The sequence below is a fragment of the Haloferax prahovense DSM 18310 genome (assembly GCF_000336815.1).
Classification (GTDB): Archaea; Halobacteriota; Halobacteria; order Halobacteriales; family Haloferacaceae; genus Haloferax; species Haloferax prahovense.
Window position 1 is genome coordinate 57,672 of sequence record NZ_AOLG01000056.1, and the last position, 57,671, is coordinate 115,342.

General features: G+C 62.1%; 48 protein-coding genes and 3 pseudogenes (2 of these 51 cut by a window edge). 23 read left to right on the forward strand and 28 right to left on the reverse strand.

The window, feature by feature from the left end:
- The 3 genes from C457_RS17625 to C457_RS17635 form a co-directional block, all read right to left on the reverse strand.
- Window positions 1–677, reverse strand: partial view of an extracellular solute-binding protein gene (locus C457_RS17625; RefSeq protein WP_008096786.1) — the 5' portion only. The gene continues 427 nt to the left of window position 1, outside the view; the window shows 677 of its 1,104 coding nt (coding positions 1–677); its start codon is at window positions 675–677; its stop codon lies beyond the left edge, outside the window.
- 160 nt (window positions 678–837) lie between these two features.
- A complete protein-coding gene (locus C457_RS17630; protein ID WP_008096787.1) occupies window positions 838–1,812 on the reverse strand; it encodes a deoxyhypusine synthase in 975 nt (324 codons plus the stop codon).
- Window positions 1,813–1,908: 96 nt separating this feature from the next.
- Window positions 1,909–2,352 (reverse strand): DoxX family protein, encoded by a 444-nt coding sequence (locus C457_RS17635; protein WP_008096788.1) that lies wholly within the window; start codon window positions 2,350–2,352, stop codon window positions 1,909–1,911.
- Window positions 2,353–3,113: 761 nt separating this feature from the next.
- On the opposite strand from C457_RS17635, the gene C457_RS17640 reads away from it, so the two are divergent.
- The 14 genes from C457_RS17640 to C457_RS17705 all read left to right on the forward strand — a co-directional run bounded on the left by C457_RS17640 (window position 3,114) and on the right by C457_RS17705 (window position 19,465).
- The gene (locus C457_RS17640) at window positions 3,114–3,851 is read left to right on the forward strand and encodes a 2-phosphosulfolactate phosphatase (RefSeq protein WP_049913700.1); all 738 of its coding nucleotides are present in this window, start codon (window positions 3,114–3,116) and stop codon (window positions 3,849–3,851) included.
- The gene (locus C457_RS17645) at window positions 3,844–4,641 is read left to right on the forward strand and encodes a sugar phosphate isomerase/epimerase family protein (protein ID WP_008096790.1); all 798 of its coding nucleotides are present in this window, start codon (window positions 3,844–3,846) and stop codon (window positions 4,639–4,641) included. Before C457_RS17640 ends, C457_RS17645 begins: the two co-directional genes overlap by 8 nt.
- 318 nt (window positions 4,642–4,959) lie before the next feature.
- Window positions 4,960–5,769, forward strand: coding sequence for a hypothetical protein (locus C457_RS17650; RefSeq protein ID WP_239640777.1), 810 nt, complete (start codon window positions 4,960–4,962; stop codon window positions 5,767–5,769).
- Window positions 5,770–5,788: 19 nt separating this feature from the next.
- Window positions 5,789–7,606: an ABC transporter ATP-binding protein gene (locus C457_RS17655; RefSeq protein ID WP_008096792.1), complete on the forward strand. Its 1,818-nt coding sequence runs from the start codon at window positions 5,789–5,791 to the stop codon at window positions 7,604–7,606.
- Window positions 7,603–8,562 (forward strand): energy-coupling factor transporter transmembrane component T, encoded by a 960-nt coding sequence (locus C457_RS17660; RefSeq protein WP_008096793.1) that lies wholly within the window; start codon window positions 7,603–7,605, stop codon window positions 8,560–8,562. The genes C457_RS17655 and C457_RS17660 overlap by 4 nt, the downstream gene beginning before the upstream one ends.
- A 204-nt stretch (window positions 8,563–8,766) precedes the next feature.
- Window positions 8,767–10,020 carry a sensor histidine kinase gene (locus C457_RS17665; protein ID WP_008096794.1) on the forward strand — a complete coding sequence of 418 codons (1,254 nt, stop codon included), beginning with the start codon at window positions 8,767–8,769 and terminating at the stop codon, window positions 10,018–10,020.
- Between the two features lie 102 nt (window positions 10,021–10,122).
- Window positions 10,123–10,764: a rod-determining factor RdfA gene (gene rdfA / locus C457_RS17670; RefSeq protein ID WP_008096795.1), complete on the forward strand. Its 642-nt coding sequence runs from the start codon at window positions 10,123–10,125 to the stop codon at window positions 10,762–10,764.
- 204 nt (window positions 10,765–10,968) lie between these two features.
- Window positions 10,969–12,912 carry an archaea-specific SMC-related protein gene (locus C457_RS17675; RefSeq protein WP_008096796.1) on the forward strand — a complete coding sequence of 648 codons (1,944 nt, stop codon included), beginning with the start codon at window positions 10,969–10,971 and terminating at the stop codon, window positions 12,910–12,912.
- A 570-nt stretch (window positions 12,913–13,482) separates the two neighbouring features.
- The gene (locus C457_RS17680; RefSeq protein ID WP_008096797.1) at window positions 13,483–14,256 is read left to right on the forward strand and encodes an IclR family transcriptional regulator; all 774 of its coding nucleotides are present in this window, start codon (window positions 13,483–13,485) and stop codon (window positions 14,254–14,256) included.
- A 196-nt stretch (window positions 14,257–14,452) separates the two neighbouring features.
- Entirely contained in the window at window positions 14,453–15,406 is a 954-nt protein-coding gene (locus tag C457_RS17685) for a mannonate dehydratase (RefSeq protein WP_239640778.1), read from the forward strand.
- 170 nt (window positions 15,407–15,576) lie between these two features.
- On the forward strand, window positions 15,577–16,647 hold the full coding sequence (locus C457_RS17690) for a TRAP transporter substrate-binding protein (protein WP_233514283.1): 1,071 nt from the start codon (window positions 15,577–15,579) through the stop codon (window positions 16,645–16,647).
- A gap of 25 nt (window positions 16,648–16,672) precedes the next feature.
- Window positions 16,673–17,224, forward strand: coding sequence for a TRAP transporter small permease (locus tag C457_RS17695; protein ID WP_008096800.1), 552 nt, complete (start codon window positions 16,673–16,675; stop codon window positions 17,222–17,224).
- Window positions 17,225–17,272: 48 nt separating this feature from the next.
- Window positions 17,273–18,571 (forward strand): TRAP transporter large permease, encoded by a 1,299-nt coding sequence (locus tag C457_RS17700; protein ID WP_008096801.1) that lies wholly within the window; start codon window positions 17,273–17,275, stop codon window positions 18,569–18,571.
- 126 nt (window positions 18,572–18,697) lie between these two features.
- Window positions 18,698–19,465 carry an SDR family NAD(P)-dependent oxidoreductase gene (locus C457_RS17705; protein ID WP_008096802.1) on the forward strand — a complete coding sequence of 256 codons (768 nt, stop codon included), beginning with the start codon at window positions 18,698–18,700 and terminating at the stop codon, window positions 19,463–19,465.
- On the opposite strand, the gene C457_RS17710 is transcribed toward C457_RS17705, so the two are convergent.
- The 3 genes from C457_RS17710 to C457_RS17720 form a co-directional block, all read right to left on the reverse strand.
- The gene (locus tag C457_RS17710) at window positions 19,460–20,500 is read right to left on the reverse strand and encodes an NAD(P)-dependent alcohol dehydrogenase (protein WP_008096803.1); all 1,041 of its coding nucleotides are present in this window, start codon (window positions 20,498–20,500) and stop codon (window positions 19,460–19,462) included. The two genes, C457_RS17705 and C457_RS17710, sit on opposite strands and share 6 nt — an antisense overlap.
- Before the next feature lie 487 nt (window positions 20,501–20,987).
- The gene (locus tag C457_RS17715) at window positions 20,988–24,161 is read right to left on the reverse strand and encodes a right-handed parallel beta-helix repeat-containing protein (protein WP_008096804.1); all 3,174 of its coding nucleotides are present in this window, start codon (window positions 24,159–24,161) and stop codon (window positions 20,988–20,990) included.
- A 717-nt stretch (window positions 24,162–24,878) separates the two neighbouring features.
- Window positions 24,879–26,447, reverse strand: a complete 1,569-nt coding sequence (locus C457_RS17720; RefSeq protein ID WP_008096806.1) for a glycoside hydrolase family 43 protein — start codon at window positions 26,445–26,447, stop codon at window positions 24,879–24,881.
- 166 nt (window positions 26,448–26,613) lie between these two features.
- Between C457_RS17720 and C457_RS17725 the strand changes: the two are divergent.
- Window positions 26,614–27,117: pseudogene (locus C457_RS17725) on the forward strand (inorganic phosphate transporter); the annotation flags it as partial.
- Here C457_RS17725 and C457_RS17730 read toward each other — a convergent pair.
- The 3 genes from C457_RS17730 to kdgK1 form a co-directional block, all read right to left on the reverse strand.
- Complete coding sequence (locus tag C457_RS17730) at window positions 27,118–27,441, reverse strand: hypothetical protein (protein ID WP_008096810.1); 324 nt, start codon at window positions 27,439–27,441, stop codon at window positions 27,118–27,120.
- Window positions 27,442–27,596: 155 nt separating this feature from the next.
- Window positions 27,597–28,250 carry a ribonuclease HI family protein gene (locus C457_RS17735; RefSeq protein ID WP_008096811.1) on the reverse strand — a complete coding sequence of 218 codons (654 nt, stop codon included), beginning with the start codon at window positions 28,248–28,250 and terminating at the stop codon, window positions 27,597–27,599.
- Window positions 28,251–29,370: 1,120 nt separating this feature from the next.
- Window positions 29,371–30,327: a bifunctional 2-dehydro-3-deoxygluconokinase/2-dehydro-3-deoxygalactonokinase gene (gene kdgK1, locus C457_RS17740; RefSeq protein WP_083864319.1), complete on the reverse strand. Its 957-nt coding sequence runs from the start codon at window positions 30,325–30,327 to the stop codon at window positions 29,371–29,373.
- Window positions 30,328–30,465: 138 nt separating this feature from the next.
- On the opposite strand from kdgK1, the gene C457_RS17745 reads away from it, so the two are divergent.
- A complete protein-coding gene (locus tag C457_RS17745; protein WP_008096814.1) occupies window positions 30,466–31,113 on the forward strand; it encodes a bifunctional 4-hydroxy-2-oxoglutarate aldolase/2-dehydro-3-deoxy-phosphogluconate aldolase in 648 nt (215 codons plus the stop codon).
- 201 nt (window positions 31,114–31,314) lie between these two features.
- Here C457_RS17745 and C457_RS17750 read toward each other — a convergent pair whose 3' ends face one another.
- From C457_RS17750 to C457_RS17790, 9 genes are all read right to left on the reverse strand, one after another.
- Window positions 31,315–31,689: a RidA family protein gene (locus C457_RS17750; protein WP_008096816.1), complete on the reverse strand. Its 375-nt coding sequence runs from the start codon at window positions 31,687–31,689 to the stop codon at window positions 31,315–31,317.
- A gap of 11 nt (window positions 31,690–31,700) precedes the next feature.
- Complete coding sequence (locus tag C457_RS17755) at window positions 31,701–32,543, reverse strand: SDR family NAD(P)-dependent oxidoreductase (protein ID WP_049913701.1); 843 nt, start codon at window positions 32,541–32,543, stop codon at window positions 31,701–31,703.
- 51 nt (window positions 32,544–32,594) lie between these two features.
- On the reverse strand, window positions 32,595–33,761 hold the full coding sequence (locus C457_RS17760; protein WP_008096821.1) for a mandelate racemase/muconate lactonizing enzyme family protein: 1,167 nt from the start codon (window positions 33,759–33,761) through the stop codon (window positions 32,595–32,597).
- Window positions 33,762–33,802: 41 nt separating this feature from the next.
- Window positions 33,803–34,951: a hypothetical protein gene (locus C457_RS17765; RefSeq protein ID WP_008096825.1), complete on the reverse strand. Its 1,149-nt coding sequence runs from the start codon at window positions 34,949–34,951 to the stop codon at window positions 33,803–33,805.
- Between the two features lie 44 nt (window positions 34,952–34,995).
- Window positions 34,996–35,841 carry a carbohydrate ABC transporter permease gene (locus C457_RS17770; RefSeq protein ID WP_008605944.1) on the reverse strand — a complete coding sequence of 282 codons (846 nt, stop codon included), beginning with the start codon at window positions 35,839–35,841 and terminating at the stop codon, window positions 34,996–34,998.
- Complete coding sequence (locus tag C457_RS17775) at window positions 35,838–36,776, reverse strand: carbohydrate ABC transporter permease (protein WP_008096826.1); 939 nt, start codon at window positions 36,774–36,776, stop codon at window positions 35,838–35,840. Before C457_RS17775 ends, C457_RS17770 begins: the two co-directional genes overlap by 4 nt.
- 9 nt (window positions 36,777–36,785) lie before the next feature.
- The gene (locus C457_RS17780) at window positions 36,786–38,057 is read right to left on the reverse strand and encodes an ABC transporter substrate-binding protein (RefSeq protein ID WP_008096827.1); all 1,272 of its coding nucleotides are present in this window, start codon (window positions 38,055–38,057) and stop codon (window positions 36,786–36,788) included.
- Between the two features lie 153 nt (window positions 38,058–38,210).
- The gene (locus C457_RS17785) at window positions 38,211–39,011 is read right to left on the reverse strand and encodes a creatininase family protein (protein WP_049913702.1); all 801 of its coding nucleotides are present in this window, start codon (window positions 39,009–39,011) and stop codon (window positions 38,211–38,213) included.
- Window position 39,012: 1 nt separating this feature from the next.
- Window positions 39,013–40,110, reverse strand: coding sequence for an ABC transporter ATP-binding protein (locus C457_RS17790; RefSeq protein WP_049913703.1), 1,098 nt, complete (start codon window positions 40,108–40,110; stop codon window positions 39,013–39,015).
- A gap of 504 nt (window positions 40,111–40,614) precedes the next feature.
- Between C457_RS17790 and C457_RS17795 the strand changes: the two genes are divergently transcribed.
- On the forward strand, window positions 40,615–41,397 hold the full coding sequence (locus C457_RS17795; protein WP_008096833.1) for an IclR family transcriptional regulator: 783 nt from the start codon (window positions 40,615–40,617) through the stop codon (window positions 41,395–41,397).
- Window positions 41,398–42,442: 1,045 nt separating this feature from the next.
- Here C457_RS17795 and C457_RS17800 read toward each other — a convergent pair.
- Complete coding sequence (locus C457_RS17800; RefSeq protein ID WP_008096835.1) at window positions 42,443–45,466, reverse strand: GLUG motif-containing protein; 3,024 nt, start codon at window positions 45,464–45,466, stop codon at window positions 42,443–42,445.
- Between the two features lie 266 nt (window positions 45,467–45,732).
- On the opposite strand from C457_RS17800, the gene C457_RS17805 reads away from it, so the two are divergent.
- Window positions 45,733–46,494, forward strand: a complete 762-nt coding sequence (locus tag C457_RS17805; RefSeq protein ID WP_233517308.1) for a helix-turn-helix transcriptional regulator — start codon at window positions 45,733–45,735, stop codon at window positions 46,492–46,494.
- A 428-nt stretch (window positions 46,495–46,922) separates the two neighbouring features.
- Here the strand turns inward: C457_RS17805 and C457_RS20730 are convergent, their stop codons facing one another.
- Window positions 46,923–47,060, reverse strand: a complete 138-nt coding sequence (locus tag C457_RS20730) for a hypothetical protein (protein ID WP_008096838.1) — start codon at window positions 47,058–47,060, stop codon at window positions 46,923–46,925.
- A gap of 287 nt (window positions 47,061–47,347) precedes the next feature.
- On the opposite strand from C457_RS20730, the gene C457_RS19865 reads away from it, so the two are divergent.
- Complete coding sequence (locus C457_RS19865; RefSeq protein WP_239640779.1) at window positions 47,348–47,518, forward strand: hypothetical protein; 171 nt, start codon at window positions 47,348–47,350, stop codon at window positions 47,516–47,518.
- Window positions 47,519–47,548: 30 nt separating this feature from the next.
- Here C457_RS19865 and C457_RS17810 read toward each other — a convergent pair.
- From C457_RS17810 to C457_RS17820, 3 genes and pseudogenes are all read right to left on the reverse strand, one after another.
- A pseudogene (locus C457_RS17810) lies at window positions 47,549–48,303 on the reverse strand (TrmB family transcriptional regulator).
- A 252-nt stretch (window positions 48,304–48,555) separates the two neighbouring features.
- A complete protein-coding gene (locus C457_RS17815) occupies window positions 48,556–48,891 on the reverse strand; it encodes a DUF7344 domain-containing protein (RefSeq protein ID WP_008096841.1) in 336 nt (111 codons plus the stop codon).
- A 264-nt stretch (window positions 48,892–49,155) separates the two neighbouring features.
- Complete coding sequence (locus C457_RS17820; RefSeq protein ID WP_008096842.1) at window positions 49,156–49,392, reverse strand: hypothetical protein; 237 nt, start codon at window positions 49,390–49,392, stop codon at window positions 49,156–49,158.
- An 82-nt stretch (window positions 49,393–49,474) separates the two neighbouring features.
- Between C457_RS17820 and C457_RS21260 the strand changes: the two genes are divergently transcribed.
- Window positions 49,475–49,621 carry a DUF7563 family protein gene (locus C457_RS21260; RefSeq protein WP_449271579.1) on the forward strand — a complete coding sequence of 49 codons (147 nt, stop codon included), beginning with the start codon at window positions 49,475–49,477 and terminating at the stop codon, window positions 49,619–49,621.
- 467 nt (window positions 49,622–50,088) lie between these two features.
- Here the strand turns inward: C457_RS21260 and C457_RS20990 are convergent, their stop codons facing one another.
- The 3 genes and pseudogenes from C457_RS20990 to C457_RS17830 form a co-directional block, all read right to left on the reverse strand.
- Window positions 50,089–50,229: a DUF1328 family protein gene (locus C457_RS20990; RefSeq protein WP_239640783.1), complete on the reverse strand. Its 141-nt coding sequence runs from the start codon at window positions 50,227–50,229 to the stop codon at window positions 50,089–50,091.
- A gap of 129 nt (window positions 50,230–50,358) precedes the next feature.
- Window positions 50,359–50,679 (reverse strand): annotated as a pseudogene (locus tag C457_RS20995) (cyclase family protein); the annotation flags it as partial.
- A 214-nt stretch (window positions 50,680–50,893) separates the two neighbouring features.
- On the reverse strand, window positions 50,894–51,955 hold the full coding sequence (locus C457_RS17830) for an AI-2E family transporter (RefSeq protein ID WP_394295179.1): 1,062 nt from the start codon (window positions 51,953–51,955) through the stop codon (window positions 50,894–50,896).
- Between the two features lie 282 nt (window positions 51,956–52,237).
- Here C457_RS17830 and C457_RS17835 point away from each other — a divergent pair, with 282 nt between their 5' ends.
- Window positions 52,238–52,495, forward strand: a complete 258-nt coding sequence (locus tag C457_RS17835) for a DUF5789 family protein (protein WP_049913718.1) — start codon at window positions 52,238–52,240, stop codon at window positions 52,493–52,495.
- A gap of 376 nt (window positions 52,496–52,871) precedes the next feature.
- Here the strand turns inward: C457_RS17835 and C457_RS17840 are convergent, their stop codons facing one another.
- Window positions 52,872–54,221: a sodium:calcium antiporter gene (locus C457_RS17840; RefSeq protein ID WP_049913704.1), complete on the reverse strand. Its 1,350-nt coding sequence runs from the start codon at window positions 54,219–54,221 to the stop codon at window positions 52,872–52,874.
- A 442-nt stretch (window positions 54,222–54,663) separates the two neighbouring features.
- The gene (locus C457_RS17845) at window positions 54,664–55,833 is read right to left on the reverse strand and encodes a CBS domain-containing protein (protein ID WP_008096852.1); all 1,170 of its coding nucleotides are present in this window, start codon (window positions 55,831–55,833) and stop codon (window positions 54,664–54,666) included.
- 258 nt (window positions 55,834–56,091) lie between these two features.
- On the opposite strand from C457_RS17845, the gene C457_RS17850 reads away from it, so the two are divergent.
- The gene (locus C457_RS17850; protein ID WP_204365670.1) at window positions 56,092–56,565 is read left to right on the forward strand and encodes a hypothetical protein; all 474 of its coding nucleotides are present in this window, start codon (window positions 56,092–56,094) and stop codon (window positions 56,563–56,565) included.
- Between the two features lie 352 nt (window positions 56,566–56,917).
- A protein-coding gene (locus tag C457_RS17855; protein ID WP_049913705.1) for an SLC13 family permease crosses the window boundary here: on the forward strand, window positions 56,918–57,671 show its start. Its footprint extends 1,220 nt past the window's final position; only the first 754 of its 1,974 coding nucleotides appear in the window; the start codon lies at window positions 56,918–56,920; its stop codon lies off the right edge, out of view.

Sequence of the window (57,671 nt, forward strand, 5' to 3'; positions counted from 1 at the left end):
AACTCAGCGCCGCCCTCCTGAATCCGCTCGTAGTAGTCGACGACGGGCTGGAGGTCGTCCATGCTGCCGCCGCGGGCGTTGTTGACCGACAGCGCCGCCGCGAGCCCGACCGCCGCCTGCGGGGTCTGGAGCGCCAGGTCCTGCGTGATTTCGGGTTGGAGCAGGTCCTCCCACGTGGTCGGCTCGTCGAGGCCGCGTTCCTCGTAGATGTCCTTCCGGTAGGTCACGGCCGTCGTCACCCGGCGGGTCGCCGTGACGTGCCCGTCGTCGGTCTTGAGCGTGTCCGGCACTTTGTCCCACCCCTGCGGCTTGTACGCCTGTGTAAAGCCCTCGTTCCGGGCGACGATGCCGTAGGTGTAGCCGCCGTTGTACCCGGAGTGAGTCATGTTGTTCGAGTGTGAGCGCATGTGTTGGAGCGCCTCGCCCGACGAGCGATCGTCGTCGTGGACCGCCACGCCGTAGGAATCCTCGAACGACTGCATCAGCGACGGCCAGTTCATCCACCCGGACTGCACGCAGTAGAAGTACAGCGTATCGGGGAACGCGGTGGCCTCGATGTTCGTCTGGAAGTCCTGATACCCGACCTCGTACGTCTCCGCGTCGCCGCCGCCGGAGCCAGTCGAAGAGGCGTCACGTTCGGAATTACTCGTCGTCAGACAGCCGGCGAGACCCGCCAACGCCGCGGCAGAACCCCCGATGAAACTTCTCCTGGTTGATACCATCACTCGGGCAACACGACCGGCCGCTAAAGGGAATTGCTATGAGCCTAACGTAGCCGTTTCGACGGTTGGGACACCAACATAGCGCTACAAAGGAGACAATAGATACGGAGTCCCGCTAGTTCTTGAACGCGCCCGCAACAAGAAGCGGGAAGACGAGCGTCGCCTCGGCTTCGATTTGCGTGTAGTTCGTGTCGTGGTCCTTGATTTTCCCCCACGACACGGCCTCGTTCGGGGGCGCGCCCGACAGCGAGCCGTCGCCCTCCATCCCCGTCGAGATGTAGACGACGTAGTCCGCGCCGCCGCGGAAGAGGTTCGTCATGATGGCGTGGTGCTTGGGGACGCCCCCGCCGACGGCGATAAGACCGGTTTCGTCAGCGAGGAGGCCGTTCTGGATGAGCGAGTCGTAGTCGTCGAGAATCTCGATGCCGACGTCCTTGTCGTAGCCCTGCCGGTAGTAGTACAGGAAGTTGCCCACCTCGGCGTCGGTGAGCGCCGGGCAGTAGACCGGCACGTCGTTTTCGGCCGCCTGCTTCAACACCGAGTGCTCGTCGTCGAGCGTCTCGCCCAGCTCGCGGGCGAACGCCGTCGGCGTCCGCACCTTCTCTTCGGCGAAAAAGTCCTCGAAGAAGTCGTAGAGATACTCTTCGAGCCAGACGTACCGGTCGGAGGGGACATAGATGTTGCCGAGGCGGTTGATGCCGCGCTCGCGGAGTTCGCCCTCGTCGGCGTCCCACGAGCCCATCTTGAACGGTTTCGCGGTCTTGATGACGTCCTCGGTCAGCGAGCCGGAGGTGGTGATGAGCACGTCCACGAAGCCCTCGCGGACGAGGTAGGCGACGGCCTCCCGCAGCCCCGACGAGATGATGTTCGAGGTGAACGTCAGGTAGACGGTCGCGTCCGCGTCTTGCATCTCTTCGGCGATGTCGATGGCTTCGGCGAGCTGCGTCGCCTGAAAGCCAGTCGTCGCGTACGCGTCGAGGAACTCGTCGAAGTCGAACGCGCCGCCGAAGTCGTAGCCCCGAACGTCGGCCGAATCGATGGCCTCGTCGCTCCCGGGGACGACGTGGTCGTGAGTGTCGTCTTCGGTCATCGGCTACGGCTCGCACCGGCGCGCTTGAATCAGTTCCGTTCGGTTCCGAAAACAGCCGGACAGCGTGGGGGTAGACACCAATCCACTCGATGACTGTCACCGGTTCGACGACGAGTCGACGCCGCCGTCGGACTCCGGGCGAGTGTACCACCACGCCCACGCGACGAGCACGCCCTGAAGCGGCAGTCGGAGCCACAGGGCGGCGTCGGAGGGCTCCCGAAGTGACGCCGGAACACCTTCGAGCACGATATCGCTCGTCGCCATGTAGACGTTCGCGGGGAAGACCGCGACAAGTAGCGCGATGAGTCCCCACGCGGCGATGCGTTGGGTGCGGCGGAAGACGACGCCGACGCCGAGGACGATTTCGGCGACGCCCGAGATGTAAACGAGCGCGAGCGCCGCCGGGAAGACCGGCGGGACGACCTGCGCGTACGCGTTCGGCACGACGAAGTGCATCACTCCGGCGAGGACGTAGAGCGCGCCCATCACGTAGCGGAGCGGCGTCTTGAACCGGCGGAGTCGTTCGGCGGCGAGAACCATTTCGAATCGACGTTGGACCGGCGGTCAAAGACGCTGTCGGCGTCGGCGACCCGGCGTTGGTACCGAACCGGAGACCGAAACCGCAGCTTTCGAAAATCAATACTCGTATAGTAATAATACATGGTATCTGATATATTTGTCACTGAGCCTGAGGACTGCCGTTGTGAGATTGCGACACCACTCGGACGCGCTTCCCGACCCGCCGTGACGGACGCGAGACGTTCGCAATTGAACCCCTCCCATTCGTCGTAACCAGTCTTTTCAGCAGCTTCACACGTTTAACCGGGAGAATTTCTGTAACGCTCGCCCCGAAGAACCGCGCTACTGAGTGCGAGTAACCTACCGACGACGCTTGTACTTGAAAACGTATTCTTGGGCCGTAGTTAAGCCGTTTCCCGCAGATACTATCAAGTGGGTCGAACTCGCAGTCGTGGTGCGAGAACGCAACCGAAGCAGCTCGGGTAGCTCTCGAGTGACGGTACGTTCGGTGCCTAATTTCGGGATAGAACTGGTGAGTTAGATATATAATTTTTCAGTTATATATTAGTCTTACTTTCTGATAATTTTTATCGAAGCGATAGTCGCGAGCCCGCTATCCGTCGATTCGAACACGGTTCTACACGACCGAACGACGCGGTACGCGCGAGTGACGAGTCGTATTGCCGGGGAACTACCGGCGGGCGAAGCGAACTACGGACAGTACGGTTCGATATATATCGCTACTAGCAATTGACTTGTAGGTGTTGTAGAGAACGTGGGCTATGTCCGCAGATGGACGACAGACAGCGGTGTTCGCAGAGACATTGATAGAGGGCTGTGAGAACATCCCGGCAGAACCGGCTCCGGGCGACTACGTCGTGGTCGACGTGACCCACTTCTCGGCGACCGTGGCGGAACTGCTCGCGCTCGGTGCGGAGTACGTCCACGTGACCGACGAACGCGGCGACGAACCGGCGTATCAGGAGGACCACCCCGAGTGTCTCATCGGCGGCGGCAAGACCGACGACTACGAGCCGAACCCCGGCTACGACTTCTTCAACTCGCCGAGCTACGTCCAGCGACTGGACCTCGACGGGCGACCGGCCGCGATGACCTCCACGAACGGCGGGCGCGCCGTCTCGACGCTCCGCGAGCGCGGAGGTCCCGATGTCGAGGTGTTCGTCGGCGGCTACACGAACGCCGCGGCGGTCGCGGACCTGCTCGAAGACCGCGGGCGGCCGGTCACCATCGTCGCTAGCGGGTCGAGCGGCCAGCCGACGTCCGACGATACCCTCGGCGCGGCGCTCATCGACGACTACCTCCACGGCGGCGACCTCACCGACCGCGACCGCGAGCGGTACGCGCGCCTCCTCGTGACGGCGAAAGGGCCGCGATACGAACAGAAACACGAGATTCGGCGGCGCGACCTCCACGAGTTCGAGACGGCCATCGACTCTCGCTCGGTCGTGCCCGTCCTCCGCGGCGACCGCCTCGTTCCCGCGAGCCAAGTCGATGTCTGAGGCGACGCCCGTCCAGCGACCGCGGTTCGGCGCGTCGATGGACATCCGCTATGCGGCCAACGTCGCGTCGTTCGCCGAGTTCCTCCGCAGATTCGACCTGAATCACGTCGAACTCCGTGCGGGCTATCTGGACGTTCGGGCGGACGAGCGAGACGCCGAGCGCCTGCGGGCGGTCGCCGAGGAGTTCGACGTGAGCTACACGGTCCACGGCCCGCACCTCGACGTCGCCCCCGGGAACGTCAACGAGCGCCTTCGGAAAGCCGCGGTCGCGGCGACCAAAGAGGCAATCGAGCTCGCCGCGGCAATCGACGCCGGCGGCGTCATCGTCCACGGGGGCTCGGTTCGGGCTCGGTACCCCGAACACGTCCGCGAGCACACCCGCGCGCAGGCGGTCCAGACGCTCCGCGAGTGCGCCGAATTCGCCGCCGAGGCGGGCGTTCCGGTCTGTCTCGAAAACCAGCGCGACAAACCGGGAACGCGTCGGCACACGGCGACTCCGGACCGACTCGCAGCGTTCCTCGACGACGTCGGCGTCGGCGGCGAGTTCCTGAAGCTGACGCTCGACGTGGGCCACGCGAAGGCGACCGGCGTCGACTACCGACGGTTCGTCGAGCGGTTCGGCGACCGAATCCAAGTCGCGCACCTCCACGACAACGACGGGACGGAAGACGCGCACGAACCGCTTCCGTCCTTCCGGTCGGTGGCCGCGGACATCGACGCCCCGTACAACGTCTTGGAGATGAAGTCCCGCGCAGACGTCGAGCGCTGCGTGGGCGCGACCGACGCCTGACGGTCGGCGTCGGTGTTGGTGTCGGCGTCGCCACCGCTCAGTTCATTTTTCGACGCGAACAGTCACTCAGGAGCACCCGAATCGGTCCGCGAGCGCCGCAACCGCAGAGCGTCCGAAGTACGTCCAGAGGGAATCCAGAGCGCAATATATCGACGCGATTGCTATGTACTGCCACCGACCACTCCACAGAGTACAGTCCGATATACAGTCGTACGTCATACTCATACCAAGCGTTAAACAGGTTGCTTAACCACCACCACCCGGATGGTGACAACGTCCAACAACTCGAGTAGTGCGTTCAGTTTCGACCATAGGGACATGATGGCGTTCATCCTCGTCATGTCGCTACACGGTCTGCAGAGCATGATTACGGAACTTCTCCCGGAGTTCTCGATAGGCGGGTTAGGCGTCTCCATCGGACCGTTCTGGTTCGTTGCGATGTCGGTCGTCCTCCTGTTCCGCTCGTTTTGGGCCTGTCTCGCGATTCCGGTCGGCGGCATCGTCTTCGGAGAGATTCTCATCGGTGACTTCAGCGCGCTCGGAGCGGTCGAAGGGCTAATCGTCGTCACGCTGTCGTGGTTCTTCGTGATGTCGCTCATCACGGACCCGAAAGACGTCAAGCAAATCGCGGCGCTGGGCTTCCTCGCGAAGGCGATGGAAGAGACCGCGGCGTGGTTCATCGACGTCGGGAAGTTCTACATCGGCGTCGAAGAGCTCGAAGCGATTTCGTGGCTCCCCGAGACCGTGTGGGCCACCGAGGGAATCGGTGCCCTGCTTCAGATTATCATCGCCGGCGTCGTCTTCGGGGCGATTCCGACCCTGTTCCTCTACCCGCGGCTCCGCGGGAAGATCGAACCGCTACTCGGCATGAGTCCCGTCGAGGGGCGCGACGGCCCGGTGTTCACGCGCACGTCCCTGAAGCGACTCATTGCGTGGGTGGCGCTGATTCCCGTCGCGTTCGCGTTCGAGACGCTGAGCGAGACCAGCGGCGGGCTCATCACGTTCACGCCGGAGTTCGTCGAAACGTACGGCCAAGCGTTCCTGTTCGTGCCGATTGCCATCGCGGCGGTCATCTCGTTCGGGCTCGTCGCCTACCGCCAGCGCAAGGTCGACGGCCTGCAGGACTGAACCCCATCGCTTTGTTTTTATGAGCAGCAACAACATCGTCGTCGAGAACCTGACGTTTCAGTATCCCGGCGGCAACGAGGCGGTACTGCGCGACGCGAGCGTGACGATTGAGCCGGGCGAGTTCACGGCCGTCGTCGGTGGCAACGGCAGCGGAAAGACGACCCTGTGTAAGACGTTCAACGGCCTCATCCCACACTTCTTCGAGGGGACGTTCGACGGGCGGGTCACCGTCGCCGGCACCGACACCCGCGAGTCGGACGTCGCCGAACTCTCGAAGACGGTCGGCTACGTCTTCCAGGACTTCGAGAACCAACTCGTCCAGGAGACGGTCCGCGACGACGTGGAGTTCGCACCGCTCAACTACGGCCTCGACGACTACGCCGAACGGGCGACCCGCGCCCTCGAAACCCTCGGTCTCGACCACCTCGAAGACCGGTTCATCTGGGAGTTGAGCGGCGGCCAACAACACCTCGTCGCGCTCGCGGGGGTGCTCGCGATGGATCCCGAGTTCATCTTCGTCGACGAGCCCGCCGCACAGCTCGACCCCCGAAACGCCCGCGAAACGTACGAACAGCTCCGACGACTCAACGAGAAGCAGGACAAGACGGTGATCGTCATCGAACACCACTCCGAGTTCATCGCCGACTACTGCGACGAGATGGTGCTCGTCTCCGACGGCGGGGTCGCCTGGAAAGAGCCGGTCGAGGTCGGGCTCAACAGGCTCGACGACCTGCTCGCCCACGATATCCACCCGCCGCAGGTCACACAAATCGCCGACGGCCTGCCGACCGAAGTGGGAACCCTGCCCAGCGGTCGGTATCCCGTGACCGTCGACGAGGCGGCAACGGCGTTTCAACCCGCGGCGACGCGCGGCTCTCGGGCCGCCGTCGACGGCGGCGCGGTGGCAACAGGTACAGACGCCGCCGAGCTGACCGAGCGCGAGCGGGACGGGGACGCGGTAGTGACGATGCGGGACGTCGGTCACGGCTACCCGACGCTTCGCGAGGGGTACAATCGCGTGCTCGACGGGCTGGACCTCGAACTGTACGAGGGCGACCGGGTCGCATTGGTCGGTGCCAACGGGTCCGGGAAGTCGACGCTGTTGCGGTTGATTACGGGGTTAGCGTCCCCGGACCGAGGGACGGTGACGGTCCTCGGGCGCGACACGAGCGAGACGCTCCCCGAGCAACTGGCCGACGACACCGTCTACATCCACCAGAACCCCGAGGAGATGTTCGTCGAGGACACCGTCCGCAAGGACGTCGCCTACTACCTCGAGAACCGCGACGCCCCGAACGTGGACGAACGCGTCGACGAGATTCTCGCGTATCTGGACCTCGAACACCTCGCGGACCGCGACGGCCGCCTGATGAGCCTCGGCCAACAGCGCCGCGCGTCGCTGGGAATCGGGCTTGCGACCGACCCGACGGTCGTCCTCTTGGACGAGCCCACGGGCAGTCTCGACCTCCAGAGCCGCCGCGAGGTGACCGGAATGCTCCGGAAGGCCGAGAGCCGCGTCGAAACTGTCGTCGTCGCCTCCCACGACCTGCAACTGGTCGCGGCGTGGGCCAATCGCGTCCTCGTCATGGGCGAGGGCGAAGTGCTCGCGGACGCACCGCCGGAGGCTGTGTTCTCCGACCCGAACCTCCTCGCAGCGACCGATTTGCGACAGCCGCAGGTGGTCGAACTGAGCCGGCGACTCGGGCTGAAATCCCCCGCGCTTAGCACCGAATCGATGTGTGAGACGCTAGCCCGGTCGTTCGAGGACGACGCACTCGCCGACGGCGGTGTCGCCGATGTCAGCCCCGGAGGCGAGTCGAGCGGAGGGACGCGATGAAGTACGTCGACGCGCTCACCGACATCTCGGTCGCCGACATCAAGGTCGACTTGATGCGGACCGCCTACGACAACGAGGACGCGCTGTTGAACAGCTTCGACCCGCGAGTCGTCCTGCTGTGGACCGTACTGTTCATGATTATCCCGTGGCTGTTCTACGACACGCTTCCGCTGGCCATCCTGCTCGCGGCGGCCTTCGTGCTCGCCGCGCTCTCGCAGGTCAGCAAGTACCTGCTCGCGTTGCTCCTGTTCGGCCAAGTCACCAACGTCGGCTTTTTCGTGGTGTTGGTCCCGCTCATCGGCGGGACGATTCGGGCGGTCGGTCACTTGGGTGAGAACGCCGGTCGGGTCGTCGCGGGCGTCATGGCGGGCGACGCGAGCGTGTTCGCCGAGACCGGGACCATCGTCGCGGCCGCGGTCGGCCGGGGTATCCATACCGCCACGACCAGCCAGGAGGTCGGCATCGACGCCGTCGGGGCGCTCGTCCCGTTCTTCCTCAAGCTCACGATTATCTCGGTCATCAGCCTCGCCGTCTTTTCGGCGATGAGCCCGCAGAAACTCAGCAAGGGGATGTTGCGCTTGGGCGTCCCCCGACAGCTCACGTTCGCAATCGCGTACGGCTACCGGATGATGCCGCTTCTCGTCGAGGAGTACCACGCGCTCATCAACTCCTTCCGCCTTCGAAGTAAGGTACCCGAAAAGCAGGGGCTGTTCAGGTGGCGCTACTTCTACTACCTGCTGACGCTCTCCGTCAAGGCGTTCTACCCGCTGATTTTCAACGTGGCGAAGCGCGCGCGGGTCACCGTGGAGGCGATGGAGACGAAGGGGTTCTCGCGCTCGCTGGGCGACGAACAGAGTCAGACCCTCCGGACCGAGGGCATGATGGTTCGGACGCGAGACGTCACCTTCGTCTTCGGGTCGCTGCTGTTCGTCGCCGCAGTCTGGGTGTTTACCTGACCGACGCTCGGCGACCCCGGACTATTTTCGACTCTGTACGGCTCCGTACGACTACCGGACACAGGGTGCAGCTACCGAACGGAAAGTGAGGCAGACAATCCACATAGCAACCACTTCGTCGGTCATCGCCGTCGACGAGAGTATGCGAACGAGACAGAAGCCGGCGGTCGTCCGCGGGAGACGCTCGGGGCGAGGTGTCCCGAGATGAACCCCGAAGCTCGGGCGGAGAGCGTACCCGGCGACGAACCGGAATCGACGGGCGAGAAACCCATCGGAGCAGCACAGCGATTCCTCCCGTGGGTAGTCGCCGTCGGGTCGGTTATCCCGGTCGGCGCGCAGGTCGTGGTGCTCCCGCCGGACCCGACGACGACAGCGCTCGACCTCGTCGGCGAGGGCGTCGTCGTCGCCGTCCTCTTCGCGTGCCTATTCGTGGTCCGACGAGTACACGCACCGTCTGTCTTCTACCCGCTGGCGGGCGGCGTCGCGGCCTCGTACCTGTTCGCGCTGACCGACTTCCTCGACGAGTTCGTCGAACAGCCCGTCTGGTTCAGCTATCTGTTCGAAGACGGTGCACAGGCGGTCGGTGCGGCGCTCCTCGTGTTCGGCATCTACCGGTGGACCGTCGCGCGTCAGCGACGGGAGACCGAACTCCGCCAACAGCGCGAACAGCTCGCCGTCCTCAACCGTGTCCTCCACCACGACATCCGAAACGACGCGCTGGTCATCCGCGGGTGGGCGTCGGTCGTTCGGAAGGAGGCGGGGTCGGCGGCCGACGAGCGGCTGGAGAACATCGTCGCCGCGAGCAACGGCATCATCGACCTCACCGAGAGTACGGCGCAGTTCACCGACGTGCTCACCTCGGAGCGGACCGCCGACCTCGAACCGAAGCCGCTGGCCGAGACCATCGAGACGGAGCTTCGGAAGGCTCGCGCCGCGCACGACGCCGACGTGGTCGTCTCCGGAGACCTCCCCGACGTGGACGTCCTCGCCCACAGCATGCTCTCCGCGGTCTTCCGAAACCTCCTCGTCACGGCCGTTGAGCGGGCGGACGCCGAGCGTCCGCGAATTCGCCTGCGCGCCGAGCGCGGCGCGGAGACCGTGACTGTTCGCATCTCCGACGATGGCCCGCCGTTCCCGGAAGACGCCTTCCCGGACGCGGGCGAGACCGTCGCGGGCTCTCCCGAGTCTCGGTCCGGTCTCTCGCTCGTCGCCGCACTCGTCGAGCAGTTCGACGGAACCGTCGCCGTCAGGCTCAAACTCGCCGAACACGCCGCGACCTCCCCCGCCGACCGAGTCACTGAGGGGGTCAGTGACACCGAATCCTCGTCCTCGACGTCGCGCCCGGTGACGGACGTCGAGGCGGACGACCGAGAGGACTTCGCCGCCGTGCACTCGGACCGCGAATCGCCGGCCGGTCGGGGGGCGTCGACCGGCCGCGGCGACGCCGCTAACTACTGACCACCCATCTCAACTCGCCGTTGTACCCTCTTTAGGCCCTCATCCGGTACCCCGTCTCACCGCGCGTCAAGCATATGTGTACTCCCCGAATAGCAGTCGGCAGTGAGCGACTCACACGACTCCCCGGGTGGAAAGCGCGGCCCCGAGAGCAAGGTCAGCCGACTGCTCCGCGAGCGCGACCTCGACGGGTTCGGCGCGGAGCTCGAACGGCGGTGGACCGCCGAGGCGGACGCGCGGTCGAGCCTCCGTGACCTCGCCGACGCGTTCAACCGACGGCTCCTCCGCGCGGCGCTCGACGAGCGGAACGAGCGCGTCATCGACGGCGAGGTCGAGAATCTGTACCGCGTGCTCACCGACGACGGCGTTTCGAGCGGGGCGCGAACGGAGGCGGTCCGCCGACTCGAACGCGCCGGCGTCGACGTAGAGCGACTCGAGACCGATTTCGTCTCGCACCGGGCGATGCGGACGTATCTCACCTCGTACCGCGGCGTGACGCCGCCGTCGGAGACCGACCGCGACAACGGAGACCTCAGCGAGCGCCGGTCCCAAACCATTCGACGCCTGCTGGGTCGCGTCGAGCGCGTCACCGACAGGTCGCTGTCCGACCTCGCGGCCGCCGGCGAACTCGACGTCGACCCCGAGACCGCCGAGGTGTACGTCGACGTTCGCGTCCATTGCCCGGGCTGTAACTCCCAGTACACGGTCGACGACCTCATCGACCGGGGCGGTTGCGACTGCGAGTAGTCCGTTTCGCGCTTTCCGAACCGCGGTATGGAGCGACCAGTGACGACCGAACTCTCGCGAGCTCTCGGGTCGAAAAGCGTTCCATCGATAGCTTTGGAACGTGTTTGTGGCACCCGGGACAAGAGACACGTTCCAATGATAGCGTTGGAACGAGTTTTGGAAGCGTCACCAACTGTTTTCACGGACCCCCGTGTCGAACATCGTATGGCCACGACGAACGGACCGGCCCGCCTGACCGTCACGCGATTCGCCGGTCTCGACGACGCGACCGTCGAGTTCGAGCCCGGCGTCTCCGTCGTCGCGGGACGGAACGCGGCCGACCGAACACCGCTCCTGTGGGGTCTCGCGGCCGCGCTGGGAAGCGATGAACCCTCATTTGAGGAGAGCGCTGACGGCGGCCAGGTCGAACTCGCCGTCGAGAGCGAGGTGTACACGCGGGTGTTCGTGAGGGAGGGAGACCGCGTCGTCGCGTCCGGCGACCCGTATCTCGAAGGCTCGACGACCGCAGACCTGTTCGCGTTCCTGCTCGGTTCCAACGAGGCCCGGCAGGCGGTGACCGGCGACCGCGACCTGCGGGAGTTCGTCACGCACTCGGTCGACACCGACGCCGTCAGCGAGGAAATCGCCGACCTCCGCGCCGAGCGCGCCGAGTTAGACGACCGAATCGCGGAGCTGTCCGCGCTCGAATCCGAGCGCCCGCGACTCCGCGAGCGCCGCGACGAACTGAACGCGGCTGTCGAGCGCTTGGAAGCCGAGTTGGCAGACCGACGAGAAGCGCTCGCTCGCATCGAGCCGTCGGCGGTCGACGCCGACGCTGACGCGCGGAGGGAAACCGACACCGATACGCCGGACGCGGAGGCGCGAGCGGACCGATTACGGGAGTTGAACGCGACGCTCGACAACGCCCAGTTCGAACTCGAGGCCCAGCGGGAGTCACTTGACGCGCTCGACGCCGAACTCGGCGAGGTCGAATCGGAACTCGCGTCGTGTCCCGCCGACCCCGCCGGCGAACTCGACGGTCTGACCGACGAACTCTCCGAGTCGCGCGTGCGAAAACGACGGTTAGACGCGGATATCACCGACGTTCAGCGAACGCTACGGTTCAACGAGCAGTTCCTCACGTCGGGGACATCGCCCGTCGCCACGAGCGCGGGCGAAGACGGCGGGCCCGACGGCGACGGCCGGGTCGTCTGCTGGACGTGCGGGACCTCCGTCCCCGAAGCGAGCATCGAATCGACGCTCGACCAACTCCGGACGCTCCGCGACGACCGTCGCGAGGAGCGCGCCGAACTCACCGAGCGTCTCGAACGACTGCAAGAACGCCGGTCGGAACTCGAAGACCAGCGACGACGGCGACGCGACCTCGAAACACGACGCGAGGAGTTACGCCGCGAGCGCACCGAGCGCCGGGCGCGAGTCGAGGACCTCGAAGCCCGGCGCGACGACCTCGAATCGGATATCGCCGACCTGAGACGTGACGCCGGGGCCGCGGAGGCGGACGACCGCGCCGCGGTCCTCGCTGCCCACCGGGAGGTCACCCGGGTCGAGTTCGAGTTGGAACGGCGACGCGAGGAGCGCGCCGCCGTCGTCGATGACCTCGATTCCCTCGAAGCCCAACTCGACCGACGGGCGGACCTCGAAGCGCGGCAGGACGGAATTGACGACCGAATCGGCGAGCTTCGCGGTCGTATCGAACGACTCGAACGCGCGGCCGTCTCGGCGTTCAACGAGCGAATGGCGGACGTTCTCGACGCCCTCGAATACGACCGCCTCGCCCGTCTCTGGATCGAGCGACGGAACGACGGAGACTCTCTCGATGACGCGGACGCGGCTCCCGCGGGGCGGTTCGTCCCGCACATCGAGCGCCGGACGGACGATGGTACCGTCTACGAGGACGTTATCGACCATCTCCCGGCCTCCGAGCGCGAGCTTATCGGTCTCGTGTTCGCCGTCGCCGGCTACCTCGTCCACGAGGTGTCCGACGAGGTCCCGTTCTTCGTTCTCGATTCGGTCGAGGCCATCGACGCCGAGCACGTTCGCAGGCTCCTCGCCTACGTCGGTCGGGATGCCGACTACGTCGTCGTCGGCCTGTCCGGAGAGAACGCGCAGGGTCTCCCGGACTCGTACCGACGACTTCGGGCTCCGTGACCACGAGTTGCGGTCCGAAACGACCCGTCTGTGACAGACATAGCTCTGTAATTACAATCCGATAAAACCGAATTGCTCGAGGAGGTACCCGAGCCCACCAAGAGTTACACGGGTAGGCCTGTTATGCACGGCAGGTCCCCATCCGAAGCAACATCACAGGGACCGCATGTAGCCGGGACGCGAGCGGCGGAGTTCGCGCGCCCCGTCGGCTCGTTTCGTGCTGGTGAACCCGTCCGAAACGGGAATCGGCGACAGAGCCTGGTTGTTCGCGACGGATCGCGATTCTACTAATAGTAGAGTCAAGTGACGCGGACGAGCGCCTCTGTTCTCGGTGTGGCGCGTGGGCACACGTGACTAATTGAACGGGAATCGAACCTCACGTATCGAATCACTCACCGATTTGGATTAATTATGAACATTCGTCAATCGCCAGAGAGCCACCCCACGGTATCGGTACGACGGCAGCGAGGGCAAACCCGCGTGCGACGGCGTCGGTCGCGGTCGCTCCCGACTTCGTGGGACGCTTCCACCATCAGTAGAATTTATCTGTCCCGCTCCGAAAGGCGAACCATGGCACCTAACGAAAGCGAAGGCGGCGGCAAGCGCGTGAAGGCGGTCATGCGCTCGTACCGGGTAATCGGCGTTCTGCGAGAGCAGGGAACGGTGCGGATTAACGACGTCGCGGACGCGCTCGGGGTGCCGACCAGTACCGCGCACGTGCATCTGAAAACGCTCGAGGCGGCGGGGTACGTCGTCAAGGACGAACACGGGTACCGACTCGGCCTTCGGTTCCTCCGCGACGGAAGCATCACCCGGGGGCGCTTGGACGTGTACGGCGCGTCGCGGTCCGAAATCAAGGACCTCGCGGAGTCGACCGGTGAGGTGGCGAATCTCGGCGTCGAGGAGAACGGACAGCGGGTCATCGTCTACCAGGCTGAGGGCGACAAGGCGGTGTACGACAACGCGCCGATCGGTGAGTTCACCCACATGCATTGGACCGCGCTCGGAAAGGCGATTCTCGCGGAACTCCCCGGCGAGCGGGTGACCGAAATCGTCGACGAGTACGGGCTCCCGACGAAGACCGACCACACGATCAGCGACCGGGACGCGCTCCTCGAAGAACTCGAGACGATACGGGAGCGAGGGTACGCGCTCGAAGACGAAGAGCGGAGAGACGGGATTCGGTCCATCGCGGTTCCGCTGGTCAGCGACGGGTCGGTCATCGGCGCGGTGTCGCTTTCCGGACCGAAAGAGCGGTTCAACGACGACCGAATCGTAGACGAACTGTTCCCGGCGCTCAGAGACCGGAAGAACGTCATCGAGGTCAAGTACGCGTACGACTGAGCGCCATCCCCCGGTCGTTTCATCGAGTCGAACGAAACCGTTCCACTATGAGTGGAATACAACTTCACGAAGATACGTTATGGATTCGAAACTGGCTATAGAGTGGCTCTAGAGGCTGATTCGGTGGTTCTCCGGACGACGACGCCGACATCTGTGCGAAACGCTTTTACTTGGAGTGAGTCTGGGATGTGAGTGTATGAATCCAGCAGTGATGCTGCCTCCCTCCCCGGACAGACGGTGGACCCTCGCCAAGCAACTCGGCGTCGAAAGCGCCGTCGTACGGTTCTGGGGCGTCGACGACTGGTGGGAGTACGAGACGTTACTCGAAACCCGAAACCGGTTCGCAGACCACGGATTCTCACTGGACGTCGTCGAGGACCGCCCGCCCATGGAGCGAACGGTCCTCGGTCAGGAGGGTCGAGACGAGGAGATCGAGACGGTGAAACGGCTGCTTCGGAACATGGGACGCCTCGGCATCGACGTGTACTGCTGGGTGTGGACCGAAAACCCCGTCGGCGTCCTCAGAACCTCCGATTCGATTCCGGACCGCGGTGACTCGCTCGTCACCGGGTACGACCACGAGTGGATAGAGCGCGCCGAGGACCACCCTGCGGCGGGTATCACCGAGGAGGAGCTGTGGGACAACCTCCAGTACTTCCTGGACGAGGTCGTGCCGGTCGCCGAGGAGGCGGGCGTCAAGATGGCGCTCCACCCGGACGACCCGCCGGTCGAGGAGCTTCGGGGAGTTCCCCGCCTCGTCACATCGCTCGAACGGTACGAGCGCGTCTTGGAACTCCACGAGAGCCCCAACCACGGCGTCACGTTCTGCCAGGGGAACTTCGCCGCGATGGGCGAAGACGTCCCGTCGGCGATTCGACGTCTCGGAGAGCGGATTCACTTCGTCCACTTCCGCGACGTCGAAGGGACGCCCGAGTCGTTCGTGGAGACGTGGCACGACGACGGGCCCACCGACATGACGGCGGCGATGGAAGCGTACCAAGACATCGGCTTCGACGGGGCGATTCGCCCCGACCACGTCCCCAAGATGCTCGGCGAGGAGGACCGAGCGGAAGCCCACGCGGGGTACACCGACATGGGCCGGCTGTTCGCAATCGGCTACATGAAGGGCCTCATCGAACGCGGACAGTAACGCTGTAGCCCGGCTGGTCGGCCTCGCCTCGACTCGATCGGTGACTGCCGGCGACTGCGGCGAGTGACGAGTCGAACTACCCAGAGCAGATGACATCTATCCTATGATATATTATTAAAATGAATTATTGCGATAGATATAAGTACCAGTGTAGAATCGTTGTGAATGGTATGCGTAGACAAAGCCGACGGAGCTTCATGGAACAGCTCGGGCTACTCACTGGCACCGGGGCAATCGCATCGATGGCTGGCTGCATGGGCGGCGGTTCCGGCTCCGGAACCGACGGCACGACCGGTTCGGACGACTCAGACACCGATACGACGGAGAGCGGTGGCGGCGGTCAGAGCCAATCGCTCATCATCGGGAGTGTCTTCCCTAGCGGGCACGTCATCAACGAGATGGCCAAGGAGTGGGCCTCTTCCGTCGAAGCGGAGACCGAGGGGCGAGTGGCGATCACCATCGAGGAGTCCTTCGGTGGCGAAAAGGAGGTCATGGAACAGACGCAAATCGGCTCCATCGACGGGACCATCATCGGGACGCGCTGGGTCATCGACTACGACCCCAAGAACTTCTGGGTCGAGTCGCCGTTCGTCTTCGAGGGCTGGGAACAGCAGCGGCGCGCCTTCCAGACGGAGTTCTTCGACGACGGCCGACAGCGCCTCCGCGAGCAGGGTAAACAGATGCTCGTGAACGAACCGGTGTACCGCGGCTACCGACACACGACCGGGAACAAGGCCTTCGAGACGCCCGAGGACATTCAGGGAACCAACCTGCGGGTGCCCGACCTCACCCCGTGGGTGAACATCTGGAGCGGCATCGGCGCGAGTCCGACCACCGTCGCCTTCGACGAACTCTACAGCGCGCTGCAGCAGGGCGTCGTCGACGCTCAAGAGAACCCCGCCGAGACCGTCCGGTCGTCCTCGCTGTACGAGGTGCAGGACTACTACACGCTGACCAAGCACCTCGCGTCGACGGGGTGGTTCACGCTCGGCACCCAGGCGCTGTCAAACATCTCCGACGAGGACCAGACGACGATGGTCGACTCGTTGACGTCCAGCATCCAAGAGCTCAGCAGCAGCATCGCTGAATCGGAGTCACAGGCCATCGAAGCGCTGAAAGAACAGGGAATGAACGTGGTCGAACCCGACCGAGACGCGTGGTTAGAGGCGGCGAAAGAGCCGCTCCAAACGCAGTTCGAGGAGAACTGGGAACCGTCGCTCGAAGAAGTGCGAAACATTTGAGCGGACGCTTACTCGTAGAGCACCCATGGAAGAAGTAAATCTCGCAACGAAACTCGGCCGGCTTTTCGACGGGTTGGTCACATCCATCGCGTTAGCACTCTACGTGCTGATGATACTCGTCGTCGGGTTACAGATTCTGACCCGCTGGGTCCTGGGTTCGATACTCGGGTCGAGTCTCCCGTGGACGGTCAATCTCTCGCAGATGCTGCTCGTGTACATCACGTTCTTCGGCGCGGCGGTCGCCAGTCGAAAGCGACAGCACATCTCGCTCGACCTCCTCGTCTCGCGGCTCTCCGACGGCGTCATCCGGGTGCTAACCGGTCTTCGGACGCTCCTCATCCTCGCGTTCGTCGGCGTCATGGTCTCCGGAGCGTACCCGCTGTACCTACAGAACCGGGGATTCGGGATGGGAGCGCTCCCGTCGCACCCGCCGTTCACCGAAGCGTGGCTGTACGTTCCCGCCGTCGTCGGCGGTGTCTGTATCGCGATCTACGCGCTTCGCGACCTGTGGCTCGTCGCCGTCGCGCCAGAAACGATTATCGAGGACATCAAAGGAGAAGACGAAAATGCAGAGTGAGCACCGCCTCCGAGCCGAGACGCGTCCGCTTCAGGGAGGGACCCGATAATGGCCGATGTCGTTCTGCTCGGACTGTTCATCGGCGTCCTGCTCGTCCTGTACCTGTTCGAAGTCCCCGTCGTGTACGCGCTGGGGCTGACGAGTCTCATCCTCATGTGGACCACGTCGATTCCGTTCGAGCCGCTTCTGGTCGCCCAGACGATGGTCTCCGGGACCAACTCGTTCGTGCTGTTGGCGATTCCGCTGTTCCTCCAGACGGGGCTGTTGATGAACAAGCTCGGCCTGACGGACGTCATCTTCGACTTCGCGAAGGCCATCGTCGGCCCGATTCGCGGCGGGCTCGCTCACGTCAACATCGTCGCCAGTATCATCTTCTCCGGAATGACGGGGACCGCCGCAGCGGACGCCGCGGGCCTCGGCGCTATCGAGTACCGCGCGATGCGCGAGGAAGGATACGACCAGGGATTCAGCGTCGCCGTCACCGGGTCGTCGTCCATCATCGGCCCGATTATCCCGCCGAGCGTCCCGCTCATCATCTACGGGATTCTCGCGCAGGTCTCCATTGGCACGCTGTTCATCGCCGGACTCGTCCCGGGGCTGGTGATGGGCGTCGGACTGATGGCGCTGTGTAGTTTCTACGCCCATCGGAACGGCTACGAGAAGGGCGACTGGTGGTCGCTCGGCGAACTCGGCCGGACCTGTTACCGGGCGCTGCCCGCGCTCGGCACCCCGGCGCTCATCATCGGCGGGATTCTGGGCGGCTGGTTCACCGCGACCGAGGCGGGCGCAGTCGCGCTGTTCTACACGCTCATCATCGGGACCGTCTTCTACGACGGCCTCTCTCGGGAGGAACTCGTCGCGTCGTTCGACGAGGGGATGACCCACACCGCGACGCTCACGTTCATCGTCGCGGCGGCGTCCCTGTACGGCTTTCTCATCCGTCGCGCACAGCTCCCGGAGATTCTCGCACAGGCCATCACGGGCGTCTCGACGGACCCGCTCGTGCTCATGTTGCTCATCGCGGGCGTTCTGTTCATCGTCGGGCTGATGTTGGAGACGATTGCGGCGATAACCATCCTCACGCCGGTGTTCCTCCCCATCGTCGAGCAGACCGCTATCAGCCCGATTCACTTCGGCGTCGTGATGATCGTCACGCTGATGATCGGCCTGCTCACGCCGCCGTTCGGCGTCATCCTGTTCGTGCTCAACGCCGTCACCGGCGTCTCGCTCGAACGGATTACTCGGCACATGGTCCCGTTCTACCTGCCGCTTCTGTTGACCCTCCTGTCGATTATCGTCTTCCCGGAGCTCGTCCTCTGGCTGCCGCGCGCGATAGGGCTCGCCTGAGCGGCGCTCCAATCTCTTTTTACAACGGCTACCGCCGGCGCGTAGATGACGGTCCGGGAGCGATTCGCTTCGCGAGTTCGTCTGTCGACCGCAAGAGTTAGCATGTCGTAGTCGGTGGAATCGGATATGGTGGAGACATCACCCACGGTTACCGTATCGGATAGCGCTGCGGTCGTCATCGGCGGCACGAGCGGCATCGGTCGGGCCATCGCGCTCGCCTTCGCCGACGACGGTGCCGACGTTGTGGCGACGAGTCGCAGCGCGGACGCCGTCGAGGAGACCGCCGAGGAGCTCCGCGACCGCGGCGCGAAGACCGCCGAGGTGACGTGTGACGTCCGAGACGACGAGTCGATAGAGAACCTCTACGAGGTCGCCAGCGACGCCATCGGAGACGTCGACATCCTCGTGAACTCGGCGGGGTCGGTCGCGAGAGCGTCCGTCTCGGAGATGAGCGACGACCAGTGGAGTCAAGACATCGACGTGAACCTGACGGGCGTCTTTCGGGCGTGCCGCGTCTTCGGCCGCGAGATGGAGTCCGGGAGCATCGTGAACATCTCCTCGATGTCAGCACGGCAGGCCCGCGAGGAGCGCCCGGCCTACTGCGCCGCGAAGAGCGGCGTGAACGGGCTCACGCGCGCCGCGGCGGCCGACCTCGCGCCCGACGTGCGCGTCAACGCAATCGAGCCGGGGTTCGTCAATACCCCGCTCGCGGGCGACGGCTTCAACGAGGGAACCGAACTGCGAAAGAAGATAGACGAGGGAACGCCGATGGAACGCGTCGCGACGCCGGACGAAATCGCGGGCGCGGCCGTCTACCTCGCCAGCGACGCGGCGTCGTTCACGACGGGCGCGGTCATCACCGTCGACGGCGGCTACAACGACAACGCGTTATAGCGCGTCGCTGACGCGGATTACGCCTTTTACTTCTTCGGGCTCGGCTGCGCGGTCAAACGCGGCCTGCGTGTCCTCGAACGACGACTCGAAGGTCACGATACTGTCGACGTCGAACCGACCCGTCTCGATTCCCTCGATGGCCTTCGGGTACGTGTTACTGAATCTGAACGAGCCCTTCAGGTCGTACTCTTGCCCGATGGTCTCGACGATGTCAGTGGGGAACTCGGGTTCGAGGGGGATACCGACGAAGACGACGGTGCCGCCGCGTTTGACGGCCTCGGTCGTCGTCTCGATGGCGCCGCCGAAGCCGGAACTCTCGAGGACCACGTCGACGCCGCGTTCGTCGACGTGTTCGCGAATCGTCTCGACGGGGTCGGACTCCGTCACGTCGACCGCGTAGTCGACGCCGCGGGACTCGGCCAGTGCGAGCTTTTCGGGGACGACGTCGGTCAGGACGACCGTCTCGGCCCCGCGGGCCATCGCGACTTCCGAGACGAGCTGACCGATGGGGCCGCCGCCGGTGACCAACACCGTGTCCCCGTCGGAGACGCCGCCGCGCTGACAGGCGTGCATCGCGACGCTCAGCGGTTCCGCGAGCGCCCCTTCCCGGAGCGACACCGAGTCCGGAAGCGCGTACAGGTACTCGGCGGGCCACGCGACGTACTCGGTCAGCGCGCCCTCGACCGGCGGCGAAGACATGTACTCCATATCCTCACAGAGGTGGTAGGTGTCGTCGCCGGCGCAGTACCCGCACTCTCCGCACGGGAGACCGGGTTCGATTGCCACGCGGTCGTCGGGACCGACGCGGGAGACCCCGTCGCCAACCTCGACGACAGTACCGGCGGCCTCGTGACCGAGGACGTGGGGGAACTCGACGACGTTGCCCCCGTTTTCCCCGTGTTGGTAGTAGTGTAAGTCGGACCCGCAGATGCCGACGCGGTCGATTCGAACCAGAACTTCGTCGGGGGCGATTGTCGGGAGGTCTCGCTCGACAAGTGTGAATTCACTAACAGCTGTGAGCTCGCAGGTTCGCATGCTTGTACCGAAGAGAATTACGGTTATATTCCTTTTGCCGCGTGGGTCACGATGGGCGATAGCGTGGAGCGTATTCACCGCGCTCGACCGGTGAGTTCGCCCTCTCAGAGGATAGTTAACAGAGACAGACAAATCATGCTATCGTTCTATAAACGCACATCTTCACGTAGAGACTATAATCTGAATTATTTGAGTTATTTATTATTCATATACCATATCCGACTTTGAGGACAATACCTCCACAAAATAGCAGATATGAATTTCAAACAGAATTAGTTCTAACAACCCAACGAGGACCCGAGTGTCAGAATTGTTCAATTTGAACACTAATATCGGCCCATTACCGCTACGATTTTACACTGATAGAGGTGGAACACACAACAGAACCACGGCGCGACACGCCCTCGGCCGCGGGGCCGAACGTCACGATACGCCGTCGCGTGGCGGGACTCTCCCCGCGGCGGTCGTCGTGGGGCGCGTTGGGCGTTCATCCTCGCATCGCCAAGACGTACGCGACGCCGGTGAGGCCGGCCCACGCGACACCCGCGGCGAGGCCGACGCCGATCAGCGAAGCGGTGCCGACGAGGCCGCCGATGAGCCAGACGAGGACGGCCGCGCCCGCCAACAGCTGTATTCGAAGGCCGCTCACCGGGGGCGACCGACGCTGAAGGGTCAGCGCCATCCCGTAGCCGCCGAGACCCAGCGCACCCACGTAGAGCCCGCTTCCGAGAAGCCCCCACACCGAGGCCAGTCCGCCGAGGAACCCGCCGTCGGTCGAATCGTTCGTCGGCGAGTGAGACGTGGTCGTCGCCCCCGCCGTGTTCGGCGAGGTCGCTGTCGTCACCGATGGAGTCGCTTCGGGCGGCGCGACACCAACCGTCGCCCTGACGGTGTCGCTGTCGATACCGAGCCGACTCTCGACGGCTAACCCGACGTCGAGAGGCTGTTCGCTCATCGTGACGCTGAGTTCGGGGGTCGACTGCACCGCTCGCTCGGTCCCGTTCACGAAGAAGTGATAGCGACCGACTGGGGAGGTGTCGCTCGTCGAGCCGGCCCCGGACAGTCGGAGTTCGTCCGCGGCTGTCGCTGTCGCCGGGGCGTCGATTCGGGCAGTCGGCCGAGTGTACAACTCGTCGGGTGCTGCGGTTCGGAACGGCGTGAAATCGACCCAGCCGCGCTCGGTGACGACGGGGTTCCCCTCTCCGGACGGAAGAATCGACGAGTGATACGGACCGCTGGCAGCGCCCCAGTAGTTGGACTCGGCGTCGACGGTCCGAATCGGGTCCACCACGATTCGGGCGGTCGCGTTCGCGCTGACCAGCCGCTCGATGTCGACCGTCAGACCCCGGTCTTGGCCGTAGATACTGTTGTTGACGACGTGGTGGGTCCTGGTTCCCTCGCCGGCCGTTTGGACCCCGATGCCGGTCGGAAGCGCGCCGCTCACGCGACGAATCGTCAGGGCGCTGGCTTCCGCGCTCCGCGTCTCGCTCTCGCCGTCCGTCCGTAGGACGACGACCGTGTCGTCCCAGAGCCGAGCGACCGTGAGCCGCTGTGTCAACTCGGGATTGGCGACGAGTTCTTCCAGCGGAACCGTCGACTCTGCTTGGTTGATGATCGCACCGGACGCCCCCTCCGCGACGTACACCCCCGTTCCCGGCGTCACTCCCGAAACGGGAACCGGGTCCGCAAAGGCGTTCGTGTTGAACACGATGTCGTTGTCTCGAACGTCGGTCTCGACGACCCCGCGGACGACGACGCCGTAGGAGTTGGCGGCGATAGTGTTGTTGGCGACCGAAAGCTCGCCGCGGTGCGTTATCGGGCTGGCGACGAGCAGCCCCGCGCCGGCGTTGTTCGCCAGTCGGTTCTCGCTGACGTTCGTCCGGTGAATAATCAGGTCCGAGCGGACCGAAACGGCGTGGCCCCCGTTATCGCGGACGGTGTTATTCCGGACGGCGACCCCGCGTGCCGCCGCTCCCGTCCGGAGCTCCAGTCCCGCTCCTCCGTTGTCCCGGACAGCGTTATCCGCCAGTGTGAGACCCGATACGACGGTCCCATCGAGGGCGAAGCCGTCGCCGCCGTTCTCGACGAGGCGGTTCCCGCGAACGTCGCTCCCCCGCGTCAGCCAGTTATCGACGTGGACGGCGTCCCCGCCGTTACCGCGAATCGCGTTGTCGGTGAGTTGCAGATTCAGTTCGAGACTGCGAGCGGTGAGGTCGACGCCGTGGCCGACGTTGTCCGCCAGCGTGTTGTCACGGATGGTGACCGCGCCGGGTTGCGGGAGTTGGGTCCCAGACTGGCGGATACGGATGCCGGTCTGAGCGCCGCGAACCTCGTTTCCGACCACGGTCGCCGTCGTTTCGTCGCGAGCGTCGAGTTGGATGCCGGCGTCACCGGCGGTGATTTCGTTGTGCAGCAGCGTCGTGTCGCTCCGGGCCGCACGAACCGCGATTCCGCTGCCCGCGGTCGCCGAAATCTCGTTGTTCAACAGCCAGAGCCGGCCGATGCCGTCGGCGGCGACGAAGACCCCGTTCCCGTTGATATCGCGGAACGACGACTCGCGAACGGTGAGCTGTCGCACGCGCGTCGTAGACGCGGCGCGCTCGTCGACCGGCGACGTGACGTTTCCGACGGTGAGCGAGCCCCGAACGCCGTCCGAGAGCTGTGAGACTGTCCCCTTGCGGAGGTCGACCGCAACGGGATAGAACCCGCGTGTCTCCGGGTTGACGACGTCCTCGTACTCCACGAGGAGTCGGCCGTCGCTCGGAATGCTGACCGGCCTCGACAGCGAGATTCGCACGCGACCGTCCCGCGCCGAGACGTCCGTGACGAACGAGTCGAACGACCGCTCTATCGTTCCGTTTCGGTTGCTATCGAGACCGATGCGTTCGATGCTCTCCGCGTCGACGTCGTCGACGGAGCCGGCATCGGCGTACCGGAGTTCCACCGCGTCGAAGGTCACACCGACGCCGGCATCGAGCGACAGCGTGTGGACCGACCGCTCTTCGCGCTCCGCGGGTGACGCCGTAATCGAGGTCTCGCCGGTCGCGCCCGACAGGGGCGTCGCCCGAATCGCGTGCCCGTCGATGCGTCGGAACGCCGACCGCTCGATGGTGATCCGCGGCGTCTCCGCGGCGTCGTCGACAGACAGCCCGGCCTTCGAGAAGTCTCGGAACGTCGAGTCGGTAATCGTAATCGACCCGTCTGCGCGGGACACGGTGACGCCGCTCGTCCCGCCCTGCAGGGTCGTGTTGCGCACGACGAGTCGGGACTCACTCGTCCCGTTGTAGCGGATGCTCGCCCACCGGCGGTCGGCCGCGGCACCCGCGGACCGCGAAACCGTCACCGGTCGGGCCGCCGTGCCGTCGACGACGAGTGAGCCGTCGACGGAGAGCGTGATTCCCTCGGCGAGTTGAACGTCGGTCCCGGGTCGTATCGTCAGCGTCGTCCCGGGGTCGATGTGGACGCTCTGGATGATTCGGTAGGGGCCATCCTCCGGCGTCCACGTCGTGTCCGCGGCGATGTCCGATTCCACGAACGTCGTGCTGGTCTCGTTTTCGACGGCCGCGACCGGGCCGGCGAGGGGGACGAACAGCGCCGCGACGACGAGTACGACGAGCGCCTGTCGAGTCCGAGTGAGATGGGAGGGAGTAGAGAACGTCATGCGTCGGTCGAAGATACGGTATAAGTGCCTTCCGCGTGATATAAATGAAGTGGTACTCGGCTCTGAAATCGACGGCGGTCTGCCAGCGGGCGTCACGACCTAACGTTCACGCGACGAGACGCCGACCGTGACTCGAATCATTGGCTGAGTAGATAATAAAATAATATTGAACTTACCTCGTAAATATAAGAATAACAACCTATTTTCGAGACCACCGGCGAGACAGCGAACGCGAACAGTACCAGGCGCTTGGTGACGAGCGCACGCAGACAAGAACGCTCTCAGCTTGCGAGTGAGATCGCATGGCGAGCGAAGAAGTAGTGGGCGAGAAATAGGGATAGTATAGAATAGAAGGCATATATCGTCCCAATCGCCTATTATGAACGTAGAACGTACAAAATACGAAATCTATAATCTGTCGTAGAGCACGTCTCAACGATATATGAGAGAGTGTGAGGGAACGGCCCGGGATGTCTTAGAGTAACTGCCTTATATCACAAAATATTTATAAATTTAACAGAATGAATCTATTTCGTATATGTTATTTAAATCAACATGAAATGGGTTCCAAGACACCAGAACGCTGTGCGTTCTGGGAGCGCCTATCAGGTGTTCGCGGTCCAGCACTACGTGACCGGGTGTCCACTCGCAAAGCGTCTCGTCAACGCTGTACAGTTCTCGTACACAATTCGGTAGCAAGCCTACAAGCCCACGACTTCAGTCGTGGGTCGCTGACTCGCTGACCTCGAAGTACTCGAAGTCGCAGTACCCACCGTCGACCGCAGATTCGCTCGACTGCGCGACGAACAAACCGATTTTGGCACCGATCCAGCGTCCCTGCTGGGCTTGGAACGGCTCTCCAATCGACTCGAAGCCGGCATCGTCGGTCGCGTACGCGAACTGGACGCGCCCCCCGTCTTCGACAGTCGCCCGCAGTCGTGCGGACGAGCCCCGGAGGGGTACTCGTTCAACGACCGTGTCAAGGTCACCCTCTGATGGGCTGGTGTTACGAGCCTGTATCAGATTGACTCCGTCCGTGGTCTTACGGACACTGAGGTAGGCGTACTCGGAGCCCATGACGAGAAGCCCTCCGTGTCCGGTTCCTTCTTCGAGGCCGCACCGGACTTCCGTCGTCGCCGTGAACGCCGGGGCGGGGAACTTCTGGAGGAGGAGGCTCGGGACGGACCACAGATTCTCAGACGCATCGACACGCTGTTGGAATAAACGGAGTGCGTCGGGGCGGTCAGTAAGCGAGTGCCAACCGAACTTCGGGTTCCCGTGCCACTGCCACTGGAGCCCTAAGCGGGCCGCTTCGAAGTCGTCGGAGGTCTGCGGGACCATCGTCGGAAGCGTCTCAGCGGCGACGTCGGGCTTTTCGTGCGTTCGGACCGGCTCGCCGGTCCCATCGCCGTCCTCGTCGCGACCGATGACGGGCCACCCGTCGGCCCAAGCGACCGGCTGGAGGTGGACGATGCGGCCGTACGGGTCGACCTCTTGGAAGTGAACGAACCAGTCCTCGCCGCTGTCCAAGCCCACCAGTGCTCCCTGGTGCGGCCCGTTAATCGGTGTCTCCCCCTGGGCGAGGACGATTCGGTCGTCGTACGGGCCGTAGATGTCGTCCGAGCGCAGGACCGTCTGCCACCCATCGCTAACGCCGCCGGCGGGCGCGAAGATGTAATAACTCCCGCCCCGCTTGTACAGCTTTGGCCCCTCGATTGTCGGGTGGTCGTCGTGGCCGTCGAACACCTGTCGGCTTTCGCCGGTGATGTGTGTCCCGTCGGGTGCCATCGGGGCGATGTTGAGCACGCTGTTGAATCCGGCACGGCTCTTCGCGAACGCGTGAGCGAGATACGCGTTCCCGTCGTCGTCCCACAGCGGTGCCGTGTCGATCCACCCCTCGACCTCGTGCACGAGCGTCAGATCGGACCACCGACCCCGGGGGTCGTCGGTCTTGGTCATGTAGACGCCGCGGTCGGGGTCGCCGTAGAAGATGTAGAACGTCCCCTCGTGGTAGTTGATCGAGGGCGCCCAGACACCGTTCCCGTGCTGCGGACGGTCGAAATCTGGTGGTAACTCGTCGATGGCGTGATTGATGAGTCGCCAGTTCACGAGGTCGCGCGAGTGGAGTATCGGAAGCCCCGGGACGGCGTTGAAGCTCGAAGCGGTCATGAAGAAGTCATCACCCACGCGAACCACGTCGGGGTCGGAGTAATCCGCGTAGATGATCGGGTTCCGATACCGGCCGTCGTCGAGGGTCGGTCCCCAGACTGCTGCGGTGTGTTTCATGATAGCTGACAACAAGTAACGCATGAATAAACGTTGTGTTCAGGTCTCTCGATTGCACGGCGTTGAACGCTCTCACCAGACATTCGGTACTGGGGGCATCGGGTGGTTGACGACGGACGCGTCCCGCGTGAGACGAACCATATCGAGTTGCAGTCGACGAACCCGCCGCGACGAGACCGCCGGTATCAATCAGTTTCTGGTCACGCTGGGACTCATCGTCGTGTTCACGAGCGGTGGCACGCAGATCGGCTTGGCGACCGGCCCGCTAGAGGCCGTGTTCGAAACGGACCTCCAGCTCTCGTCGATTTCCCTGCTCGCACTCGGCGGCGGTGGGATTCTCTTCGGGGCGTGGATCAGAGGGCCGCGGCTCGTCCGAGCCGTCTCGAACGAATACGCCACGCTCGGGGCGAGACGGTCGATCGCCGCCCTGATTCCCACCTTCCTGATCGCACAGCTCGCAATCGTACTGGGAATCCCGATCTCGTTCAACAAAGTGATGATCGCGAGCATCGTCGGGAGTGGTCTCGCCGCCAGCTCGTCGGACGGAAGCGGCGTCTCACCGCGGAAAGTCGGCATCGCGCTCGGGTCATGGCTCGGGTCGATACCGGGTGCAGGCGTCATCAGCTACGGCCTGTACAATCTGTTGAACGCGGTTCCGGGCGTGGGGTGATCAGGAGACGATTTGGTCGATAATCTCTTCTTCGGCGGCCCGAGTCTTCATCTCCTCCCACGTCTCGAAATCAGTTCTGTCGGCGACGTACTCGTCGAGTCGGGCACGCGAGATGTCCCGTGCGTCGGCAACGTCGTCGAACGCCCACGGGCTCTGATCGCAGAACGCGGCAAACGAGTCGAACTCGGTGTGGTCGCGCATGAACGGTTGCGAGAAGAAGACGTCCGAGTGGACCCGGGTACCCGCTTGCAGTTCGCCGATTCGGTTGAGGGCGTTCCCGACTCGTTCCTCGAGATCCTCCAGTCCAGCAATCTGAAGGTCCATACCGGAGGTGATGTCTCGATGCGGGTAAAAGCCACGACCACCCACTGGCGTCGGTTCGAAACGAGATGGCACACGATGACCGGATGGGTTGCGACTCGCACGAGCGGAATGGACACGTCACCGACGGCAATTCGGCACACCCGCGACGAGACGAGCTATCCCGGCCCCAAGGCTGCGATGTCGGCACCGACTGTCGCCAGCGCATCGGCGGGGTTCGGGTCGCAGTCAGCCAGATGCGTGTACCGGTGGTTCGGAACGCTCGATAGCGCTGCGGCGATAGCCTCGCTGTACGTCTCGACGCCCGGTTCTGTCGGGTCGTTACCTCCCCAAACATCGCGAATGACTGTCATCGAGTCGATTCGGACTTCGAGGCTGTGTGGCTCGTAGCGTGACACCAGTTCGGATAGTCCGAGTTGGAGGGCGACGTACTCGGCGGTGTTGTTCCCCGTCCGAGACCCGACGGGACGGCCGAGCCGTGCGAGTTGGTTCTCTTCTGCGTCCATGATGACCGCGCCCGCGCCCGCCGGACCGGGGTTGCCGCGCGAACTGCCATCGACGTACAGGATGAACGAATCGTCGGTCGGTGCGAGGACTGGCGGGTGAGTGAGTTCCGACGACAGTAGATCATCGAGCGCACGCCGCAACTCGCCCGAGGTCGTCGCGGGGTCGAACAGGCCGCCGTAGCCGGGGACGGCGTCGTCGATGATGTCGGTGGCGGCTGCCATCTCGTAACCGACGCCCGCGAGAACCTCGTCGACGAGCGTGGCGAGCGGTGAGAGGTGCCCGGCGGGACGCGGCTCTTCGGTCACGTCGCCGACACCTTCCTCGGGTTCTCGCTCCGGTCCCTCACCACGTCGCACCTCGCTGCTCTCGCAAGCTCGTCGAACAGCTGCATATCAGCACTCGGTCGTCGAACGAGATAATTCCTTCAGGTTGGTTGGCGAGGGACGTCGGTAAGACACCCTCCTCGGGTGGAACAGCGATGGCACTTCACCAGACGGCACTGTCTAGTTAAAGAAGAAGCCTCACGTCTGGTTCGCACCTCGCCGGACCGAAGGGCCCGCGGACTCGTCGGGGTCGGACAGCTTCCGAGACACCGAAATGCACTACGTTCTGTGGACACCGCTCGGGGCGTTTGTCGTCCACCTCTACGGGATCGCGTATCTACTGAGAGAAACGACACAACTGCCTCGAACTCTCGACATAGAACACTCTCATCAAGCAGTCTATCGATAGCATTCGTTCTGTCAGAAACATATCTCAAACCGCCTGAGCAAACGCCAAATTGGGTTGTGTCGAGGAGGCTGCTGTCGGAATCGATCACAGACTGTCTTGATTATATTATACAATATATTTGGAGATCCAATTCTCGGCGCCGAGTCATTGTTCCGACATAGGGCCGACCCAACGGCTGCGTTTCGCCATCGCCTCTCGGAGAAACACGATATCTCGAGCGCTGTGCTTCTCGGTGAGCATGACGAATAACGAACTTCAATCTCCCTATTAGAATTAAGCGATCGGCTTGCTCCACTAGGTGGAATCTCATCAAGACGTTGCTCCATGTCCTCGAAATTCGAGTCGGTTGCGTCCATCACTCGTAGGTGGGCAGTCGTTGGAGCGCCCATATTAATTCAAAAATACACAATACTATAACAGCCAACGACCGCATCAATCGTCCAACTGACGAACGTCGGCCGAGGTGTTCACTAACGAAACAGTACTATGTCAAGAAACAGCCTTGTGTCGAATATGTCACAATATGAAAACGAGACGATGTCCCATCGGTTTTGGGGGTGGGTCCCTCAACTGCAACCTGTGTTGGCGTCGTCTCAGGCGGGTCGTGAGCGCGGGCAACCACGACAAACACTCGAGAACGTGCGACAGCCACCTCGTATCTCTCGTCTCGGCCGCTCAGTCGGTGAACCGTGGTCAACGGCTGATACCACCGCCGGACTGCTCGCGTACGCGCTTGACCTCTTCGGGGGTGACGACGGCCAAGTCGCCGTCCAGCGTTCGCTTGAGGGCCGCCGTCGCGGCACCCGTTTCGAGCGCGTCGGGGACGGGGTCACCGCGAATCCGCGAGGCGAGATAGCCGCCGACGAACGCGTCGCCCGTACCAATCGGGTCGACCGTCTCGGTTTCGAACGCACCCTGCTCGTACGTCTCGCCGCCGGCGCGGGCGAGTGCGCCCTCGTCGCCGCGCGTGACGACCACCGTCTCGAAGCCGAACTCCGCTTCGAGCGACGCCGCAATCGCGGCCGCGTCGCAGTCGCGTCCGAGAACGGTTCGGGCGTCGCGCGCCGCGACGACGAGCACGTCGACGAGCGGAAAGAGCGGTTCGAGCGTCTCGCGTGCCGCTTCGGGACTCCAGAGCTTCGACCGATAGTTCAGGTCGAACGCGGTGGTCGCCCCCGCGCTCCGCGCGGCGTCGAGAAGCGAGCGCGTCGTCGCTTCCAACTGGTCGGACAGCGCGGGCGTGATACCGCTCGTGTAGTAGTAGGTGGCGTCTTCGAGGAGGCGCGTCGAGAGTTCGTCGGGCGTCGCAGTCGTCACCGCGGCGTCCGCCCGGTCGTAGATGACCGACGTGCCACGCGGTTCGACGCCGTGTTCGAGGTAGTACGTCCCCTGTCGGTGGTCGTCGCTCCAGACGACCGCGGGTTCGACGCCGTGTCGACGTACGTCGGTCGCGACCCGGCGGCCGAGCGCTGAGTCGGGAAGTTTCGACAGCCACGCGGCGTCAGCTCCGAGCCTGCTGGCCGCGATGGCGACGTTCGACTCCGCCCCGGCGGTGCTGAACCACAGGGTGTCGCTCGTCTCCAAGCGGCGTCCTCTCGGAGGTGACAGGCGGACCATCGTCTCGCCGAACGTCACCAGTTCAGGCGTCACAGTATCCACTCCGTCGGGTCGAGTCTTGCATACTCGAACGTCGCGGAGTCGCGCCATAAGGACTCCGCTCTCGACGATGTTTGCTCGCGGCAGTCGCCGGACCCCGAAGGTTAAGCCGTGGGTCGTCCTGCTACGGGTATGGTCGCTTCCACCGCCCAGCGAATCGCAGAGTCGGGTATTGTCGCAATCGTCCGCGGGACCGACCCCGAGACGGCGATCGAGACGGTCGACGCGCTCCGCCGCGGTGGCGTCTCGACGGTCGAGATAACCGCGAACACCGAGGGCGTCCTCGACATGATTCGAGACGTGTCGGAGTCCTTCGCGGCCGACGAGGTGACCGTCGGCGCGGGGACCGTCCTCGACGCGGCGACGGCGCGGGCGGCGACCCTCGCCGGTGCGGAGTTCATCGTCACGCCGTCGTTCGACGAAGGCGTCGTCGAAGCCGCGAACCGCTACGGCGCGCCCTCGCTCGTCGGTATCTCTACGCCAACCGAAGCCGTCAACGCCTTCCAAGCCGGCGCGGACATGGTGAAAGTGTTCCCCGCCGGCACGCTCGGACCGGGGTTTGTCTCGGCACTCGGCGGCCCTCTCGGCCACATCCCGACCGTCCCGACCGGCGGGGTCGGACTGGACAACGTCGGCGAGTTCTTCGACGCGGGCGCGACAGCCGTCGGCGTCGGGAACGCCATCGTCGACGCCGAGGCCATCGCTCGCGGCGAGTTCGGCGTTATCGAAGCGAACGCCCGCGCGTTCAGAGAGGCTGTCGTGGCCGCACGGGCTGAGTAGACACCAGACCGGCTTCGATGGCCGGGACGACCGAACCGTCACGCGTTCTGAACTGCACGAAACGAAAACGGAACCCAACGGTCGACACTGCTTCGGGACCGCGGGGAGGGTAGCGTTGCCACTCCCGACGCGGTGTTTCACCGTCGGCTTCCGCTCTTACCTACGGTCGGGACGGTACCTCCGAGTCGTTCGCTCGACGCGTCACCGCTCGGCGACGACCTCGATTTCCACGTCGATGTCCACGGGGAGTTTCACGACCTCGACGGCGCTCCGTGCCGGATATGGTGCCGACATATACTCGCCGTAAACCTCGTTCACCTCGTCGTAGTAGCGCATGTCTTTGAGGAAGACGGTGGCTTTCACCACGTCCGCGAGCGACGACCCGCCGGCCTCCAGAATCGCCTCGACGTTCTCGAGGGTTCGCTTCGTCTGTTCCGCCGGCGTCCCGTCGACGACTTCGCCCGTTTCGGGGTCGACGGGTCCCTGTCCAGAGACGTAGAGTTTATCGCCGGAGACGACGCCCTGCGAGTACGGTCCGATGCTGTCCGGTGCGTCCGCTGTGGTTAGTTCTTTCATCGTTGATGTGGTTACTGCCGCGATGGTACTTCGTCCGCGTCGTACACTTCATTGATGAACGACGTCGAGAGACTCGTCGTGAGGCCGCCGTCGAGGACGACGTTCTCGCCGGTGATGAAACTGGACAGCTCGGATGCGAGGAACAGCGAGGTGTCCGCGACCTCACGCGGCGTCCCGAAGCGACCAAGCGGGTACTGGTCGAGCCAGCCTTCGCGCGCGTTCGAATCGCCCGTTCGGCCCTCTGTGTTCTCCATCTCCTCGCGCCTGCTCGCGGTTTCTATCGTCCCTGCGGAGATAACGTTCGAGCGAACACCGTGTTGGCCGTAGTGGGCCGCGATGTTTCGCGACATCGCGAGGAGACCGCTTTTCGCCTCCGAGTAGCCGGACAGACCGATGCCGAAGAGCCCGTTGACCGAGCCCATGTGGACCATCGAGCCTCCGCCGGCGGCGACCATGGCCGGGAGGACCTCCTTGCTCAGGAGGAACTGGCTCTTGAGGTTCAGGTCGACCATCCGCTCGAACGTCTCCTCGTCGCAGCGGTGCGCCACGTTCGCGGACTCGTCCGACCCGCCAGCGTTGTTCACCAGCACCTTGACCTCGCCGAACTCGTCGAGCGCGGTATCGACGAGGCTTCGAACCTCGTCGCGGGCGGTCACGTCGCATTCGACCGGAACGACCCGGCCGTCGTGTGCGGCGGTGAGTTCCTCGGCGACCGGTCTCACGTCGTCCAACGAGCGCGAGCAGATGGCGACGTCTCCGCCAGCCTCCGCGAATCGCGCCGCGATTTCGCGACCGATACCTCGAGAGGCACCGGTTACGATTGCCGGACGGTCTCGTAGTGATAACTCAACCATAGCGTGCGCACCGATGTGGTCGGAGCTATTCAACCTTGCTATGGTGTTGCACTATATTCGGTACGCTTCGACGGCGTCTCGGTCGACCGAGATTCCGAGGCCGGGTCCGCGCGGTGCGGGGAGACAGCCGTTTTCAACTTCGAACGGCTCCGCGATGACGTCGCCCTCCCACGCGTAGTACGTCGAGTCCGGGGGGAGCGAAAAGCCCGGTATCCCGCTTACGGCGTGGAGAATCGCCGCCGTCCGAATCCCGAGGTCGAACGCACAGTGGTGAGTGAACGGCACGCCGGCGTCTTCGAGTATCGCCGCCTGTTGACGGATACCGCTGATGCCGCCGGCCGGGGTGAGGTCGATAACGCCCACGTCCATCGCACCGGCCTCGACGAGCGAAGAGATGTTGTGTGGTACGTAGGTGTCCTCATTCGGGGCGATGGGCTGCCGAAGGCGCTGTCGCAATCGTGCGAGCGACACGTGGGAGTCCACCCGAATCGGCTGTTCGAGGTACTGCAGGTAGATACCTTCGTCTTCGAGCATCGCGCCGACGCGAACTGCCTGGTCGAGCGTCCAACCCTGGTTCGGGTCGAGGCGGAACTCCAGTTGTCCGTCCGTCTCGTCGTGCATCGCCTTGATCCGCGCAACGTCCTGTCGCCAGTCCCTCCCCGCTTTCGTCTTGAGCACGTCGAAGCCGGCGTCTAGTGCCTCACGGGCCTTCACGCGAGACTCCTCGGGCGGCAGGATTCCGAGACAGAACGCGACCGGGACTGGTCCGGGGGTCCGGGTGCCGTCGGCCACGTGGGACCTGTGCTGGAGCGTGCTCTGGGTCGGCGCGGTCCAGCCGCCGAGCAGTTCGTACACGGGTCGGTCGAGCGCTTTCCCTACGATGTCCCAACAGGCCGTTTCGACGGCGGAAAAGAACATATCGACGTTCGTGTACTCGACGAACACCTGTCGGCGAAGGCGTTCGATTTCGAACGGCGATTGACCGACGACCATCGGCCCGATACCGTCTTCGATGAGCGACTCGGTCGCCGTCGGCGAGAGAAACACGCGCATCTCGCCCCAGCCTTCGATACCCTCGTCGGTGTCGACGCGGACGAGCACGCGCTCCATCGATTCGAGTTCGCCGTGATTCGTGGTGTACGGGGCGATTCCGAGATGCTCGTCGGTACTCGTTAGCGGAACGTCGACAGTAACCGCTGTCACGTCGGTTATCTCCATACAAACGCTTGTAGGGGGCGACAGTATGAAAGTATCGTTTGTTACAGACTCGCGTCCGTGGCCTCCCGAATCCACGACAGCGATCGCTCGGGCAGCAGCCCGTAGTTGTAGAACGAGACCCGCGGCACGTCGACGGCCCGTAGTGAGTCGACGATGTCGACGAGCGTGTCGCCGTCGTGTATCGCCGGGTGGCCCGGGAGGAGTCCGACGTGTAACGGTCTGTCATCGGTCACCGCATCGACGCTTCGATAGGCGTCTATCACCGCCTCACGTGAGGACTCATACGCTGGCAGACAGAAGTAGTCGACGTGCTCGGACAACTGGTCGAGGTCGGCCCCGACCATCCACTCGCGGCCGGGTTCGGGCGCGCCGACGTAGTATCCGAGCGGCGTCGACCCGCTCTCCGCGGACAACTCCGCGTAGAGCGTCGCCAGCGTTTCTTCGCGCACGTCGACGTAGTCGGCGACCGCGTCGTGCTCGCGGAGCCACAGCTCGGGTGAGAGTCCGTGCGGAACGGTTCCGTCGACGATTTCGTCGAGCGTCTGTGCGACGGTGTCCCGAGCTGAGTCGACGTCGACGCCCGCGTCCGACGCGGTTGCCCGACAGTGGTCGCAGAAACACAGTCCGAAGAGGAACTCACCGAGCGTTCCCAGCCGAGCGTGAATTTTCTGGTGGTGCCAACCGAATCCCGTCCCGTAGAAGTAGTCGAAGGTCTCGAGTTCGATTCGGTCGAAGTGGGCCGAGTCGGTCAGGTCGCGGACGAGTCCGATGAGGTACTCCTGTACGTCGGGGTTCGTCGGGCAGAGGCCGAAGACGAGGTCGTCGCCGTGCGCGGAGGTCAGCGTCACGTCTCGGTGGCGCATCCCGAGCCGCGAGTTGTGGCAACCGACCGTCCACGAGTTCAACCGGACGTTCTCGAGGCCGTCGGCGATTTCAGCGACCCAGTCACCGGTCATCCCCTCGTACGGAACCGGTTCGAGGCGGCCGTAGCCGCCGCCAGGGCGGAAGTACGAGCTCGCGTGTGCGAAGAAGGTCCGTCGCTTCGGGTTGTGCGGCGCGAACGCCTGTACGGCGTGATAGTTCGTCGCGAGGGTCACCTCGTCGACGCCCAGTTCGGCGATGCGAGCGCCCGTCTCTCGTGGTCCCGTATCGAGCACGTCCCACGGGTACGCCCAGATAGCGAACTCCATAGCGGGTCGTCACGCGGGTCGATAATAAATATACAGGAGGGCCGTTACTCCTTGACTGCGCCGGCGGTCATCCCCGCCACGATGTACTGTTCGAGGAACGCGAACAGGACGAGGAGCGGGATGATACCGATGACCGAGACGGTGAGCATCATCCGCCAGTCGGTCTGGAGCGCGCCGACCATCGAGAAGACCCCGCGCGGGATGTTGTACTTCCCGCTGTCGGTGAGGAACGTCAGCACGAACAGTAGCCGGTTCCACGCGTACAGGAACGTGTAGGTGATGCTGGCGACCAGCGCGGGTTTGGTCAGCGGAAGAACAATCTTCGTGAGTACCTGTAACTGGCTGGCACCGTCGATGCGGGCGGACTCTTCCAGTTCGACGGGAACGGTCTTGAAGTAGCCGTAGAGCATCCAGATGTTGAACGGGAGGGTGAACGCCGCTGCGGGGACGATAACGGCCAGGTACGTGTTGAACAGTCCGAGTCGGCTGATGACGTCGAACAGCCCCACGATGAGCACCACGGGGGCGAACATCTGGACGACGAGGACGGCAAGCAGGAACGTCCGCTTGCCCACGAAGTCGTTCCGCGCGCAGGAGTACGCCGCGGGAATCGCGAGCAGAAGCGTCAGGACGACGGTTCCGAGCGAGATGACGAAACTGTTGGCGATCCAGAGGAGCACGTCGGTCTGCGTCCAGACGTCCACGTACGCCCCGAGAGACGGCTGGGACGGCACGAGCGTCGCCGGCGCGGAGAATATCTCCGACTCCGGTTTGAACGTACTGGAGAACATCGCGTAGAACGGGAACATCATTATCCCGAGCAGGGCGATGAGCATGCCGTAGACTCTGACTCGGCGCAGTCCGCCCTCGTCGTGGCCTGCCATCGTCACAGCTCCTCACCTCCGCGGGTGTAGACCCTGAGATAGACGACGGCGAACAGGAGCAACAGCAGGAACCCGATGACGCTGTAGGCGGCGCCGAGCCCGAGGTTCCCGTTCTGCAGGCCGACCTGGTAGATGTGTATCACCAGCGTCGCAGTCGTGCTAATCGGACCGCCGCCCGTCATCGTCCAGATAACGTCGAAGCTGACGAAGGTCCAAATCGTCGAGAGGAGCGTCGCCATCAGGATGACGCTCTTGAGCTGTGGGAGCGTGATGTATCGGAACTGGTGCCACCGCTCGGCCCCGTCGATGGCCGCGGCCTCGTAGAGGTCCTGCGGAATCGACTGCAGACCCGCGAGGAAGATAATCGCCATGAACGGCGTACCGATCCAGATATCCGCCACGACGACGCCCAGCCACGCGATGTCTGGGTTCCCGAGAATTCCGATACCCTGCTCTATCACGCCGAGTTTGAGCAGGATGGCGTTGAGATAGCCGAACTGTGGATGCTCTATCCAGCGGAAGACGACCGCAGAGATGGCGTACGGAATTCCCCACGGGATGAGAAACGCCGTCCGGAAGAACTTCCGACCCCGAATGTCGCCCTTGAGGTGGACTGCGATGAGCAGCCCGAGTAACGTCTTCCCGGCGACGCCGACCGCGACCCACCGTCCCGTTTGCCAGAGGAGACGGTAGAAGATGTCGCTGTTGAAGATGTCGACGTAGTGTTGCAACCCGACGAACGTCTCGATAGTCGAATCGGCGGGAGATCGGTACAGCGACAGGCGGAACGTCTCCAGTATCGGGTACCCGACGACGGCGACGAGGAACACCGCAGCGGGCGCTATCAAGAGGTACGCGCGGCGATTCCGCTTGACGTGCGCGGCGGACTGTGCCAGTCGCGAATCGTCGCCTGTCTGGGTACGTTCTTCAGCGAGGCTCATATCGTTGCATTAGTTCATCGCGTCTTCGAGGTCACTCTGGGCGTCGTTCAAGGCCTTCTGCGGACTCTTCTGGTCGGCGAGCGCTTCCTGTATCGCTTGGACCATCCGGTCGTTGAACTGGCTGAAATTGCTGAGCTTCGGCCGGGCACGGGCGTACTGTCCCGCCTCGACGAACGGCCCCCAGTTCTTCGACTCGGAGAAGTACTCCCGTTCGCCGACCGCCTCGACGACCGGAAGGAAGCCCTTCTGCTTCGAGTACTGGAAGCGGCGCTCCTCGTCGAAATAGAAGCGAATGAGGTCTCGCGCGACGTCCTTGTGTTCGCTCTGGCTGAAGATGCCCAGGGTGTCGATGGTGAACAGGCTGTACCGGCCCGCGGGGCCCTCCGGGACCTGGACGATACCGTAGTCGAAGTCGACCTCGCCGTTCTCCTGTGACTCGGTTATGTTGAGCCCCGTGTACACGTGCCCGATGACCATCCCGAGGTCGCCGTTCTCGAACAGTTGACGGATGTCCTGTCGGGTCGACGAGAGCGGCGAGGACTGCGTCACGCCGTGTTCGAGGTGGAGGTCGGTGTAGAACGAGAGCGCCTCGACGGCGCCGTCCGAGTTGACCACGGGCATCCCCTCGTCGTCGACAAGGTCGGCACCGTGCGACCAGTGGTAGTGGTAGTACTGCGACCCCGTCTCGATGGCGTCGGCGCCGGCGAGGCCGAGCGCCGGGATATTCACCTCGTCGCTCTCGGTGAGGGCCTTCGCCGCCGCGAGCATGTCTTCCCACGTGTCCAGCGCCGGGGTTTCCGGGTCGAGACCGGCGGCCTCGAACGCGTCTTTGTTGTAGTAGAGACACTTGTTCGACGCGGCCCACGGGACGCCGTAGTGCGAGCCGTTGTACATCGTGCCGTTGGCGACCCCCTCGGCGAACTTCTCGCCGAACTCGCCGTCCATCAGATCGTCGACCGGTTCGAGCGCGTCCTTCCCGACGAGTTGTGGAATCCACCGGGCGGGCCAACGGCTCACGTCCGGGGCCTGGCCGCCGTCGACTCGGTTGTTCACCGTTTGTCGTGCGTTGTCCCAGGTTACACTCGTGAACTCGACGTCGACGTCGTACTCCGACTCGAAGGCGGCGTTGTTCTCCTCGAAGAACTGCTTGATGTTGTCGCCGACCCCCATCGTGAGAAGTTGGACGCTCTGCGTGTCGTCCCCACTCTCACCGCTGCCCTCGCCATCGGAGCCGCTTTCGCTTCCGTCCCCGCCGCCGGTACAGCCGGCGACGGCGATCATGCCACCAGCGCCGAGCGCTTGAAGGAGCCGCCGACGGTCCAGAGTCTGTCCGCTAGCTTCTTCTGTGGTATTCTCTCGCATCATCGCTACCAATTGCGCCCACATATATAATTGTTTTTATTCATATTTTATTTTCATTATGATTGTCGGGACTCACGCGTTCTGTTCGTGAACCGCATCGAGCAGCGAGGCGAGCTCCTCGGCGATAATCGACCGAATCCGCTCTCCCTTCTCGGCGCTCGCCTCCTCGGGGAGTCCGATGGCACCCGTCTCGGAGTACGCGTCGAACGACCGGTAGACGCTCACCGAGCCCCCGTCGAGGAGGTCCTGTCCGCCCCAGCGGTACGACTCGTGTAGCGGTTCACCGTTCCGCGTGGACGAATCGCCGACGAGGTCGGGTCGGACCGCAAGCATGAGCGACGTTTCGAACTCGCCCCCGTGGGCCATCCCACCAGTCTCGGTGTCTCGAAGCGCCTCGATTCGGTCAGTCGCCAGCTCGAAGTAGGTCGTTCCGAGGACCTCGGCGTCGGTCTCGACGCCGACCGTGCTGACGACGGACCCGATGAGGGGACCGTTGCCGCCGTGGCCGTTGACGAACAACACGGCGTCGAAGTCGTTTTGAAGTCCCGTGTTCGCGATGTCCTCGAGCGTCGCGCGAATCGTTTCGAAGTCTAACGACAGCGTCCCGCCGAAGGTGAGATGGTGCGGTGAGAACCCGCTCCAAACCGTCGGCGAGACGACGACCGGGAGACCGTCGGTCTGCTCGACCGCGGAATCGACCATCGCCTCGACCAGGAGGGAGTCGGTCACCACCGGCAGGTGTTCGCCGTGCTGTTCGATGCTCCCTACCGGAATCACCAGAACCGACCCCGGCTTCGCTCCAACCTCTCGAACCTCGGCCGCGGTCATTCCCGCCCACTCGTGCTCTCGTCGTCCGATTGAATCATACATCATGTCAGGCGGAGTCCGTCAGTTGCGTCTGGCTCACCGGTACGCGCGCGCCGTCGCTACCAAAGAGGTGCATGTCGTCCACGTCGAACCCGAGCGTTATCTCGTCCCCGACGGTCGGTCGGAACTCGCTTTCGACCCGCGCGACGACCTCGGACGAACCTCGGGCCGTCTGCAGATAGAGGAAGTTGTCCGAGCCGACCGGTTCGACGACGTCGACGACTGTCTCGACGTAGCCTCCCTCACGATTCGGCGTGAGGTCTTCCGGTCGGACGCCCAACGTGTACTCACCAGAGGGAATGTCGACGCCCAGCGTGAACTCGAAGCTCGGCGACTCGAAGCGAACGCCACCGTCGTGGTCCGTCGCGGTCACCTCGAAGAAGTTCATCGAGGGCGACCCGATGAACCCGGCGACGAACTCGTTGTTGGGCTCGTCGTAGCACCGCTCCGGGGGGTCGACCTGCTGGAGTTTACCGTCGTTGAGGATGACGATACGGTCGGCCATCGTCATCGCCTCTGTCTGGTCGTGAGTGACGTATACCGTCGTGACGCCGAGGTCCTCCTGAATCCGTTGAATCTCCGTCCGCATCTGCGTCCGGAGCTTGGCGTCCAAGTTCGAAAGCGGCTCGTCCATCAGGAACACGTCGGGGTCGCGCACGATGGCTCTCCCGAGTGCGACCCGCTGTTGTTGACCGCCCGAGAGCTGTTTCGGGAGGTCGTCTAACAGCTCCGAAATCTCCAGCATCTCGGCGGCGTCCTCGACGCGGTCCCGGACCTCACCGTCGCCCTCCCCGGCGAGACGTAGCCCGAAAGACATGTTCTCGCGGACGGTCATGTGGGGGTACAGCGCGTACGATTGGAACACCATCGCGATGTTCCGGTCCTGCGGCCGCACGTCGTTGACGACGTTCTCGCCGATGGCGATTTCACCTCCGGTGACGGTCTCAAGCCCCGCCACCATCCTGAGCGTCGTCGACTTCCCGCAGCCGGACGGCCCGACGACGACGACGAACTCCCCGTCGTCTACGGTGAGGTCCAACCCCTCGACGGCGAGGATGTCCCCGTCGTACTCCTTACTCACGTTCGATAGTCTTACCTGGCTCATGTCGACTGAGGACTACTCCTCAATCCCGCATAATAAATGTTGGTAATGGAGGCGAACGCCGAGCTCCCAACCGTGTTGAATCGCATTCGGCGCCGCTGCGACCTTCTCGACACCCCAGTCGGCAGGTGAAGCGCCTGTCCAGTCGTCGGTTCTCGCCTCCCCTCGCGTCTAACCGAGTGACTCGGCGGCGGTCCCCCGCGATGTCACCACTGCCGACGCCCGTATTCAACACGGTCGAAAGTGCAGAACCTCGACGTACGCCTACACTACCGTTGACATTCGTCGAACACGCCTTCTCAACCGGTATTTCGGCCTGTTCACCGGACGCGGCTTCGCTCCCGAATTTGACGTGTTCGGAAAATACGTGTCGATATGAGGTAAAAATAGCGTGCCACTCGCTGTACTTTTTTCTGTGGTAAATACTCGAGGTTTTCTTTCCGAGAGAGTTGAATTCCAGTTGAACAGGGGGAAACTACTTTCACCGAGTGCGGGAAAGACCGTACCATGTCCGATGGCAACGTCAAAACAATACGCGCGGTCGAAACGACGTTCGAGATTCTCGACGCTCTCAGCGGCGTCGAACCGGCCGGCCTCTCGGAACTCGCGTCGACGGTCGACATCCCGGCAAGCACGATTTACGTCCACCTCAACACGCTCGTCGAGCGGGGTTTCGTCGTCAAAGACGCCGGAGAGTACCGCCGCTCGTTTCGCTTTCTCGAGGTCGGCGGAGACATCCGGCAGCGGGTCGACATCGCTCGACTGCTCAGGAATAAGGTCGAAGAGCTCAGCCGAGTGACGGGCGAGATAGTCGGCGCCGCGGTCGAAGAAAACGGGAAACGGGTCATTCTGTATCGAAGCACCGGGGAGAAGGCCGCGGCGGACGAGATTCCGATCGGGAATCGCACAGAGATGCATTGGACCTCGCTCGGAAAGGCGATCTTAGCGTACCTTCCCGAGGCTCGCCGGGCGGAAATCGTCGAGCGACACGGCCTCCCGTCGGGGACGAACAGGACCGTTAGCTCGCTGGCGGAACTCGAAGACTCGCTCGCGCGGGTCCGTAAACGGGGCTACGCCATCGACGACGAGGAACACCTCCGCGGTATTCGAGGTATCGCCGTTCCGCTTCTCGATAAGAACGGAGAGGTCAAGGCGTCTATCGGCGTGACCGGGCCCAGAGACCGGTTCACACCGGCCTACATGGCGGAGCTACTGAACGTACTGCAGTACAGCAAAAACGAACTCGAAGTGCGTAACCAGTACTCCGAGTACACGACCATAGACGGGTGATTACCGGCGCTCGTTGTAGCTCTAGAATTACGATACTACGTCTGTAATTCCTTGCGACGCAATGCTACGGATATCGCTCGTCTCGGGTTTTCATCGGCTTTCCGAGCGAGCGAACCGGTAAAACGACTATACTCGATATAGTCACTTGCACAATTAGTATTGTAAATACTGTGAATAGATGTTCGGAAGTAACCACCTCCGTGTCGCTGGCGGATCAACTGTCTAGTGGACGGTTTGGTACATGGCTAGTCTCACACTCCGGTGCTCTCCGTGCTAGTCTGGCGCTTAAAAATCAGACAAAACCATATATCATCACATATATGACCATAAATTACAACTCGTAATTTCTGTACGACTCACGAGAGTTCCCTCGTCAGCATGGCTTGCCAACTTTTGAGTACACATAGATAATGAATAGGGCAGTTATTATTGTATTAATCATGCAATACAACTGGCTCAGAAATAGCTGCGAACTCACTCACCAAACCGCTGACGGAGCGCACCGAGTTCCGTTCGCGTGTTCACGTTCGCCATCGAGGCTTCGAGCGAGAGGGAGTCGGGTACCGACGACGGGCCGACGCGGTCGACGGAGGTTCGATCTCACTGCTCGCGCCCCGTAGCATACGGCCGCCCCGGAGAGGACACTTGAACTGATATAGCCGACCGCGAAGAGGCCGGCCGATGCCTCGGCGAAATCCTCGAACGTGAGCCAATTCTCCCACGACGGTTCCGCATGGGAGAACCCCTTGATCCCGTCAGCGGCGACTCTCGTCACGAGACGTGGGGAAGTCCATCGGCGGTAGAGCCTGCGGAGTACGCCCCACCCTCGCTGTTGGAGAGGTCTGGGCCGCCCCAGTACGCACCGGGCGTGCTACCGACCCACGAGGAGACGAGCGAGCCATCGAAGCCGAACTGCCCGATATACGCGTTGTTGTTGCGTGACCGACGTGCGCTCTGTATTCAGCACGAAGTCGGCAAACTATCAGCTGCTGAGGATTTCAACAGAGCCTCCACAACCTAAGTGAGGAACAACAAACCACCGGTCTCACGGTGAATCGGAATCCTGTTTCGACCGGTACCTAGCTCGTCGAACGACGAATGTGCCAACCAACATCGCGATTACTGTAAGTACAACGCCGAATCCCGGTGAATCACTAGCCGTCGTGGCTGGCTCGTCAGTTGTGTCTATCGTGTCCGTTATGTTCGATTCGGTTGTCGTGGCTGGCTCGTCAGTTGTGATTGTCGCGTCGGTCGTGTTTGCAACTGGAGCCGCTCCGATTACGAACGTCGACAGTCCTGGCGATGTGGCTTCCAACGTATACTGCGCATCAGTCTCCTCGACGATAGTGGTCGGCAACCGGTTCCACTGAGTCGTCTCGTCGCGGTAAAGCGCGACAGAGTCGAGATCGAGGTCCGACTCGGCGAGCCGTGACTTGCGGAGACTAACGGTGAATGTCAAGTTTTCGACATTCTCGTCGGCAATCGTGTGGTCAACGGTGATCGTCCCCACCGACTGCGCTCCTGTCCCAGCGGTAAACGACGGCTCGGTTTCGTCGCTTCCGGCGTCGCCGGTCGTGATGTCGAGTTCGAAATCCGAGCTGTCGTCGATGTTCATCCGCAGGCCGGTGAGCGATAGGTCGCGTTCGGCATCATCAGAACTGGTGTCGCCGAGTCGGATCTCGACCGGCTCGCCAGTCGAGGGGTCCGAGACGTCGACGCGCCACGTACCCTTCCCTTCGTCTCCGGCGGTTACGCGAACTTCGGGATCATTACTGGACGACGAGGACGACGAAGACGACCCCGAGCGACGGGGTGCGGGTTCGTCGACGCCGATAATCGTTACCGTGATGACCCCACGTGCAGTGTCACCGTCGACATCCGAAACGGTGTAGGTGAAGTTGTCTGTCGTATTCTCCCTATCGTCAAGGGACTCGAACTGCCCGTTCGGATCGTACGTCCAGCTTCCGTTCCCGTAGACGGTGAGGTTCGCCCCCGAGCCGAGCGTGAGGACTATCCCGTCGCTGAACATCGTGCCGTTGACCGCCGTCAGTGAGTCGCCAGCGTTGGTAGCGGTCCCTAGTTCTAGGAGGTCGACGCTCTCGCCGTCGGCGATCGAAAGCACGGTGTCCTCGCGAGTCGTTTGTGAGCTGTTGTCGGGTGCGAGCCGGGGTTCGGCAGCATCGATCACGGTAACGGTGAGTGTCTCGGTAGTGTTGATACCGAACTCATCAACCGCCTGCACGTCGACCACGTACTCGTTGTCTCCGTCGGCATCGGTCGCGTTCTCGAAGTCCGGTGCGCTGTCGAACGAGAGGGTGCCGGTGGTGGCGTTGGTGCTGAACGCTGATCGATCCACCCCACCGACAAGCGAGTAGGTGATGTCGGTATCGTTGCCGTTTCCGTCGGTGGCGTTCACGTCGGCTGCAATGACGGTGTTTTCGGCGACGGTCCAGTTCTCACTGGAGGCGAACGACGGCCCCGTGTTGTCGACGGCGAACGACTCACCGTCCGTATAGCTCCCGTCGGTACTCCCGGCTGCACCGGATTCGACCAGCGCGTTACCGTCGGCGTCCGTAATACTGTCGTCGTCGACGAGGTCGACTCGGAGGTCGCCCGTGCCCGAGACGGTATCGACGGTGACGATGTATCGGCTGTCAGCACCGGTAACCGAGATGTCGTCGTCCCCGTTGGCTGTTGTCGCAGTGCCAGTCGTTGCAAGCGTGAAATCGTCGGCGTCGACGCCGGTAACCGGCTCCGAGAACGTCACGGTGAGGTTCACGCGTTCGGCGGTGGTTGCCTGAACGTCTGGGTCGTCCCGGCTGATGGACTCGACGACTGGCTTTGCGATACCCTGGGCTCGAAGCTGCGCCGTCCGGTCGATGCCCCGCAGTATCGGATAGCCGTCCATCGCCGCGTCCGTATCCTCGCGTTCGACCATCTCCCACGTGTTGGTGAAGTCGAGGCCGGTCATGTTCGTCTCCGCACTCGTCCCCTGCATCTCGGGAGCGGGGGCGGTATCGGCCGTCGCTCCGAAGCCGCTGACGTCGGTGAAGGTTATCGGGTCCCACCCATCCCCCGTACTCACACTCTCCTCGTTCGTCGTTCCCACGTCCCAGTAGGCCTGCTCCACGGTAGTCGGGTCAACAGTGGAGCCACCGACGAGGCCACCGATCCCCTGTGTCTCGTCGTCGACACTGAGGGCTCCAGTGGCGTACGAACGCCGAACCGTCCCTCCGGGGTCCGCCTGGAACGACCCGAGTACCCCACCGGCGTACCAGCTCGCAGTAACCGTGCCAGTGGCGTAGGAATCCGCTATCGTTCCCGTGGAGACGCCGACCAGCCCGCCAGCGGACGTGCTGCCCCCTCCTCCGTCGACGGCTCTTGCAGCGAAGGAGCGATTGACCGTCCCCTGGTTAAAACCGACCAGTCCGCCAAACCAATCGCTTCCACGAGTCGGTTCTCCAATCGCGTAGGAGCGACGAACCGCCCCATCGTTACGGCCGACCAGGCCGCCGACCCGCTCGGTCCCGGTAACCTCACCAGTGGCGTGAGAGTCCTCGACGGTCCCATCGTTATACCCGGCGAGCTGTCCGGTCCTTCTCGCGCCGGTGACGGATCCGCCCTCGAGGCCAACCGCCCTGATCGTTCCCACCGGATCGACCTCACTGAACAGACCAACAGAGTATGTCCCCGCTCGGTTGATGGTCAGTCCCGAAATCGTGTGGTTGTCACCGTCGAAGGTGCCCGTGAACTCGTTGCGTTTGTCACCGATCGGGTCGAATCCATTGCTGCCGTCCCATGTGGATGTCTCGGTCGCGTTGATATCTCGGATCAGGACGTAGTTGTTCCCGAGTCCCTTGTCCTCGATACACTGGAGTTTGTCCAGCGTGTCGACCTCGTAGTACGTTTGCCCCGAAATGGTCTGATTCGTCCACGAAATAGCGCTACACTGCGAGGCGTCCGGCATATCGGCGGCTGCCACCCCCGCGAAGACGGTGACACCGACACCCAACGAAACAACGAGGAGTGTTATGCCCACGAGTACGCGGCGACCGCCCGTCGTGCCCATCAGACACTCACTCCGTCCAACCTTCGGCTGCGTCGACTGCGGTCGACGGCCGCCCGTACCGCGGTTTTATTCATATATTCAGTACGAATTCAACCGCAAGTATAGTCATTGACTGAGACGGTGTTTCACGGCATGAGACATCTGTCATTCAGACAATTAGAACCGCAACCACAGCCGCGTGGCGGTGACACCGACACTCCGGCCACACGGCGTGATACACTTGGAGGAGACGAAATACGTATCATTCATAGCCACATGATAGTCGTATGAATCGCTACAGTCGTGATCCCGCCCGACTGTTGAACCACCACCCACTGTTGGCTGCGACCCGCAACCGGCCGCTCGACCGGTCGGCGCTGGAGATTGAACTCGACGTGTCCAGAGCGACCGTCTATCGCCAGACCGCCGCGCTGGTCGACGAGGGACTGCTCGAACGGACCAACCGGGGGTACCGGACGACCGGCGCGGGAGCGGCCGTTCTCGACGCTGCCGACCGCTTCGAGCGCTCGCTGGCGGCGGCCGGCAGGCTGAAGCCACTGCTCGAACACCTCTCGCCGCCTGCCCTCACCGAAAACCTCCACCTCTTCGCTGATGCGACGGTGATGGCAGTCGACTCCGAGTCACCCTACGCCATTGAGCAACACCTCGAATCCGTCATCAGCGACGTCGACGAGCGAATCTACGGGGCTGCAACGAGTTTCGGCTCGCCGGTGACGCTCGCTCGGACCGTCGACCGCGTTGAGGGAGGCGTCGACTTCGAGTGGGCCCTCCCGCAGGCGGTCCTGGAACGCCTCGAACGCCAACACGGCGAGTTGCATGAAACAGTACGAAGCCACGAGAACGCTGCCGTCTATGTCACCGAGGACGTGATCGACCTCTCGTTGTACGACGACACGCTCGTGCTCACAGGGTTCGACACCGACCGAGGGACACTGGCGGCCGTCGCCATGACCGACAGTTCTGCAGCGGTCAACTGGGCTTTCGACGTCTTCGAGGCCCACCGCGAGCGCGGCGAGCGACTAACCTAAGCGGGCCACGGCGATGCTACCACCGAAACCCACCGGGGAATACCCTTCTCGCTCCGTGTTGGGTGATTTTGAGTCGCTGATTTTCATTACTCACGAGGTACTGTCTAGTTAAGCCAGTTTAAGCAACGAGCGGGTCGTTGAGTGAGTTGGTCAAGATGCTCGAAGACCTGCTCGCTTCTCAAACTGGCTTAATTAGACAGTACCAATCTGCGAGGCACGGACCGATTCCGGCCTCAGACACCTACTGACCTCCACATCCAATATAAACCCACACATTACTAACCGGTGGTGGTCACCTCGACCACCGCTTCCGGCGAAAGCCTCAGTGACGGCAGGATTGACGGAGAACGTGAATGTGTCTTCAGGAGATCAGCCTACAGTTTGGAGAGAAACCTCGTCCGCACCCGTTCGGGCCGATAAAGAGCTATTCACTCACGAGAGAGTTCTTCGTAGATCTCTTCGTGTTCGTCAAGGTCCTGCCGTCCAAGGAATCGGATCAGGTACCGTCGAGCCTCCTCCGGCGACATGTCCTCCGGAATATCGGGGACCTCACTTTCAGTGGCCATTCTTAGCTCTCACTTGGGGAGTCTCCGTCATAACCATTCGGTTCGTCTTCATTCTCTCCCTCGAAATCCTCTGGACTAACGTCGTTGGGAAGTACATCGACATCTTCGATGCGGGAAAGCCAGAGCTCAATCGTCGCCGCATATTCGGGTGCAAGCGGCTCGGTATGTTCTCGAAGTTTTGATAAATAGGGTGAACAAGTTCGGAGTTTTTGGTCGTCTAGCACGAATCAGAACTGTGGTCTCTTCGACCACTCGCGGATGTCGTCGATCCAACTGCGTTAGATTCGTTGTTCGACCCGCGGTACGATGGAACACCTCGGACGGGCGGACGCCTCTCGTTCGTTTATAATAATTGTTGTATCACGATCGACAATGGCGAGTATCTCACGCTCCAGTTGCTCGAGGACCGTTTCTGCGACGAACGCGATCAAGAACCTACCGACAGTTGCGTCCGCTGACGGAGTAGCCAATAGCCGCTCGTCGCGAGATCACTGCTTGGGATCACGGACGGTCAACAACCCCCGAGCCATGAGTCGCCGGGCGATTACGACCAGCCCGTTCCCGAATCCTTCGCCGAATATCGCTTGTTCATCCTTGGTGTCGGGCATGAGCGAACTCACGAGAATCGTCGAGCGGTCGACCAGCAGGAGCCGGCCGATCGCCGTCTCGTCTTCAGTAACGTCCACACCGTGTAACACTCTAACCCAGAGATGACTGTCGTATCGTCCGGCACGGCCGTCTGGATTTGCTCTTGAAGCGACTCCGTCAGCGCGCCGATGAGAAGGTCGACCCCGCTACTGACGTCGTTGAGAGTGGCAACGAGATCATCGGTCAAGAGTGACTCGTCACCGACGACGAGAACGACCTCCTCGGATGCGTCCTCGATGAGTTGGTCCGTCCGATTTTCGATCGCGTCCCGCCCGGACATCGCCCATATCTGCTGGACAGGGGTTTCGTCGTCCTCCTCGACGATTTCGACCGTGCCCAGCGCATCGTGGAGTCGCTCGAAGCGGTCTTCGTACTGGTCGCGCAAGGTCTCGGTCGCCTCGTCGAGCGGAACGGCCCGGAACTGCTGCGGGCTCGAATGCTGAATCTCGACCAGGCCTTGTGCCTCCAGCGCTCGAATCGCATCGTACACCCGCGTTCGGGGAACCTCTGTCATCTCACTCAATTGCTTTGCTGTTCCCGTGCGGAGCGGTGTCCTCGTCGGCTCTGACAGTATGCCCCGGTGGCAATCGAACATGTCGCCCCCTCGTCTATCTCTTCGCTGCCGCCGGTGTAGGTGACGGTCAATTCGTCGCGTATCACGTCTCCCCGGTGAGGCGACTGCCAGATATCGTTTTCCAGTCCTCCGAGAAGTCCTGTGATATGCCCTTGGTGAGTGTGAAATATTCTGCGACGATGTCCCCATAGTCAGTTGCATCACCGAAGTCCGTTGGGGGCGAGCGATAGCAGCAGGGCTGTCGGTTTCAGCTGAAATGGCTTCGTTTGCTAATCAGGGATTCGGCAGCGATACTTCTCCAGGGAGCGAGTCGAGCACCGCTTCGACCTGTTCGTCAGGATGGTACCGGACGGTACCAGTTGTGTGTTCGAATTCGACGACACCGTAGTCCGCTAACTTCGGCAGATGCGTGTGGTGGAATTGGATGGCGAGTTTGTCCCGATCCTGCGGTGGACCGTTCTTGGAGTCCGAAGCTCGCCTGTGTATCTGCTCGACGAGGTCATCGAACGTCGTGGCCCCGGTAGCCTCGTGGCGCAAGTGGTGGATGATCCGACGTCGATGCTGGTCGGCGACAAGGCGGAGACACGCGTCGAGACTGTGGGTCATCATAACTGTGACACTATCTACCGTGGTGCATCAATTATAGCTATTTTCACACTTGGGAAAGTTTTGATTATGTGAGTTACATTCACTGGACGTACGTGTCAGCAACAATAGTTCATTGGATGTTGTTGGCATTCGAGAGCCACGTCACCCAGTTAATCAAAAATTGTCTGATTATTAAAATATCGTCACTTGATGCAGTCGGAAGGCGTTAGTCCCAGTGTCCGCTCACCAGCGGAGAGATTTCACATGGTACGAAACCCATTCCGATCACGTCGAGAAACGCGGCGCCGAGCGCGAGAAGCGGTCGACTCCGAGAAGGCGAAACACGTCCTTTCGGAAGCCGCTGAGGAAGATGTCGAGCCAGATGCGGAGGCTGCAGAGGCGCTGAGAGAGGCGGCAGCCGAGGAAACAGCCGAAGTCGCTGAATCGGCGGCTCGCCGCGCTCGCCGTCGCGGTCGCAAGAACATCACCGCCGAAGACGTGGCACAGGCGAACGAACGACATCAAGACCGCGAAGAACGTGGACGGCGCCGATAACGATCGACCGCAGACCCGTCCCCGCCAGGTCCTCCCGAGTGACTAAACGATGCCAGAATGCAACGACTGCGGCGCGTTCGTAACGTCACGATTTGCCCGCGTCTTCGGGGACAACGAAGACAACATCTACGGCTGCCGCGCCTGTCTGCCAGTCACAGCACTGATCGACGGACATGCGGCACGGGACCCCTCGTGACGCCGACGAACGCTTCGGCTCTCGACCGACGTCTGGTGTCGGTACGGTAATTGTCAACAGAAAGATGACAACGACACGCATCTCCGTTTCAGAAGCAACGCTCTACGTATGCCGTGATTGTGGAGACGGCATCGAAGACCTGAAGACACAGGCAAGTGCCTGCAGTGTGGGGCGCGGTTGGTGAACAGTAGCGTCCCACACGACGGCTAAGAGACAATCGTTCCCATCACGCGCTGTGTGCGTTTCCGTGCCAAATGAGCTACAGCACGGACACCGACCGTCGAGACCGAGCAGATACTCAGAGTCATCACCAGCGTTCGCGTCGCCTAGAGCTACCGTACGAACGTCGATTTCCACGGCCGTTCAGCTAAACTCTGGCCGAGTCCCCAGACGAACGACATCTGCTTCGCTGTTTCCGAGCCGTCGATCCAAAGTTGTGTGTATCACCGAGAGCAGTTGGAGTGGGTCTACAGGATGAACGTGACGATGGCAAGAACGACGAAGATGATGACCAGCCAGTTGGCGATGTCCATACTGAGTCCGGCGACCCCCCGAGCGCCGAGCACCGCTGCGGCGAGCGCGAGTATCAAAATGGCTTTGATCGGCACAGCAAAGAATTGGAATGACTCACCAACGAACGAATCGAGGTTGCAGAGATTCTCGACGATGAAGATCTCCTGATCGAGGAGTCGAGTGTGAGCCGGACGGGCGGGGTTCTGGTGGTCGTCAGCGTTTAGCGTGTCTACCCCGACTAAGGAAACGTCTGCGTCGATTAGTCTCTCGATGACGCCCTCAGAGATGTAGGGGTAGGTTCGGTACTCCTCTGAGCCCCCAGTTCTTGTCCCATCCAAAATTGAACAGGACGGCGGAGCCTTCGAGGTCAGCCTCTCGGGAAGCGCGTCGACAGTCAATTCTTCGTCGCCGGCAAGTTCTCGGGCATCGACGATCGTCCCGGGCAGTATCAGTTCGCTAATTTCAAGCTCACTAATGTCGCGACCCTCTGGATGCCGATGATACGGCGAATCGAGGGACGTCCCCATGGACGTCTGGAACCGCATCTCGGTGACCTGCTGACAGGGCGAACACCGCCGATGTTCGTCCGTCGGCGCAAGTGACGATGGCGGGTAGGTGGCACCACTTGGAATTGGCTACGGTCGCATTCGTACCTGTCATCTAACCCTACCACAGTGTGTCGAACGACCAACGTCGGTGGGGTGAGAGGATACCACAGCCACGGTTACGCAAGGAACGATGCCGGAAATGACCCCTCTATCAGCCGACGATCGAGTCCGCTCGTTCCTGAACAAACAGGTCAAGGACGACCTTCGAGCCGCCGAGTATGACCGGCCCGACGAACAAGCCGATTGCCCCAAACAGAACGACTCCCCCGAAGATACCCACGACGATAGTCGCGACGTTGATCGCCCCACTCCGGTTGATAATCGCCGGGCGAAGATAGAGGTCCGAGGCGCTGACCACCGACCCATAGGCAAAAAACAGTATCGCTGTAGCGGGGCGACCGATTGCGAACAGGTAACCCGAAACCGGAAGCCAAACACCGAATGCTCCAACGAGCGGGAGCAACGTGAGAACAAATGTCGCCACAGTCAAGAACACGGCCCCGGGCATGCCAACGAGCGCTAGCCCGATGCCGAGTAGTACCGCTTGGACTCCCGCGACAGCGACGTTCCCGATAACGGACGCCCACATGAGAACGTCAAGCTCTCTGATAAGTTCCCGCTCCACACGATCAGAGAGCGGGACAATCGACTTTAGCCATGTGACGAACTGTTCACGGTCTCGCAATAACGCAAAGAGTACGAAGACCGTCACGGTGAGACCGATCAGCACACCAGGGAGACCGCCGACAATGGTCACCGCGCCGGTTGCAAGACGTTGTAACCCGGTAGCGATTGGCGCTTGATACGTCGCATACAACAGGTCGAAATCGATCACATAGCCAATGGCTTCGAGTCGGTCCTGAACGATGTCAAGACTGAGTCCCCCTTCTTGGAGGGCGGTTAACAGCTCCAGACCCTGCTGAATTGCGACCGTAAGAAGATACGCGACCGGGATGAAGAAGACAAATACTGAAAGCGAAATCAGGGTGAAGGCAGCTGTAGTTGCGCTCGTGTGACGCTCGAGCATCCGTTGTGCGGGAGCGAGGACGTATGCGAGGACGATCGCGAGCAAAATATACTGAAGCTGTGTGAACACGAAAAGTAGACCGAGAACGCCGCTCACTACCGCCAAAATCGACAGTACAGCATGGTCCGAAAACCAACGTTGACGGTCTCCCCGTTCAGTCATATTCAGTATAGAGATTCCCCTCATGCTTGAGTTGTGTGCACAGAATTGGGCTATCTGCCACTGGTCGTCACTTGCTCCGAGTACTGTCACGTTTCACGTCAGATTGAAAATCAGTGATAATCTGACCCACTGCTTGCGGAAATTTCTCGGAACAACGTTCTTTCTTGAAAACAATCGGGATCTTGATCGAAGCGGTCGATAACGCAGATATCGCTGACCAAAAACACTGTCGAAAATCCCAGTCATCGGAGAATGTCTGTCACTCCCGTTATGTCACTTATTACCTTCCCGGACGTAGTTGGCAGTATGAACCGCAAGATTAAATTCAGTGACATTTTGAGCTTGCTTGATGAGATTGAGTATCCCATCGGGCGGACGACAGCATCTGAAGAGCTTTCCGATGTTAGGCTGGTATTGGCCGACGGTGAGACAAATCTAGGCAAATTGGTTTCTCAGACCTCCCGTGAGTCGTTCGAATCGGCTACCGATATTCAGTCGGAGCTCCACAACGTACTCCCACGGGAGGCAGTCGGGGATCCATATCAATCTGAGGGGGACGCGTGATATCCTCTCGCGGCTGAAGGCGCGGGCCTCCCACCCGGTGTTGGCTGGGCAGGTCAATCCTGACGATTGGGCGTTTAAGATTTGCTGGACAGTCAGCCAGTGACTTCGCCACGAAGCCGTTATTCGCACCTCGAAACGAGCTTCGAGTCACCTGATTGGTTAATGGCTGTCGGCGTGGTTGGCTTATATTTTGGTTTCGACTAAGAACCGCGGCGAGCACCGAGTCAACCACCAGTTCTCCACGAACGCGTCTCGATGTGGTAGTTTGTGACTCGGGTTGTCGGATTCATCTCGTGTCTGAAGCACCACTATTCTCCTTGAATCTCTATAACTACCGTATTTGAACGATGGCAGTCACTCTGTTGATGCAACGGTGTTAGTCCGCCCGTTCCGTCTGGCCCGTCCCGATTCCAATCGCCGCCCGGACATTCGATACACCGTGCTCAAGAAGTTCGTGAGCACTTTCACGACGTTTGACGAATAATCCGACACTGAGGACGGCGTAGACAACAGTATAGGCGTAGAGGATGGAAATACTGAGGGTCGTTGCGGTCGGTCCAGCGTAGGTCTGAATCACATAGAACTCCGTAAGAACTTGTGTTGTAAACAGGATGAGCAACACAACTGCCTCACGAATACTAATCTCGAAGTCTGTCAGGAGAGCAATTGCAAAGAGGCTCTGGGCGGCGGTGATCCAGATCTCTGCTGCCTGTTTCGAATCGAACGAGAGTGTCCCGATTGCACCGGCTGAGATGGAGTAGACGACAGCAAGTGTGCCGATGAGCAACGTCCACTGATTAAGCTTTGAGGAGATGAGTGCGTTGAATCCGGCAGTCGAGCGCGCTTTGTTGACGAGGTAGGCGACGACGATAAGTTCGGGGCTTTCTGAGGCAAGCGGTGCAAACCACTGAATCATGAAGAACTTGGGAATGCCATACTGGAGCCCCAACTGTTCCAGCCCCTCGGCGAACGGGTGGACGGCAGTGAAGATTACCACACCTGAAAACACGAACCCAAAGAGGACGACCGCGATGCGAGGTCCTTTCGGATATTGGTGGAAGTATGCAGGGACACCAATGTGTTCCTCGGACGCCCCAGCGCCACCACGAATCGCGACAAAGATATACAGCAAGAACAGTCCGACGAGAAAGAGTGTATCAAGCGGCCCAATACCGCCACTCAGCGGGATGAAGAACGCATACGTAGTCGCGACAAGTAAGAACATGATTTCAGTTGCAATGTCCCGGTCGAGACTGACCACGTCCGCGAGGAATCCCGAGCGGTACTCAACCGCCGGGTCAGCGGTGCGCTTTGCGAGGTAGATAGTGAAGAATGCGATGCCCGACCATCCGAGACCGATGAGAATGCGGTTCGCACCGGTCATATTGGCCACTGCGAGGTTAGCAGCCTCACTTGAGCCAGCACCGGCCTGCCACGCGTAGAGGGCGTCAACGGCGTACTCGGGAGCCACGGCAAGCACCGCCAGCACCGCGATGGCGAATGCCTGCGGGACGTCTTTTTCAGCGGTCTCTGCCCCCCACGCGAGCAGGAACGCTGCACCCACGAGTGCGAGGCCACCAACGAGGACGGCCATACCGGGTGTGATATTCTCGCCCGGGTGCACAGTTCCGTACCCACCAGACGCGACGAACGTCCCGATCCACGGCACTGTCAATACCAGCGCAACGGCGACCGCGACGAGTGGGTGGCGTAACCGATTGAGCACTAATCCGATAACGTAGGGCAGATACCTACTTCTTGCGCCCAAGTAGTCGTCTCTCCGGACGCCTCGGCGTCCTCTGTAGATACCGCTTCCAAGGCTGTACAAAGAGGAGCGATGCGAAGCCAGTTCTGATATGGGCGAGGATGGTACGTTCGCGCGCTAACCGGGTTCTCTCCTAGGCGAGCCTATTTGAACATCCGTTATCTCAGTCGTAGGCACTGACCGTTCGCCGTTCTTTTTCTCTGTACATCGGTGAGAATCGCTTGCTCACCCCCTCTCGAGAACAGTCAAAATACTCGGACAACTGTGGAGATTTCAACGGCGACGCTCACGTGCCGTCCCGAGGGGCTGGTCCACATCGACCCCCCGTTATCTCGCCAATCAGCCTGCATCATCGCTCTGTATGATGCATCGTCCGCCGTGACGTTCTCGTGAGTGCCGGCCCTCACTGGAAACCGGGTCCGGAGATCGGTTGGTCGAGTGTCTGTGGTGGCCCGCCGCTCTGAATGACGTTGAACGCCCGCATCATGTCTGTCCGAGAAATGATTCCAACGAGATCACCGGCCTCATTGACGACCGGCAAGCGTCCAACGCCGTTCTGCTGCATCTGCTGGAAGGCGGTCATTGCGTCGGCGTCGGGGGAGATCGTATAGAGGTCGGTTGACATCACGTCCTCAACGCGATATGCATCGCGTTCGACTTCTTCGACAGCAGCTGCATCGTCCAGCGTCACAATCCCAACGAGGTCGCCGTTTCGCAGTACTGGATACCCGATATGGCGCTCGGTAAACATCCGCGCGAGGAGATCAGAGATAGTCGTCTCCTCGGAAACCGTCTCGAGGCTCTCTCCGGGCGTCATCACGTCGCTTACGCTGATGCCTTCGAAAGCTGCCTTGATAGTGGTCTGTTGGGCCTCGCCGGACGCGGCAATGTAGATGAAAAACGCCAGTACGATGAGAAACAGGTTGGTGAACAGCCCGAGAAGGCCCAGGCCGAACGCGAACACTTTCCCGACGGCAGCAGCCTGTTGGGTCGCCTTCGCGTGTGGTTGGTTCCGAGCAAGGAGTGCCCGGAGGATACGCCCGCCATCCATCGGAAATCCGGGGAGCAGATTGAACGCAGCGAGCACTATATTCAGGATTGCGAGATAGCCGAAGACGAACCGGGCTGCGTCGACACCCGGCGGGAGAGTGATAAATACCACGTAGGAGCCCACGCCGAGGAGGACGCTCACGATGGGGCCAGCGATAGCGATCACGAGCTCGTGACGCCAGTCTTCGGGGAACTCGGTGAAGCTGGCCACGCCACCGAGTAACCAGAGAGTTATCGAATCGATTTCGTATCCGTATCGCAACGCGACCAGCGAGTGTCCGAACTCGTGCAACAGGACGCCGGTAAACAGTCCCAGCGCCGAGGCCAGTCCGAGTACCCACGGGAGATTCCCGTCTGTCAACTGGTTCGGGTCCATCGTGGCACCGAACGTCTGGTTTATCACCACTACCAACTCGGCGATATCCCCGGCGATGAAGACGGCGAAGAGCGGAAGGACGATCAGGAAGGTCCAGTTGAGCCTGACGGGGATACCAAACGCCGAACCGACTCGGAATCCTCTCATGTATAGGTTATTACCCGCGAAACAGGTTAAAACGGCCGGGCAGTCGGAACAAACGATAGCAGTAGGTCGGTGAGCGACGCCACCAACCGCATCCATTCGTGACGAATAGACATACGGCGTCGGGACCGAGCCGCTGTGACGGAGTCTCGAACACGTGGGTGTCGACCCGTCACGTTACAGAGTCCCGTCCGAGAGTTCGACACCGAGACTCTGGGATACGTTACACGACTTTATTGTTCTGCCGGTGCAACGTTTCGTATGACACTCGACGTAGAGGTTCCGGAACCACCGGATCTCTCGAACCGAGGGATGCCGCGTGAGTTCGAGTTGCAGGAGGAGACGCTCGGGTCGGAAGACTTCTACCGCGAGGACCTCGAAGACCTGCTTCAGGAGGGGGCATGGAAGGAGGGGTTCAACGAATGGGCCGAATACACGGACCTCGACGAAGAGCAGGTTCGGATCGTCAGCGACCTCGGTCTGTTCCAGGTGTTCGACTTCTACTGGGACCCCACCGAAGACCGACTTCGCTTCGACGCCCCGACGATACCGAACGACTGGCGCGAGCGGGACGCAACCGAGTCGCTCGATTCGAGCACGGTTTCGATGATCGACGCTACGTTACAGGATCTCGGCCAAACTGTACACGAGACGCTGGAGGGCTACCTCGAACGGAACGACGAAGCCACCGATTTTGGCTGGGGGAAAGAGACGTACGGCAAACGAGGCGAGTGACTCCCACGTGAGTACTCGCAACGGTTCGATGAGAAAGCCCACGACTTCAGTCGTGTGTAGCTGTCAACTAGGGGTAGGGAAGCCATCGTGAGGTGGACCGAATCGTCGCCGCAGTCCATTTCGCGAGTTCGGCCGCGTGATGGACGTTGTGGGCTGCGTGTTCGCTACCGTGAACGGGGAGCAGAATCGAGTCACACATGTCACTACCGGCCGCGACGGTGAGCAGTCACAAAGCAGTTCTCACGGCGCGGACCTCGCCGGTGGACGACCGACGCCACCTGTGTTCGGCGACAGAGCGGCGCGAGCCGTACTACTATGTAGACTCGACGGAAATCTATACACGGTCAATTCTGTGACGAACGGACTACATACCCTCACACTGGCGACGCCGGCACCCCTCCAGCAGCTCCCGGTAGAGTTGCCAGTCTCGCTCGACGTGGTCGTCGTGCTCGCCGTCGTCGCCGTCGCGCTCGTCCTGTTCGTCCTCCAGCCGGTCTCGATCGATACGACTGCCATCGCGCTGATGGTCGTGCTCATCCTCCTCGGTCCGTGGACGGGCGTCTCCCCAGAGGAGGGCGTCTCGGGCTTCTCGAACCCCGCGACGCTCACCGTGCTGGCGATGTTTATCCTCAGCGAGGGGGTTCGACAGACCGGCGTCATTCAAATCCTCACCCAGAAGATGGAGTCGTTCGCAGGAGACAGCGAGTCGCGACAGCTCCTCGCGACGGTCGGACTGGCCGGCCCGTCGGCGGGCTTCGTCAACAACACGCCCATCGTCGCCGTACTCATCCCCGCCGTCACGAATCTCGCCCGGAAGACCGGGACCTCGCCGTCGAAGCTGCTGATTCCGCTATCGTTCGCGTCGATGATGGGCGGAACCCTCACTGTCATCGGGACGTCGACGAACCTGCTTGCGAGCGATATCTGGGCGCAGACCGGTCCGACCGGCGAGCCGTTCTCGCTGTTCGAGTTCACACAACTGGGTGCCGTCGTACTGGCTGTCGGTCTCGTCTATCTACTGACGATTGGGAGATACCTCACGCCCGCCCGGATCACTGCCGAGGGGTCCCCCACAGACCAGTTCGGGATGGCCGACTACCTGACCG

Coding starts and splice junctions, on each gene's coding strand:
- C457_RS17630 (WP_008096787.1), bottom strand. CDS start 1,812: ATGACCGAAGACGACACTCACGACCACGTCGTCCCCGGGAGCGACGAG.
- C457_RS17635 (WP_008096788.1), bottom strand. CDS start 2,352: ATGGTTCTCGCCGCCGAACGACTCCGCCGGTTCAAGACGCCGCTCCGC.
- C457_RS17640 (WP_049913700.1), top strand. CDS start 3,114: ATGTCCGCAGATGGACGACAGACAGCGGTGTTCGCAGAGACATTGATA.
- C457_RS17645 (WP_008096790.1), top strand. CDS start 3,844: ATGTCTGAGGCGACGCCCGTCCAGCGACCGCGGTTCGGCGCGTCGATG.
- C457_RS17650 (WP_239640777.1), top strand. CDS start 4,960: ATGATGGCGTTCATCCTCGTCATGTCGCTACACGGTCTGCAGAGCATG.
- C457_RS17655 (WP_008096792.1), top strand. CDS start 5,789: ATGAGCAGCAACAACATCGTCGTCGAGAACCTGACGTTTCAGTATCCC.
- C457_RS17660 (WP_008096793.1), top strand. CDS start 7,603: ATGAAGTACGTCGACGCGCTCACCGACATCTCGGTCGCCGACATCAAG.
- C457_RS17665 (WP_008096794.1), top strand. CDS start 8,767: ATGAACCCCGAAGCTCGGGCGGAGAGCGTACCCGGCGACGAACCGGAA.
- C457_RS17675 (WP_008096796.1), top strand. CDS start 10,969: ATGGCCACGACGAACGGACCGGCCCGCCTGACCGTCACGCGATTCGCC.
- C457_RS17680 (WP_008096797.1), top strand. CDS start 13,483: ATGGCACCTAACGAAAGCGAAGGCGGCGGCAAGCGCGTGAAGGCGGTC.
- C457_RS17685 (WP_239640778.1), top strand. CDS start 14,453: ATGAATCCAGCAGTGATGCTGCCTCCCTCCCCGGACAGACGGTGGACC.
- C457_RS17690 (WP_233514283.1), top strand. CDS start 15,577: ATGCGTAGACAAAGCCGACGGAGCTTCATGGAACAGCTCGGGCTACTC.
- C457_RS17695 (WP_008096800.1), top strand. CDS start 16,673: ATGGAAGAAGTAAATCTCGCAACGAAACTCGGCCGGCTTTTCGACGGG.
- C457_RS17700 (WP_008096801.1), top strand. CDS start 17,273: ATGGCCGATGTCGTTCTGCTCGGACTGTTCATCGGCGTCCTGCTCGTC.
- C457_RS17705 (WP_008096802.1), top strand. CDS start 18,698: ATGGTGGAGACATCACCCACGGTTACCGTATCGGATAGCGCTGCGGTC.
- C457_RS17710 (WP_008096803.1), bottom strand. CDS start 20,500: ATGCGAACCTGCGAGCTCACAGCTGTTAGTGAATTCACACTTGTCGAG.
- C457_RS17715 (WP_008096804.1), bottom strand. CDS start 24,161: ATGACGTTCTCTACTCCCTCCCATCTCACTCGGACTCGACAGGCGCTC.
- C457_RS17720 (WP_008096806.1), bottom strand. CDS start 26,447: ATGAAACACACCGCAGCAGTCTGGGGACCGACCCTCGACGACGGCCGG.
- C457_RS17730 (WP_008096810.1), bottom strand. CDS start 27,441: ATGGACCTTCAGATTGCTGGACTGGAGGATCTCGAGGAACGAGTCGGG.
- C457_RS17745 (WP_008096814.1), top strand. CDS start 30,466: ATGGTCGCTTCCACCGCCCAGCGAATCGCAGAGTCGGGTATTGTCGCA.
- C457_RS17750 (WP_008096816.1), bottom strand. CDS start 31,689: ATGAAAGAACTAACCACAGCGGACGCACCGGACAGCATCGGACCGTAC.
- C457_RS17755 (WP_049913701.1), bottom strand. CDS start 32,543: ATGGTTGAGTTATCACTACGAGACCGTCCGGCAATCGTAACCGGTGCC.
- C457_RS17760 (WP_008096821.1), bottom strand. CDS start 33,761: ATGGAGATAACCGACGTGACAGCGGTTACTGTCGACGTTCCGCTAACG.
- C457_RS17765 (WP_008096825.1), bottom strand. CDS start 34,951: ATGGAGTTCGCTATCTGGGCGTACCCGTGGGACGTGCTCGATACGGGA.
- C457_RS17775 (WP_008096826.1), bottom strand. CDS start 36,776: ATGAGCCTCGCTGAAGAACGTACCCAGACAGGCGACGATTCGCGACTG.
- C457_RS17780 (WP_008096827.1), bottom strand. CDS start 38,057: ATGATCGCCGTCGCCGGCTGTACCGGCGGCGGGGACGGAAGCGAAAGC.
- C457_RS17785 (WP_049913702.1), bottom strand. CDS start 39,011: ATGATGTATGATTCAATCGGACGACGAGAGCACGAGTGGGCGGGAATG.
- C457_RS17790 (WP_049913703.1), bottom strand. CDS start 40,110: ATGAGCCAGGTAAGACTATCGAACGTGAGTAAGGAGTACGACGGGGAC.
- C457_RS17795 (WP_008096833.1), top strand. CDS start 40,615: ATGTCCGATGGCAACGTCAAAACAATACGCGCGGTCGAAACGACGTTC.
- C457_RS17800 (WP_008096835.1), bottom strand. CDS start 45,466: ATGGGCACGACGGGCGGTCGCCGCGTACTCGTGGGCATAACACTCCTC.
- C457_RS17805 (WP_233517308.1), top strand. CDS start 45,733: ATGAATCGCTACAGTCGTGATCCCGCCCGACTGTTGAACCACCACCCA.
- C457_RS20730 (WP_008096838.1), bottom strand. CDS start 47,060: ATGGCCACTGAAAGTGAGGTCCCCGATATTCCGGAGGACATGTCGCCG.
- C457_RS17815 (WP_008096841.1), bottom strand. CDS start 48,891: ATGATGACCCACAGTCTCGACGCGTGTCTCCGCCTTGTCGCCGACCAG.
- C457_RS17820 (WP_008096842.1), bottom strand. CDS start 49,392: ATGTCGTTCGTTCGCCTGTGCCACGTCTTCGGCGGTGATGTTCTTGCG.
- C457_RS21260 (WP_449271579.1), top strand. CDS start 49,475: ATGCCAGAATGCAACGACTGCGGCGCGTTCGTAACGTCACGATTTGCC.
- C457_RS17830 (WP_394295179.1), bottom strand. CDS start 51,955: ATGAGGGGAATCTCTATACTGAATATGACTGAACGGGGAGACCGTCAA.
- C457_RS17835 (WP_049913718.1), top strand. CDS start 52,238: ATGAACCGCAAGATTAAATTCAGTGACATTTTGAGCTTGCTTGATGAG.
- C457_RS17845 (WP_008096852.1), bottom strand. CDS start 55,833: ATGAGAGGATTCCGAGTCGGTTCGGCGTTTGGTATCCCCGTCAGGCTC.
- C457_RS17850 (WP_204365670.1), top strand. CDS start 56,092: ATGACACTCGACGTAGAGGTTCCGGAACCACCGGATCTCTCGAACCGA.